41 protein-coding genes and 1 pseudogene (1 of these 42 only partly in view) are annotated in these 45,339 nt (G+C 67.0%); 16 read left to right on the top strand and 26 right to left on the bottom strand.

Translation table 11 applies throughout. From position 1 onward, the window contains the following. Positions 1-291: pseudogene (locus tag MMB92_RS18970) on the bottom strand (transporter); the annotation flags it as partial. A 184-nt stretch (positions 292-475) separates the two neighbouring features. Further along, positions 476-829, bottom strand: coding sequence for a hypothetical protein (locus MMB92_RS18965; RefSeq protein ID WP_043205927.1), 354 nt, complete (start codon positions 827-829; stop codon positions 476-478). A gap of 279 nt (positions 830-1,108) precedes the next feature. On the opposite strand from MMB92_RS18965, the gene MMB92_RS18960 reads away from it, so the two are divergent. Then, complete coding sequence (locus MMB92_RS18960) at positions 1,109-2,701, top strand: ATP-binding protein (protein ID WP_058903964.1); 1,593 nt, start codon at positions 1,109-1,111, stop codon at positions 2,699-2,701. A gap of 4 nt (positions 2,702-2,705) precedes the next feature. On the opposite strand, the gene MMB92_RS18955 is transcribed toward MMB92_RS18960, so the two are convergent. The 4 genes from MMB92_RS18955 to MMB92_RS18940 form a co-directional block, all read right to left on the bottom strand. Continuing rightward, entirely contained in the window at positions 2,706-3,029 is a 324-nt protein-coding gene (locus MMB92_RS18955) for a four-helix bundle copper-binding protein (RefSeq protein WP_006498383.1), read from the bottom strand. A 32-nt stretch (positions 3,030-3,061) separates the two neighbouring features. Further along, positions 3,062-4,267: a zinc-dependent alcohol dehydrogenase gene (locus tag MMB92_RS18950; RefSeq protein WP_034203647.1), complete on the bottom strand. Its 1,206-nt coding sequence runs from the start codon at positions 4,265-4,267 to the stop codon at positions 3,062-3,064. A gap of 136 nt (positions 4,268-4,403) precedes the next feature. Continuing rightward, entirely contained in the window at positions 4,404-4,874 is a 471-nt protein-coding gene (locus MMB92_RS18945) for a membrane protein (RefSeq protein ID WP_034203648.1), read from the bottom strand. A 31-nt stretch (positions 4,875-4,905) separates the two neighbouring features. Beyond that, positions 4,906-5,544 (bottom strand): NAAT family transporter, encoded by a 639-nt coding sequence (locus tag MMB92_RS18940; protein ID WP_058903692.1) that lies wholly within the window; start codon positions 5,542-5,544, stop codon positions 4,906-4,908. Between the two features lie 122 nt (positions 5,545-5,666). On the opposite strand from MMB92_RS18940, the gene MMB92_RS18935 reads away from it, so the two are divergent. Continuing rightward, the gene (locus tag MMB92_RS18935) at positions 5,667-5,885 is read left to right on the top strand and encodes a DUF6566 family protein (RefSeq protein WP_043205930.1); all 219 of its coding nucleotides are present in this window, start codon (positions 5,667-5,669) and stop codon (positions 5,883-5,885) included. A 49-nt stretch (positions 5,886-5,934) separates the two neighbouring features. Here MMB92_RS18935 and MMB92_RS18930 read toward each other — a convergent pair whose 3' ends face one another. After that, a complete protein-coding gene (locus MMB92_RS18930; protein ID WP_034203649.1) occupies positions 5,935-6,312 on the bottom strand; it encodes a DUF5594 family protein in 378 nt (125 codons plus the stop codon). Between the two features lie 42 nt (positions 6,313-6,354). Next, positions 6,355-7,884 (bottom strand): FAD-dependent oxidoreductase, encoded by a 1,530-nt coding sequence (locus MMB92_RS18925; RefSeq protein WP_058903693.1) that lies wholly within the window; start codon positions 7,882-7,884, stop codon positions 6,355-6,357. Between the two features lie 232 nt (positions 7,885-8,116). On the opposite strand from MMB92_RS18925, the gene MMB92_RS18920 reads away from it, so the two are divergent. Continuing rightward, positions 8,117-9,277 carry an NAD-dependent formate dehydrogenase gene (locus MMB92_RS18920; RefSeq protein WP_006498390.1) on the top strand — a complete coding sequence of 387 codons (1,161 nt, stop codon included), beginning with the start codon at positions 8,117-8,119 and terminating at the stop codon, positions 9,275-9,277. Between the two features lie 27 nt (positions 9,278-9,304). Here MMB92_RS18920 and MMB92_RS18915 read toward each other — a convergent pair whose 3' ends face one another. The 5 genes from MMB92_RS18915 to MMB92_RS18895 form a co-directional block, all read right to left on the bottom strand. Then, on the bottom strand, positions 9,305-10,729 hold the full coding sequence (locus MMB92_RS18915; RefSeq protein ID WP_034203651.1) for a PLP-dependent aminotransferase family protein: 1,425 nt from the start codon (positions 10,727-10,729) through the stop codon (positions 9,305-9,307). 367 nt (positions 10,730-11,096) lie between these two features. Continuing rightward, positions 11,097-11,345, bottom strand: coding sequence for a hypothetical protein (locus tag MMB92_RS18910; RefSeq protein WP_006498393.1), 249 nt, complete (start codon positions 11,343-11,345; stop codon positions 11,097-11,099). 35 nt (positions 11,346-11,380) lie between these two features. Continuing rightward, positions 11,381-11,836: a DUF1269 domain-containing protein gene (locus tag MMB92_RS18905; RefSeq protein ID WP_048989244.1), complete on the bottom strand. Its 456-nt coding sequence runs from the start codon at positions 11,834-11,836 to the stop codon at positions 11,381-11,383. An 87-nt stretch (positions 11,837-11,923) separates the two neighbouring features. After that, a complete protein-coding gene (locus MMB92_RS18900; RefSeq protein ID WP_006498395.1) occupies positions 11,924-12,376 on the bottom strand; it encodes a phosphate-starvation-inducible PsiE family protein in 453 nt (150 codons plus the stop codon). Then, positions 12,373-12,750: a LysR family transcriptional regulator gene (locus MMB92_RS18895; protein ID WP_058903965.1), complete on the bottom strand. Its 378-nt coding sequence runs from the start codon at positions 12,748-12,750 to the stop codon at positions 12,373-12,375. Before MMB92_RS18895 ends, MMB92_RS18900 begins: the two co-directional genes overlap by 4 nt. A gap of 414 nt (positions 12,751-13,164) precedes the next feature. Between MMB92_RS18895 and MMB92_RS18890 the strand changes: the two genes are divergently transcribed. The 5 genes from MMB92_RS18890 to MMB92_RS18870 all read left to right on the top strand — a co-directional run bounded on the left by MMB92_RS18890 (position 13,165) and on the right by MMB92_RS18870 (position 21,284). Next, the gene (locus MMB92_RS18890; protein ID WP_006498397.1) at positions 13,165-14,244 is read left to right on the top strand and encodes a Dyp-type peroxidase; all 1,080 of its coding nucleotides are present in this window, start codon (positions 13,165-13,167) and stop codon (positions 14,242-14,244) included. After that, positions 14,237-15,052 (top strand): family 1 encapsulin nanocompartment shell protein, encoded by an 816-nt coding sequence (locus tag MMB92_RS18885; protein ID WP_062885685.1) that lies wholly within the window; start codon positions 14,237-14,239, stop codon positions 15,050-15,052. The genes MMB92_RS18890 and MMB92_RS18885 overlap by 8 nt, the downstream gene beginning before the upstream one ends. Positions 15,053-15,156: 104 nt before the next feature. Further along, the gene (locus tag MMB92_RS18880) at positions 15,157-15,426 is read left to right on the top strand and encodes a hypothetical protein (RefSeq protein ID WP_006498399.1); all 270 of its coding nucleotides are present in this window, start codon (positions 15,157-15,159) and stop codon (positions 15,424-15,426) included. Between the two features lie 625 nt (positions 15,427-16,051). Beyond that, the gene (locus MMB92_RS18875; RefSeq protein WP_059723907.1) at positions 16,052-18,880 is read left to right on the top strand and encodes an AAA family ATPase; all 2,829 of its coding nucleotides are present in this window, start codon (positions 16,052-16,054) and stop codon (positions 18,878-18,880) included. 124 nt (positions 18,881-19,004) lie between these two features. After that, positions 19,005-21,284 (top strand): FdhF/YdeP family oxidoreductase, encoded by a 2,280-nt coding sequence (locus MMB92_RS18870; protein WP_058903695.1) that lies wholly within the window; start codon positions 19,005-19,007, stop codon positions 21,282-21,284. A gap of 220 nt (positions 21,285-21,504) precedes the next feature. Here the strand turns inward: MMB92_RS18870 and MMB92_RS18865 are convergent, their stop codons facing one another. The 5 genes from MMB92_RS18865 to MMB92_RS18845 form a co-directional block, all read right to left on the bottom strand. Beyond that, positions 21,505-22,008, bottom strand: a complete 504-nt coding sequence (locus MMB92_RS18865) for a pentapeptide repeat-containing protein (RefSeq protein WP_062885686.1) — start codon at positions 22,006-22,008, stop codon at positions 21,505-21,507. Next, on the bottom strand, positions 22,005-22,307 hold the full coding sequence (locus MMB92_RS18860; protein WP_062885687.1) for a hypothetical protein: 303 nt from the start codon (positions 22,305-22,307) through the stop codon (positions 22,005-22,007). The genes MMB92_RS18865 and MMB92_RS18860 overlap by 4 nt, the downstream gene beginning before the upstream one ends. A gap of 10 nt (positions 22,308-22,317) precedes the next feature. Then, complete coding sequence (locus MMB92_RS18855; protein ID WP_062885688.1) at positions 22,318-23,880, bottom strand: DUF6396 domain-containing protein; 1,563 nt, start codon at positions 23,878-23,880, stop codon at positions 22,318-22,320. 107 nt (positions 23,881-23,987) lie between these two features. Then, positions 23,988-26,063, bottom strand: coding sequence for a phospholipase D-like domain-containing protein (locus tag MMB92_RS18850; RefSeq protein WP_062885689.1), 2,076 nt, complete (start codon positions 26,061-26,063; stop codon positions 23,988-23,990). Between the two features lie 35 nt (positions 26,064-26,098). After that, positions 26,099-28,969, bottom strand: coding sequence for a type VI secretion system Vgr family protein (locus tag MMB92_RS18845; RefSeq protein ID WP_062886078.1), 2,871 nt, complete (start codon positions 28,967-28,969; stop codon positions 26,099-26,101). Between the two features lie 511 nt (positions 28,970-29,480). Here MMB92_RS18845 and MMB92_RS18840 point away from each other — a divergent pair. Then, positions 29,481-29,636 carry a hypothetical protein gene (locus MMB92_RS18840; protein ID WP_006481299.1) on the top strand — a complete coding sequence of 52 codons (156 nt, stop codon included), beginning with the start codon at positions 29,481-29,483 and terminating at the stop codon, positions 29,634-29,636. 209 nt (positions 29,637-29,845) lie between these two features. Beyond that, positions 29,846-30,859, top strand: coding sequence for a tryptophan--tRNA ligase (gene trpS / locus MMB92_RS18835; RefSeq protein WP_034204044.1), 1,014 nt, complete (start codon positions 29,846-29,848; stop codon positions 30,857-30,859). A 19-nt stretch (positions 30,860-30,878) separates the two neighbouring features. Here trpS and MMB92_RS18830 read toward each other — a convergent pair whose 3' ends face one another. The 4 genes from MMB92_RS18830 to MMB92_RS18815 form a co-directional block, all read right to left on the bottom strand. Beyond that, a complete protein-coding gene (locus MMB92_RS18830; protein ID WP_062885690.1) occupies positions 30,879-31,286 on the bottom strand; it encodes a VOC family protein in 408 nt (135 codons plus the stop codon). A 92-nt stretch (positions 31,287-31,378) separates the two neighbouring features. Next, positions 31,379-32,299, bottom strand: coding sequence for a bestrophin family ion channel (locus MMB92_RS18825; protein ID WP_062885691.1), 921 nt, complete (start codon positions 32,297-32,299; stop codon positions 31,379-31,381). Positions 32,300-32,460: 161 nt separating this feature from the next. Next, positions 32,461-33,468, bottom strand: coding sequence for a cytochrome d ubiquinol oxidase subunit II (cydB, locus tag MMB92_RS18820; RefSeq protein WP_006498423.1), 1,008 nt, complete (start codon positions 33,466-33,468; stop codon positions 32,461-32,463). A 2-nt stretch (positions 33,469-33,470) separates the two neighbouring features. Continuing rightward, complete coding sequence (locus tag MMB92_RS18815) at positions 33,471-34,871, bottom strand: cytochrome ubiquinol oxidase subunit I (RefSeq protein WP_006498424.1); 1,401 nt, start codon at positions 34,869-34,871, stop codon at positions 33,471-33,473. 422 nt (positions 34,872-35,293) lie between these two features. Between MMB92_RS18815 and fdhD the strand changes: the two genes are divergently transcribed. The 5 genes from fdhD to moaD all read left to right on the top strand — a co-directional run bounded on the left by fdhD (position 35,294) and on the right by moaD (position 39,646). Next, on the top strand, positions 35,294-36,163 hold the full coding sequence (gene fdhD / locus MMB92_RS18810) for a formate dehydrogenase accessory sulfurtransferase FdhD (RefSeq protein ID WP_034203666.1): 870 nt from the start codon (positions 35,294-35,296) through the stop codon (positions 36,161-36,163). Beyond that, positions 36,160-37,374: a gephyrin-like molybdotransferase Glp gene (gene glp, locus MMB92_RS18805; protein WP_062885692.1), complete on the top strand. Its 1,215-nt coding sequence runs from the start codon at positions 36,160-36,162 to the stop codon at positions 37,372-37,374. Before fdhD ends, glp begins: the two co-directional genes overlap by 4 nt. A 217-nt stretch (positions 37,375-37,591) precedes the next feature. Beyond that, positions 37,592-38,716: a GTP 3',8-cyclase MoaA gene (gene moaA, locus MMB92_RS18800; protein WP_062885693.1), complete on the top strand. Its 1,125-nt coding sequence runs from the start codon at positions 37,592-37,594 to the stop codon at positions 38,714-38,716. 47 nt (positions 38,717-38,763) lie between these two features. Next, on the top strand, positions 38,764-39,336 hold the full coding sequence (locus MMB92_RS18795) for a molybdenum cofactor biosynthesis protein MoaE (RefSeq protein WP_058903700.1): 573 nt from the start codon (positions 38,764-38,766) through the stop codon (positions 39,334-39,336). 52 nt (positions 39,337-39,388) lie between these two features. After that, complete coding sequence (gene moaD, locus MMB92_RS18790) at positions 39,389-39,646, top strand: molybdopterin converting factor subunit 1 (protein WP_006498429.1); 258 nt, start codon at positions 39,389-39,391, stop codon at positions 39,644-39,646. Positions 39,647-39,683: 37 nt separating this feature from the next. Here the strand turns inward: moaD and MMB92_RS18785 are convergent, their stop codons facing one another. The 3 genes from MMB92_RS18785 to MMB92_RS18775 form a co-directional block, all read right to left on the bottom strand. Then, complete coding sequence (locus MMB92_RS18785; protein ID WP_062885694.1) at positions 39,684-41,606, bottom strand: AMP-binding protein; 1,923 nt, start codon at positions 41,604-41,606, stop codon at positions 39,684-39,686. A gap of 74 nt (positions 41,607-41,680) precedes the next feature. Further along, positions 41,681-42,484 (bottom strand): enoyl-CoA hydratase-related protein, encoded by an 804-nt coding sequence (locus MMB92_RS18780; RefSeq protein WP_034203671.1) that lies wholly within the window; start codon positions 42,482-42,484, stop codon positions 41,681-41,683. After that, positions 42,481-43,827 carry an aminotransferase class III-fold pyridoxal phosphate-dependent enzyme gene (locus tag MMB92_RS18775; protein ID WP_058903702.1) on the bottom strand — a complete coding sequence of 449 codons (1,347 nt, stop codon included), beginning with the start codon at positions 43,825-43,827 and terminating at the stop codon, positions 42,481-42,483. Before MMB92_RS18775 ends, MMB92_RS18780 begins: the two co-directional genes overlap by 4 nt. A 125-nt stretch (positions 43,828-43,952) precedes the next feature. Between MMB92_RS18775 and gcvA the strand changes: the two genes are divergently transcribed. Beyond that, positions 43,953-44,873, top strand: coding sequence for a transcriptional regulator GcvA (gcvA, locus tag MMB92_RS18770; RefSeq protein ID WP_006498433.1), 921 nt, complete (start codon positions 43,953-43,955; stop codon positions 44,871-44,873). Between the two features lie 57 nt (positions 44,874-44,930). Here gcvA and MMB92_RS18765 read toward each other — a convergent pair whose 3' ends face one another. Next, positions 44,931-45,339 carry the 3' portion of a PLP-dependent aminotransferase family protein gene (locus MMB92_RS18765; RefSeq protein ID WP_006498434.1) on the bottom strand. The gene runs 1,016 nt beyond the window's last position, so only the last 409 of its 1,425 coding nucleotides appear in the window; its start codon lies off the right edge, out of view; it ends in the stop codon at positions 44,931-44,933.

Below are 45,339 nucleotides of genomic sequence, written 5' to 3'. Positions count from 1 at the left end.
GGGGGTCCGCGCCGGCTGGCGCGCGCCGCCCGGCCAGTCCCGGTCGGCGGCAGCGCGCCGCGGGTCGACCGGGCGCGCGGCGCGCTCGGTCCATTCGCTGCCCCAGTCTTCCGGGCCCACGTCCTCGCTCGCGAAGCGGCGGTAAGCCGATTCGTAGTCTTCTTCCGGCCACCGTGCGGGGTCGTCCGGGATGCCGCGCTCGCCAGCGCCCCGGTACGCGCGTTCGTTGCGCTCGTGCCAGTCGGGCGGGCCACCGCGCTCGCCGGACCGTCCGGGATATCGTCGTTGCATCGTGTCTCTCCTTGATCGCCTGCGCCGCGCACGGCCCCATGCCGCGGCGCGGCGCGCGTCGGTCGGGTGAATGCAAATCGCGTGCCGGCGACATGGCCGTACCGCGACGGTTGCGCGTCGCAGCGCCGGGAAGCCGTCGGGCGCCCCAATCTGCAACGCGATTGCAGTTTTTGCGTGCCGGGCGTCACGGCGCGCCGCCAGGTTCGTCCGGTTCGTCGGTGCGACCGGGCTCGCTCAGCCGCTCGGTGCGGTCCGGCTCGATGTCGGCGCCTTCCTCGAGCGTCGAGTCGCCGTCCGCCGATGCCCGCTCGCCGGTGCCCGCGCGGTCCGTGTCGCTGCCGAGCGCGGCATCGCCGCGTTCGAGCGCGTGATCGTCGAGCGGCGAATCGACGTCGAACGGATGGCGCCGTGCGCCCGCCGTGTCGCTGCCGCTGTCGGACGAGTCGCTCGGACCGAGCGCGCGGCCGTCGCGGCCGCGGCTCGCGTTGTCGTCGTCCGGGCCGGCCGGTTCGTTGTCGGGATTCAGCGTGCTGTTCATGTCGATCTCCTTGCGTGGCTTGCCGCCGCGCGCGGGGCCGGACGACCGGCGCGCGGCGGATGGACCAGCAGGTCGTGCAATCGGCATGCCGGGCCGGCTACCGCCGGTCGCGCCGGCGCCCATCCCGGCGCACGGCACGGCCGATGCGCGCCCATTGATCAGCCGAATCGAGTTCCTTTATCCTTTCGGACGTGCCAATCGCTCCGTATGGCCGCCGCCGGCGCGTCCGGGGGCGGGCCGGCGACCCGCGGCCGCCCGTATTTCCAACTTGCCGCTCCGATGAAGAAAGACGACGCCGATCTCCAACCGCATCCGCCGCCGCCCGGCTTGTCCGATCCGCGCGACCTGCAGCACCGCTTCGCCGAATTCCGGTTCCAGACCGTGGTGGAGTCGATCACCGACTATGCGGTATTCATGCTCGATCCGTACGGCAACGTCGCGACGTGGAACGCCGGCGCGGCGCGCATCAAGGGCTACGACGCGGCCGAAATCGTCGGTCACCATTTCTCGCTGTTCTATCCGACCGACGCGATCGCGGCCGGCCGGCCGTCGCAGGGGCTCGCTCTGGCCGCCGCGCATGGCCATTTCCAGGACGAGGGCTGGCGCGTGCGCAAGGACGGCACGCAGTTCTGGGCGAGCGTGACGATCACGCCGGTGTACGACGCGACGCACGAGCTGTGCGGCTTCATCAAGATCACGCGCGACATGACCGAGCGCAAGCGGCTCGAGGAGCTCGAAGCATCGACGCAGCGGCTCAGCGTGTTCATCGCGACGCTCGCGCACGAACTGCGCAATCATCTCGCGCCGCTGCGCAATTCGGTCGGCGTGCTGCAGAGCCTGTCCGATCCGCCGCCCGCGCTCGCGCAGTGTCGCGACGCCGTGCACCGCCAGGTCGGGCAACTGACGCGGCTCGTCGACGATCTGCTCGACGTCGGGCGCATCACGGCCGGCAAGATCGAACTCGACGCTCGCCCGGTCAGCGTGTGCGACATCGTGTGCCGCGGCGTCGAGAGCATCCAGCCGAAGCTGGCCGCGCGCGGGCAATGGATCCGCGTCGACCTGCCGGCCGACTCCGTGGTGCTGCACGGCGACGACGCACGGCTCGTGCAGGTGCTGCACAACCTGCTCGACAACGCATCGAAATTCTCGCCGCACGGCGGCCGAATCGACGTCGGTGCGCGAATCGAAGGGCCGTCGGTGGCGATCAGCGTCGTCGATCGCGGCGTCGGCATCGCGCCCGGTGCGCTCGAAACGATCTTCGACCTGTTCGAACAGGAAGATGCACCGGGCCGCTCTCCGTCCGGCGGTTTCGGGCTCGGTCTCGCGATCTGCCGGTCGTTCGTCGAACTGCACGGCGGGCGGATCGTCGCGGAAAGCGACGGGCCCGGCCACGGCGCGACCTTCACGGTCTGGCTGCCGATCGCGCACACGATGCGCGCCGAGCGCGCCGCACTGCCCGCACCGGCCGTGCCTGAACAGCCGGCGGACGCGCCGCTGCGCATCGTCGTCGTCGACGACAACCGCGATTCGGCCGATACGCTCGCGGTGCTGCTGCAGTTGAAAGGGCATGCGCCGCGGGTCGCGTACAACGCGGCCGACGCGCTGGCCCTCGCGCGCGACTACCTGCCGCAGCTGATGCTGCTCGACCTGACGATGCCGGACATCGACGGCTTCACGCTGCTGCAGGAATTGCGCGCGATCGACACGCTGCGCGACACGACCTGCGTCGCGCTGTCGGGCCATGCGCGCGCGTCCGACCTCGCGCGCACCGAACGCGCAGGCTTCGACGACCATCTCGTGAAGCCCGTCGAGATGGCCGTGCTCGATGCGTTGCTGCAGCGCGTCGCGCGGCGGGTTCAGGGCACGTCGTAAGCACTCAGGCCATCGCGCGGCACATCGCCGCGCAGGCCTCGCACGCGAGCGCGCAGCGGCGGCAATGCTCGTGCGCATGCCGCGAGCACTCGGCCGCGCACAGGTCGCACGCATGCGCGCACAGCGCGCAAATGCGCGGTGCGAGCCCGCTGCGGCGCGCCATCGCGCCCGATGCGAAGCGGCACAGCTGCGCGCACTCGATGTCGAGCGCAATGCACGCGGCCAGCGCATGCACGTCGCGCTCCGCAAGACAGGATGCCGCACAGGTGTCGCACGCGTGCGCGCAGGCGTCGCACGCGGCCATGCAGTTGTCGTATCGATCGTTCATCGCAATGCTCCCGGTTTCGGTTCGTGTCGTCGTCATGGCGTGAGCTTGACCTTCATCCAGCCCGGCTCGCGCACGTCGAACGCGCGATACGCATCGATCGCGTTCGTCAGCGGCTCGCTGCGCGTGAGCACCGACAGCGGGTCGAACGCGCCGCTGCGCACCAGCTCCACGAGCGGCGGCGTCACCGTCCGGTGATTGCAGTTGCCCATCTTGATCGTCAGGTTGCGGTTCATCGCGTCGCCGATCGGAAACACGCGCGCGGCCGGCGGATACACGCCGATCACCGAGATCGTGCCGGCCTTCGCGACCGCACGCACCGCCCATTGCAGCACCTGCGACGGCCCGTCGCCCGGCACCCAGTTGCGACCGTCCGGCTTGCGGTGCGGCGCGATCGCGTCGACTTCCGCATCGAACGCGCGCGCGGCGTCGCGATCGGCTGCGGCCGGCCCGTGCGTCGCGCGCATCGCGTCGACGCCCACCGCGTCGATCACGCGATCGACGCCGATCCCGCCGGTGAGCCGCAGGATCGTATCGACCGGATCGTCCTCGGAAAAATCGACGATCTCGGCGCCCTGCCCGCACGCCATCTCGAGCCGCGACGCGATCCGGTCGATCGCGATCACGCGCCCGGCGCCCATGAGCTTCGCGCTCGCGATCGCGAACTGCCCGACCGGCCCCGCGCCGAACACGGCGACGGTATCGCCCGGCTTCACTTCCGCGAGCTGCGCGCCGAAATAGCCGGTCGGGAAAATGTCCGACATCAGGATCGCGCGATCGTCGTCGATCGCGTCAGGCAGGCGAATCAGGCTCGCATGCGCAAGCGGCGTGCGCGCATATTCGGCCTGTAGCCCGTCGACCGGGCCCGTTTCCGCCGGCCCGCCGAAGAACGAAGTGCCCGCGCGCGGCCCGCCCGGGTTCGCGACGTCGCATTGCGCGGTGTAGCCCGCGCGGCAGTAGGCGCAGCTGCCGCACGCGATCGTCGACGGAATCAGCACGCGATCGCCGCGCCGCAGGTTGCGCACGTCGCGCCCGACCGCCTCGACGATGCCGACGCCCTCGTGGCCGAGGATCGTGCCCGGCTTCATGCCGCCCAGCGTGCCGCGCACCATGTGCAGATCGGTGCCGCAGATCGCGCTGGCGGTCAGGCGCACGACCGCGTCGGTCGCCGCGGAGACTTCCGGATCGGGCACCGTGTCGATGCGAATGTCGCCGATGCCGTGAAATACGACTGCTTTCATGTCAGGCCCTCCTTGTCGAAAGCGGAAACGGTGAATGAGACCGTCGAGCGAATCGAGCAAGGCGTGCGCCTGTGCGGCGCGCCGTGAGGCACGGACAGGAAGCGCTGCGTTTTCGAGGAGGAATCGAGCCGGCGCGTCAGTCCGTCGCCGGGCCGCTGCCGATGCCGCCGTCGCGCGCGTTCGAGATCGCTTCGACGAGCTTCAGTTCGTCGTCGATCGACAGCGTCGTGTCGACCACGTCACCGCCCAGCGGCCCGAGCGCCGCGCTCAACGCGTAGATGTCGACCTGCGTCGCGGCCAGCCCGAGCGAGACGGTGCCGGGGCGCGCCTTGCGCGCGACGCGATCGGTCAGCGCATCGTCGACCGGCCGCTCGCGCCATGCGTCGAGCGACGATTCGATGTGCGCAACGACGCTGTCGAGCAGCGATCCGGATGCCACGCGGCCCGGATCGACTGCATGCGTGCGCAACTGTCCGTCGGTCGAGCACTCGACGATCACGATCCCCGCGAGCGCGACGACGTGCCGGTCGCGCAGCGTGCCGAGTTCGGCCAGCGCGCGACGCGCCGCATCAAGATCCGGGTAGGACAACACGATCAGCGTGTTCATCAGCGACTCCATGCAATCCGAACGGGCGCGCTCAATGCGGCGGCCCGAACGCGGCTTTCAGGCTCGCGACGATCATCTGCATCGCGATCGCCGCGAGAATCATCCCCATCAGGCGCTGCGTGACAGCCGTCACGCGCGGCGACAGGTAGTGGCCGATCAGCGGCGCCGACAGCAGCGACACGGCCAGCAGCACGAGAAACGCGGCCAGCCCGAGCGCGAACGCGAGTTCCTGCCCGGTCGAGACCGCGCCGTGTCCGAGCACGATCATCGTCGCGATCGTGCCGGGGCCGACCAGCAACGGGATCGTCAGCGGGTAGATCGCGACGCTTTCGGCGGCTGCCGGATCGGCGCCTTCGTCGCTGCCCGGCGCATGCTGGCGGCTCGGCGCGCCATGCAGCATCGACAGCGCGATCAGCAGCACCAGCAGCCCGCCCGCGAGGCGGAAATCGTCGATCGTCAGGCCGAACGCGCGCAGGATCGCGCCGCCCGCGACGGCCGACACGATGCAGCCGACCGTCACGCCGATCGCGGCCGTCAGCGCGACCTTGCGGCGCACGCCGTCCGCCGCGCCTTCGGTCAGCGACAGGAACACCGGGATGTTCGCGATCGGGTTCATGATCGCGAACAGCGCCGCGAATACCTTGATGGAAAAGGTCAGGTCGAAGGCCACAGGGTCGCTCCCGTCTCGCGCGGCACGTGACACGCCCACGCCGGTTCGTTTTCGATGCGCGGCGCACGCCATGCTGATACGATCCACGCACCACGTTCATCCACGACGGAGGGCCCCGCTCGATGCAAGCCACCGACACTTTCATGGGTCACGAAATTCGCGTCGACGCGACGCGCAACGCGAACGGCGCATGGGTCGCGCAGGTGCGGATCTTCCGCGACGGCGCGCCCGTCGACCTGCCCGCGCCCGAACTCGTCACGCCCGAATGGCTGACGTGCGACGAAGCGCTGCGCGGCGGCATCGACCAGGGGCGCGTGATGATCAAGACGCGCGACCGGTAACGCCACCCGGTTCATCGGCGCACGGGCGACCGGCGTCGCGCGATGCACGTCACGCATCGAAATCGAGGTCGCCGATCAGGATCTCGCGATCGCGCTGGGTCCGTGTGCTGAAATCGACCGGCAGCTCCATCTGCCAGCGCTCGATCGTGACCGGCAGCGCCGCGAGATAGCGATCGAAGCGACTGGAGTCGGGCTCGGCCAGCAGGCCGGCGATCGCGTCGTCGCGCCACGCGAGCCGCGCGTTCAACCGGTTCGGCAAGCCGACCGTCGACGTGAGGCCGATCACGTCGATGCAGGTCGGGCTGCCCTGCCCGTCGTGCGGCACGACGTCGACCTCCACTTCGCCGGGCTGGTACAGGCCACGCAGGCGCGTCGCGATGCGCGGCGCGAACTCGGTTTCGAAACGGGCGCGGACGTCGGGGTTCATCTCGCCTCCATCAAGGGTTCGGCAGGTGTCGTCTTGCTGCTTTCATGCGGGCGTCATCTGCCGCTCGAGCGCCGCTTCTGCCTTCAGGTTGTCGAGATCGCGAGCGATCGTCACGACCGCGAGCCGCGTGTTGCCGCGCCAGTACGCGATCGAGCAGTCGTGTGCGCCGAGGTCGCCGTCGATCTCGACGCGATCCCATTGCTCCGCATGCCCGACATAGCGGAGCGTCAGGTCGTAATGCTGGCTCCAGAAAAACGGCACCGCGTCGAACGGCCGCTGCTGGCCGAGCAGGTTGCGCGCCGCGACGATGCCCTGCCGCTCGGCGACGACCCAGTGCTCGACGCGAATCCGCTGGCCCGTCAGCGGATCGGGCCAGCGCGCGATATCGCCGGCCGCATAGATGCCGGGCGCACTCGTCTGCAGGAAGCGGTCGACCGTCACGCCGCGTTCGACCGCGAGCCCGGCGTCCTGCGCAAGTTCGACGTTCGGATGCACGCCGATACCCACCAGCACGACGTCGGCCGGCAGCACGTCGCCGCTCGACAGCGTCACGCTGTCCGGCCCGATCCGCGCGGGCGTCGCGCCGAGATGGAACACCACGCCGTGCGCTTCGTGCAGCGCCTTGATCGTGTCGCCGAGCGCATCGCCGAGCACGCGGCCCATCGGATGCGGATCGGGCGCGACGACGTGCACGTCGAGCCCGCGCGTGCGCAACGCAGCGGCCGCTTCGAGCCCGATGAAGCTCGCGCCGACCACCACGCAGCGGCGCGCGGTTTTCAGCTTCGCGATCAGCACATCGCAATCGGCGCGAGAGCGCAACGTACACACGTGCGGCAGATCGGCGCCGGGCACGTTCAGCTTGTTCGGCTCGGCGCCGGTCGCGAGCAGCAGCGCGCCGTAGTCGACCCGGCCGCCGTCGGCCAGCTCGACCGACCGCTGCGCGGGATCGATGCGCGTGACCCGCGTATTGCAGCGCACGTCGATCCGCTGCTCGGCATAGAACGACGGCGCGCGCAGCGGCAGCCAGTCGGCTTGCGCCGTGCCCGCGAGGTAATCCTTCGACAGATTCGGCCGGTCGTACGGCGGATCGGCATCGGCGCTCAGCAGCGTGATCGCGTGCGGATAGCCTTCCTGCCGCAGCGTCACGGCCGCCGCGATCGCAGCGGCGCCGCCTCCGACGATCACGACCGACGCGGGCAGCCCGGTTGCCTTCAGCGCGGGCGGCACGGCGGCCGGCCGCGCATCGACGACGACCGCGCGGCCGTCGCGCCGCTCGACGCGCCAGCACGGCAGCCCGTCGAGCGCCGGCGCGCGCTCCATCTCACCGGTGCGCAGGCAGAACGCCGCGTGATGCCACGGACAGCGAATCGTGTCGCCGACCAGCAGGCCCTCGGCCAGCGGGCCGCCATAGTGCGGGCATTGCGCGCCCACCGCGAACAGCTCGTCGCCGCGACGCACGAGCAGCACCGCCGCGTCGCCGACATGGCCCTCGATCATCGCGCCGTCGGCGAGATCGTCGAGCGCGACCCCCTGCGTGAGGTCGGGGCGTGAGGACGCATCGCTTCCAGTCATGACGTGGCTCCCGAAAAGTCAGGTAACGATCCCATTATCGACATCCCTCCTGAAAAGAACAGGTACAGACGCCCCGCAGCGCACGCAAACCCGGACTGTAGCTTGTACGCGATCCATGACCGGCGTAGAACGTGATCAACGTTGCGGCGCAACACGGCGGCCGCCTGCGAGGCGCACGACGCGACCCGCGCAAGCCGCGTGCCGCCTTCACCCGTCAAAGGAGCACTACCCGATGGCCACCGTCCTGTGCGTGCTCTACCCCGATCCCGTCGACGGCTATCCGCCGCGCTACGTGCGCGACGCGATCCCGGTCGTCACGCACTACGCGGACGGCCAGACCGCGCCGACACCGGCCGGCCCGCTTGGCTTCCGGCCCGGCGAGCTCGTCGGCTCGGTGTCCGGCGCGCTCGGCTTGCGCGGCTATATGGAAGCGCACGGCCACACGCTGATCGTCACGAGCGACAAGGACGGCCCCGACTCCGAATTCGAGCGCCGGCTGCCCGAAGCGGACGTGGTGATTTCGCAGCCGTTCTGGCCCGCGTACCTGAGCGCCGAACGGATCGCCCGCGCGCCGAAGCTGAAGCTCGCGCTGACGGCCGGCATCGGCTCCGATCACGTCGACCTGGATGCGGCCGCACGCGCGCACATCACCGTTGCCGAAGTCACCGGCTCGAACAGCATCAGCGTCGCCGAGCACGTGGTGATGACGACGCTCGCGCTGGTGCGCAACTACCTGCCGTCGCATGCGATCGCGCAGCAGGGCGGCTGGAACATCGCCGACTGCGTGGCGCGCAGCTACGACGTCGAAGGGATGCATTTCGGCACGGTCGGCGCGGGGCGCATCGGCCTCGCGGTGCTGCGCCGGCTGCAACCGTTCGGCCTGCATCTGCACTACACGCAGCGCCATCGGCTCGATGCGTCGATCGAGCAGGCGCTCGCGCTCACGTATCACGCCGATGCGGCGTCGCTCGCGAGCGCCGTCGATATCGTCAACCTGCAGATTCCGCTGTACCCGTCCACCGAGCGGCTGTTCGACGCGGCGATGATCGCGCGGATGAAGCGCGGCGCGTACCTGATCAACACCGCACGCGCGAAACTGGTCGACCGCGATGCCGTGGTGAATGCCGTCACGTCCGGCCATCTCGCCGGCTACGGCGGCGACGTGTGGTTTCCGCAGCCGGCGCCGGCCGATCATCCGTGGCGTACGATGCCGTTCAACGGGATGACGCCGCACATCTCGGGCACGTCGTTGTCGGCGCAGGCGCGCTATGCGGCCGGCACGCTGGAGATCCTGCAATGCTGGTTCGACGGCAAGCCGATCCGCAACGAATACCTGATCGTCGACGGCGGCACGCTCGCCGGCACGGGCGCGCAATCGTACCGGCTGACGTGACGCCGCGCGCCGCGTTCGGCCGCGCGGTCAGTCGAGGCAGGATGCGGCGAGCTTGCCGACGGTGACGACCGCGCGCTCGATCTCCGGCGACCACGGGCTGCTGTAGTTCAGGCGGATGAAATTCCGGTAGCTGTCCGCGATCGAGAACATGTAGCCCGGCCCGATCGTGATCCCCTGCTCCAGCGCGAGCTGATACAGCCGCATCGCATCGACCTGCACCGGCAGCTCGATCCACAGCACGTAGCCGCCCGCCGGGCTCGAAATGCGCGTGCCTTCCGGAAAGAACCGCGACACCATCGCGCGCATCAGGTTCGCCTGCTGTGCATAGGCCTTGCGAATCCGCCGCAGGTGATGCTCGTAGCCGTCGCGTTCGAGAAACTCCGCGATCGCCAGTTGCGGCAACGACGGCGTCGCCAGCGTATTCAGGAACTTCAGCTTCTCGACCTGTTCGCGGTAGCGGCCCGGCAGCGCCCAGCCGATCCGGTACGCGGCCGTCAGGCTCTTCGAGAACGACGCGCAATGCAGCACGATGCCTTGGCGGTCGAACGATTTCAGCGTGCTCGGATGCATGTTGCCGAAATACAGTTCGTTGTACACGCCGTTCTCGATGATCGGCAGGTCCGCTTTCGTTGCGAGCGCCACCAGTTCGCGCTTGCGCTCGTCCGGCATCTGGAAACCCAGCGGGTTCTGGAAGTTCGGCATCACCATGCACGCGGCGATCGGCTGCGATTTCGCGATCGCGGCCAGCGCCGCGATGTCGATTCCGTATTCCGGATGCGTGGCCACCTCGATCGCCTTCATCCCCATCCGTTCGATCGCGTGCAGCATCGCGTAGAACGTCGGCGATTCCACCGCGATCGTGTCCCCCGGCTTCGCGACCGCCTGCAGGCACAGGTTGATCGCCTCCGTCGCGCCGACCGTCACGATGATCTCGTTCGGGTCCACCGACATCCCGTTTTCCAGGTAGCGCCGCGCGATCTGCCGGATCAGCCGCGGATGGCCCGGCGGCAGCCCGTCGGTCACGCCCCACAGCGACTTGTCGCGGCCGGCCGCGTACGCGTAGCGGTTCAGCTTCTCGAACGGAAACAGGCTCGGGTCCGGATACGGCGAGCCGAGCGGCACCGCGTCGTCCGTGCCGATCGAGCGCAGCGTCGACAGCACGAGCCGGCTCACGTCCACCGACGACGAGATCGCGATCGGCTTCGACGGCCGCAGCTCGCGCACCGGCGCGTGGCTGTCGTCGCGCCGCAGGTTCACGAAATAGCCCGACTGCGGCCGGCTTTCGAGCAGCCCGCGGCTTTCCAGCAGCAGATACGCATGCAGCACCGTCGTGATGCTGATCCGGTGCTGCTGGCTCGCCTGCCGCACCGACGGCACACGGTCGCCGTGTCGATATACCCCTTGCCGAATGAGTCGCTCTACGTCGTTCGCAAATTTCTCGTAGAGCTTCATCCGCCTCGCCCCGCGAGCGATGAACCGGCCTGCGCCGCATGGGCGGCGCGGCCGCGCCGACGCACGAAGCCGGATAGCCGTCGCCGGGTGCGGGTGTCCCGGTTCGAACCTCGTCCGTTACCGAAATTGAAGGCGGATAGCAATGCGAATCTCATCAAGACAAGGTTCGGCATCCTACTGCGTCATTTCGGCGAATGTAAGTGACAGTTTGGCGGGGAAACGTCAAATCCGGCCGGCGTGGTGAACAGATGCGAACGCGGCGAAGCGATCGCGCGGCAGCCGTTCGCCGGGCGCGTGTCGTGACGTATTGCGGACGGCGGAGGACCGGCGGGCAGCGCAGCCCGGCCACGCGCTAGCCCACTCGCCCTCACGCGTCGTCGACGTTGTCCGCGTAGTGGTCGATCGCGACCTTGCACTCGTCGAACACCACCGTCAGCAGCGCGACGTCGTTCGACTCGAGCCACTTGCGGATCTGCAGGAACTGGCTCGTGCCGAGATCGGCGAGGCGGCCCGGATCGTCGGTCGTCACGTCGACGCTCGCGATCGCGCGGTTGCCGGGCAGCGGCGATAGCGTCGCCGCGATGTCGAAGCGGCGGTACGATTGATCGATGCGCATGCGGTTCTCCCGGCTCGGTTCGAAAAGGGGTGGGTTCAGTCGAGCGTCTGGCGAAACACCTTGCCGCCGAATCCCGTCACGACGTTGTCGACCGAGAACGGCGTGTCCTCCCTCGCTTCGAGAATGACCGCGACGCTGCCGGGCACGAGCCGCGCCGCGACCGTCTCGACGAACGTGCCGTCGAGCAGCGCGTTGCCGGCCGCCTGCGCGAGAATGCCGGCGCCCGCGCCGGCCGCCATGCCGGTCACCACGCCGAGCGGCCCGGCGAGCAGGCCGAGCAAGCCGCCCGCGATCGCGCCGATCACCCCGCCCTTGAACGGCCGCGATTCGGCGTCGAGCACCGCGAGCTTGCCGTTCGCGTCCTTCTCGACGACGACGCCGTTCTCGATGTGGAATCCTTCGTTCTTCTCCGACAGCGCGTCGAAATCGTTCGCAGCCTGACGAGCCGTCTCGACGCTGCCGAACACGGCGACGATCAATTGCCTGGTCATGCGACACCTCGCTTGATTGAATGGTGGGGGAACCGCCGCACCGCGCACGACGCGCCGGGGTTCGCTTCGAATGCCGCCCGGGCCGCGTTACTTGCGAGCATGCACGTCGTCCTCGACATCGTCGACGTCCGCCGGAAAGCGATGCTGGCCGAAGCTCAGGATCAGCACGCCGACCGCGAGCAGCACGATCCCGAAGGTCGTCATCAGCATGCGCTCGGGGCTGTCGGTCGCGCCGCGCAGGATCAGGTCGCGCGCGAGCGACGTCATCGCGATGAACAGCGGAAACCGCACCGGCAACCGGCCGAGCCGCAGGTAGCGCAGGTCCATCGCGAGCACTTCCAGATACAGGAACATCAACAGCAGGTCGGTCAGCGACACTTCGCCCGCGAGCACGACCTTCCACGCTTCCTGCGTCATCGCGAACGCGGTCGCCAGCCCGATCACGACCAGCCCGGCCAGCTCGGCCGCGTGAAGGAAATGGCCGAAGCGGCGACGGATGCGCTCGGCGGCCGTATCGGCGGATGCAGTGGACGTATTCAAGGTGTGAGCCGGTGTAGTGTCGTGGGCGCGGCGATCGATGCTCCGTCGCCGCAACGAGGGGTCTCGGGCAACGGAAAGCCCGCGACGGGCGAACGGGAACCCGTTGCGCACGCCTCTGCTCCGCTCGCGCCGGTCGCCTGCGCGACCGCGGACAGCGTGCGCCGGCAACACGCGTAAAACGCGACGCCGGCCTCGGTGCAGACGACATCGTCGCCCGCGCGCGCCAGCAACAACCGGCAGCCGAGATAGCGTTCGAGGCCGTCGAGCCGCGCGCCGACCTGCGCGACGTCGAGCTTCAGATCGGACGCCGCGCCGGACAGCCCGCCGTGCTCGACGATTGCACCGAAAATACGCATCGCTTCCAAAAGGTTCATCATGATGGCCGTCGTCGAGCGGAGCGAACCTAATCTACTGCACGCGACACGCACGCTCAAGAGCACAGCGCCGCGCGCGCCAGGAGTACAGCTGCGCGGGCGCCGCACAAAATCCGGCCCGGTTTGACCCATTCGAATGACAGATCGTCGATACGTGTTCCAAAGACCCGCCGAAGCTGCTAGATTGCATGCTCGACGACGTTACGCGGTGCGGGCAGCCCCACGCGCCGGGCGAACGCGCGGCCACCCCGTCCGCCTCCCCGTCGCGCCGGGAGCCGGCCGCCGCCGCTGCGGCCCGTTGCGCGATGCCCGCGCAACGTCCTTCATCCGGATGTCACAAAGAGAACCGTCGCATGACACAGTTCAACCGTTCGCCTTCGCGCGCCGCGGCTGCCGCGGCCCGTCCGTCCCGACATGACTGACCGGCAGGCCGCGATGCAGACCACTCCTCCCCCGCTCTCCCAGGCCGTTCACAGCACGATCACGCGCAGCGCGATCTTTCTCGTGGCGACGATCAATCCGGGCGCCGATCACGCCGACACGATCCGTTCGTGGTGCGGCGACATCGCCGCGCTGGTGCGCTCGGTCGGCAAGCGCGTGCCGGGCGGCAATCTCACCTGCGTGTGCGGCTTCGGCTCCGACGCATGGGATGCGCTGTTCGGCGAGCCGCGCCCCGCGTCGCTGCATCCGTTCCGGGAATTCGGCGCCGGCCAGCGCGTCGCGGTCGCGACGCCCGGCGACATCCTGCTGCACATCCGCGCCGAAGCGATGGACCTGTGCTTCGAACTCGCGACGCAACTGCTCGGCGCGCTCGGCGACGCGGTCACGGTCGTCGACGAGGTGCACGGCTTCCGCAATTTCGACCAGCGCGCGATGATCGGCTTCGTCGACGGCACCGAGAACCCGGAAGGCCGCGAGGCGGTCGACTTCACGGTGATCGGCGACGAAGACGCCGAATTCGCGGGCGGCAGCTACGTGCTCGTGCAGAAGTACCTGCACGACATGGCCGGCTGGAACGCGCTCGCGGTCGAGACGCAGGAGCGCATCATCGGCCGCACCAAGTTGTCCGACATCGAACTCCCGCCGGACGTGAAGCCGTCGTGCTCGCACAGCTCGCTGACCACGCTCGACGAGGACGGCCAGGAAGTGAAGATCCTGCGCGACAACATGCCGTTCGGGCGCCCGGGCGCCGGCGAATTCGGCACTTATTTCATCGGCTATGCGCGCTCGCCGGCGCCGATCGAGCAGATGCTCGAGAACATGTTCGTCGGCCGGCCGCCCGGCAACTACGACCGCCTGCTGGACTACAGCCGCGCGGTCACCGGCTCGCTGTTCTTCGTGCCGTCGGCCGACCTGCTCGAAGCGCTCGCCGACCGCCCGGCGCCGCCCGCCGAAGCCATCCAAACGGAATCCACGCCGTCCGCGCCTTCCGCCCCGCGTCGCGACGGCTCGCTGAACATCGGCTCGCTGAAAGGAACCCCGACCTATGAATAACCTGCACCGCGAACTCGCTCCGATCTCGTCGTCCGCCTGGGAACAAATCGAGGAGGAAGTGGCGCGCACCTTCAAACGCTCGGTGGCCGGCCGCCGCGTCGTCGACGTCGACGGCCCCGAGGGCCCCGAACTGTCGGCCGTCGGCACCGGGCACCTGCTCGACGTCGCCGCGCCGCGCGAGCACGTGAACGCACGGTTGCGCGAAGTACGCACCATCGTCGAGCTGACGGTGCCGTTCGAGCTGAGCCGCGACGCGATCGACAGCGTCGAGCGCGGCGCGCGCGACGCCGACTGGCAGCCGGCGAAGGAAGCCGCGCAGCGGCTCGCATTCGCCGAAGACAACGCAATCTTCGACGGCTACCCGGCAGCCGGCATCGTCGGCATCCGCGAAGGCACGTCGAACCGCCGGCTCACGCTGCCGGCGGACGTCGGCGCATACCCGGACGCGATCAGCGACGCGCTCGAAGCGCTGCGCCTCGCCGGCGTCGACGGCCCGTACTCGGTCGTGCTCGGTTCGGACGCGTACACCGCGCTCAGCGAAGCGCGCGACCAGGGCTATCCGGTCCTCGGCCATATCAAACGCATCGTCAGCGGCGAGATCATCTGGGCGCCGGCGATCAGCGGCGGCAGCGTGCTGTCCACGCGCGGCGGCGACTACGAGCTGCACCTCGGGGAAGACGTGTCGATCGGCTACACGAGCCACACCGACAAGAGCGTTCGCCTGTACCTGCGCGAGACCTTCACGTTCCTGATGCTGACGAGCGAAGCATCGGTGGCCGTGGCTCCGCAGGGCAACGCGGCCGCCTGAGCGCGGGTGCCCGCGCGCGATGCCCGGCCGGGCGTCGCGCGCGACGGCCGCACCGCCGGCCGCAGGCTCGTCGCCGATCCAGCCCATCTTGCATGGAGGATGTCATGAGCGAATCGAATGACGCATTACAGGCGCTGCAGGCGTCCGTCGCTTCCTTGAAGCAGACGGTCGACGCGAACGCAGGCAGCCAGGCCGGCGACACCGCCGTGCTGTTTACCGTCGTGTCGCTGATGCTGGCCGAACTGCCGCCCGACACGCGCAACCTGATCGAGGATTCGTTCTCCGTCTGGGCCAATGGTCTGCCGAATGCGGCACTCTCGTCCGACGTGAAGCAAATCGCCCGGCAACGGCTCGCGATGAACCTGTCGGACTGATCGCGGTTCGCGACGGTTGCGCGATGTCCGGCGCATCCCGTGCAACCCGTCCTCGCCTTCGCCGGCCCTCCGCCACGCATCGGCTGCGGTGCGTGCGGAGCCGGCCGTAACCGCCGCGCGCCCGCACCGCGCGTCGCACGCCGTCTTGCGTCCGGCCCCGCGTCCCGTCTCCCCCGTTCGCCGGCTGCCGGCGCCCTGCGCGCCGATGCCGCACCGCGCGCCGTTCGCGCGCCGCCCCTTCCCGTTCCCTTCCACCGCAGGCCGCATGCGCCGCGCACGCCCGCGCCGCGGCGCGCTTGCCCGTCTGTACTCCTTGTCGCCGGATCGCGCGCGCATGTGAGGGTGCAATTCACGGCCGGCCCGGCATGGAACTGTGTCTTGGATGGCCCGTGCCGATTCGCTATTTTGAACGCAGTCGAAGCGATGCCGTGGGCTCCTCGCAGCACCTGCGCTTCCCGCCCGGACCGCGGCCGTGCGCCACGCCGGCGCGCGCCGCGCGAACGCACCGGTGCCGCACGCGCGCCGCCGCGGTGCGTGTCGTGCGTGCGCGGTCGGAACGCGCGGGCGCCGCACCGCATCGGGCTTCACCCTTCGACCCACCTTCACCGACAGGAGCCAGACCACCATGCCCGCACTTTGCGATATCTGTCACGCCCGGCCGGCCGTCGCGCGCGCAACCGTGATGCAGGACGGCGAGCGCAAGACGATCTCGATCTGCGACTACCACTTCCGTCAGTTGATGCGGCATCAAAGCATGCTGAATCCGTTCGATTCGCTGCTGGGCGGTGGCGGCCCGTCGCTGTTCGGCGGGCTCGGCGACGAATCGCCGCTCGCCGCCGAGATTCCGCGCGAATCGGTCGACCCGACCGACGCGTTCAGCGAACAGACGCTCGAACTGCTGCAGCGCGCGGCCGAGAAGGCGCATGAACTGCGCCGCAGCGAACTCGATTCCGAGCACCTGCTGTACGCGCTCGCGGACACCGACGTCTGCGCCGCGCTGCTGAAGGAACTGAAGCTGTCGCCGCAGGACATCCGCGCGTACATCGACGAGCACGCGCACACCGGCACGGCCGACCCCGATGCGCCGCTCGACAAGCTGTCGATCTCGCCGCGCGTGAAGAAGGCCGTGCAGTACGCGTTCCAGGCGTCGCGCGATCTCGGCCACTCGTACATCGGCCCCGAGCATCTGCTGATCGGGCTCGCGTCGGTGCCGGACAGCGTCGCCGGCACGCTGCTGAAGAAATACGGCGTGACGCCCGAGGCGCTGCGCCAGAAGGTCGTGAAGGTGGTCGGCAAGGGCGCGGAGGACGGCCGCGTCGATGCGCCGACCGGCACGCCGAACCTCGACAAGTTCGGCCGCGACCTCACCGCGATCGCGCGCCAGGGCAAGCTCGACCCGGTGCTCGGCCGCGCGCAGGAAATCGAGAGCACGATCGAGGTGCTCGCGCGCCGCAAGAAGAACAACCCGGTGCTGATCGGCGAGCCGGGCGTCGGCAAGACGGCGATCGTCGAAGGCCTCGCGCAGCGGATCGTCAACGGCGACGTGCCGGAAGTGCTGCGCGACAAGCGGCTCGTCGAGGTCAACATCAACTCGATGGTGGCCGGCGCGAAGTATCGCGGCGAATTCGAGGAACGCGCGAAGCAGCTGATCGACGAAGTGACCGCGAAGCAGGACGAACTGATCCTGTTCATCGACGAGCTGCACACGATCGTCGGCGCGGGCCAGGGCGGCGGCGAAGGCGGCCTCGACATCGCGAACGTGCTGAAGCCCGCGCTCGCGCGCGGCGAGCTGAGCCTGATCGGCGCGACGACACTCAACGAATACCAGAAGTACATCGAGAAGGACGCCGCGCTCGAACGCCGTTTCCAACCCGTGTTCGTGCCGGAGCCGAGCGTCGAGCAGACGATCGTGATCCTGCGCGGGCTGCGCGACAGCCTCGAGGCGCACCACCAGGTGACGTTCGCCGACGACGCGTTCGTCGCGGCCGCCGAATTCGCCGACCGCTACATCACGTCGCGCTTCCTGCCCGACAAGGCGATCGACCTGATCGACCAGGCGGCCGCACGCGTGCGGATCGGCGCGACGTCGCGCCCGGTCGACATCCAGGAAGGCGAAGCGCAGATCGCGCAACTGAAGCGCGAGCAGGACTATGCGACCTCGCGCAAGCGCTTCGACGAAGCGAAGCAGTTCGAGGAGCAGATCAACGCGAAGCAGAAGGCCGTCGACGAGATGATGGAGGCGTGGCAGCGCAAGACCGGCTCGGAGACGCTCGAGGTGACCGTCGAATCGGTGGCCGAGGTCGTGTCGCGGCTGACCGGCATCCCCGTGTCCGAACTCACGCAGGAAGAACGCCAGAAGCTGCTGAAGATGGAGGAGCAACTGCGCGAACGCGTGGTCGGCCAGAGCGATGCGGTGGTCGCCGTCAGCGATGCCGTGCGGCTGTCGCGCGCGGGGCTCGGCCAGACCCATCGGCCGATCGCGACGTTCCTGTTCCTCGGGCCGACGGGCGTCGGCAAGACCGAGCTCGCGAAAGCACTGGCCGAGACCGTGTTCGGCGACGAGCAGGCGATCATCCGCATCGACATGTCCGAATACATGGAGCGCCACGCGGTCGCGCGGCTGATCGGCGCACCGCCCGGCTACGTCGGCTACGACGAAGGCGGCCAGCTCACCGAGCGTGTGCGGCGCCGCCCGTACAGCGTGATCCTGCTCGACGAGATCGAGAAGGCGCATCCGGACGTCTACAACGTGCTGCTGCAGGTGTTCGACGATGGGCGTCTCACCGACGGCAAGGGCCGCGTGGTCGATTTCAGCAACACGATCATCATCGCGACCAGCAATCTCGGCGCGGCGATCATCATGGACAACCTCACGCAGCCGGAAGCCGCGCGCAAGACCGACAAGGCGATCCGCGAGGAACTGATGCAGGTGCTCAAGGGGCACTTCCGTCCCGAGTTCCTGAACCGGATCGACGAGGTGATCGTCTTCCACGCGCTGTCGAAGGACAACATCCGCTCGATCGTGCAGATCCAGCTCGACCGCGTGGTGCGCACGGCCGCCGCGCAGGACATCACGCTCGTGATGGGCGACTCGCTCGTCGACCATCTGACCGAAGTCGGCTACCAGCCGGAATTCGGCGCGCGCGAGCTGAAGCGCCAGATCCGCCAGACGATCGAGACGCGGCTCGCGAAGGAGATCCTCGCCGACCGGCTGAAGTCGGGCGACAAGTGCGAGGTCGACTACGACAAGAACAGCGACGAAGTGAAGTTCAACACGCTCGCGGCACCGGAAGCGAAGGACGCGAAGCCGGACGCCGACGGCAAGGCCAAACCCAACGGCAAGGCCGCCAAGGCAGCAGCAGACGCGAAGCAGGACGACACGCCCGCCGACGCTCCGCCGCCCGCGGCGAAGCCCGGCAAGAAGTCGTCCGGCGCGAAAAAGGACGCACACTAAAACAACGCATGCCCTGCAACCCGGGGCATGCATGACCGGCTCCGTCCGCCGGACGGAGCCGCCCCACGCCGCGACACGGCGCAACCGAGCCACCCGCACCGGGCCCGGCTATTGGAGATTCACCATGACAAATCGACGCGAAGTGCCAGGCATCAGGAAATACGATGGGCCCGCCGGCGGTTGGGGCGCGCTTCGCGCGACAGCCGATGCGGTGCGCACGCAAATGGAAACCATCGAGGCGCCGATCGTGCTGATGCGGACCAACCAGCCCGACGGCTTCGACTGTCCCGGCTGCGCGTGGCCCGACAAGGAACACAAGTCGACGTTCCAGTTCTGCGAGAACGGCGCGAAGGCCGTCACGTGGGAAGCGACGACCAAGCGCGTGACGCCCGAGTTCTTCGCGGCGAACACCGTGTCGTCGCTGCTGCGCATGTCGGACTACGAACTGGAGAACATGGGCCGGCTCACGCATCCGCTCGTCTACGACCGCGCGACCGACACGTTCCGCGCGATCGAATGGGACGACGCGTTCGCGCGCATCGGCGAAGTGCTGCGCGCGCTGCCGCCCGAGCAGGTCGAGTTCTATACGTCGGGCCGCGCGTCGAACGAAGCCGCGTACCTGTACCAGCTGTTCGCGCGCGAGCTCGGCACCAACAACTTTCCCGACTGCTCGAACATGTGCCACGAACCGACCAGCGTCGGCCTGCCGCAGTCGATCGGTATCGGCAAGGGCACCGTGTCGCTGGAGGATTTCGACCACTGCGAGCTGATCATCTCGATCGGCCACAATCCCGGCACGAACCATCCGCGGATGATGGGCACGCTGCACGAGTGCGCGCGCCGCAACGTGCCGATCATCGTGTTCAACCCGCTGCGCGAACGCGCGCTCGAACGCTTCGCCGATCCGCAGGACATGATCGAGATGGCGTCGTTCGGCTCCACGCGGATCGCGTCGACGTACTACCAGGTCGACGCGGGCGGCGACGCGGCCGCGCTGAAAGGCATCATGAAGGCGCTGCTGAAACTCGAAGCCGAGCAAGGCAACGTGCTCGACCGCGACTTCATCGCGCAGCACACCAACGGCTTCGACGCGTTCTCGGCCGATCTCGAGGCGACGTCGTGGGACGACATCGAACGCGCGAGCGGCTTGAGCCAGGCGCAGCTCGAACAGGTCGCGCTCGCGTATGCGAAGTCGAACGCGACGATCGTCACGTACGGGATGGGCGTCACGCAGCACAACAAGGGCACCGCGACCGTGCGCCTGATCGCCGACCTGCTGCTGATGCGCGGCAACATCGGCAAGCCGGGCGCCGGCGTGTGTCCGCTGCGCGGCCATTCGAACGTGCAGGGCAACCGCACGGTCGGCATCACCGAGAAGCCGTCGGCCGAATTCCTGAAGAAGATCGAGGACGTGTGCGGCTTCACGCCGCCCGCGCAGCACGGGCACGACGCCGTGCAGGCGATGCAGGCGATGATCGACGGCACCGCGAAGGCGCTGCTGTGCCTCGGCGGCAACTTCGCGGTCGCGCTGCCCGACCCCGAGGTGTCGTTCCCGGCGATGGCGAAGCTCGACCTGAGCGTGCATCTCGGCACGAAGCTGAACCGTTCGCACCTGCTGGTCGGCAAGGAAACCTTCATCCTGCCGGTGCTCGGCCGCACCGAGCTCGACATGCAGGCCACCGGCCGGCAGTCGATCACCGTCGAGGATTCGATGTCGATGGTCCATGCGTCGGCCGGCAAGCTCAAGCCCGCGTCGGACCAGTTGCGCTCGGAGCCCGCGATCGTCGCGGGCATCGCCCATGCGACGCTGCCGAACAGCAAGGTCGCGTGGCTCGACCTGATCGCCGACTACGACCGCATCCGCGACCTGATCGACAAGACGGTGTCCGGCTTCGAGGCGTTCAACGAGCGGATCCGCACGCCGGGCGGCTTCCGGCTGCCGCTGCCGCCCACCGAGCGCGTGTGGCCGACGCCGACCGGCAAGGCGATGTTCTCGGTCTACAAGGGCGTGAAGGAGGACGCGGACGTGCTCGGCGCCGAGCAGGTGCTGCGGCTGATCACGCTGCGCAGCCACGACCAGTACAACACGACGATCTACGGCCTCGACGATCGCTATCGCGGCGTATTCGGCCGGCGCGACGTGCTGTTCATGAACGCGGCCGATCTCGCGAAGTACGGGCTCGAACACGGCGACCTCGTCGACATCGAGACGGTGACCGCGTCGGGCCGTACGCTGCGCCTCGAAAAGATCACCGCGATCGAGTACGACATCGCGCCGGGCTCGGTCGGGGCGTATTATCCGGAAGCGAACGTGCTCGTGCCGCTCGACTATATCGACAAGGAAAGCGGCACGCCGTCGTACAAGTCGGTGCCGGTGCGCGTCGCGCGGTCGGCGGTGGTGTGATCCGCGGGCGGGCGCGGGTGCGGCACATATCGCTCCTTCGGCCCGCCTGCTACCCTGCGCTTCGCGCTCGCGGCCGTCGCATCGCAACCGATGCGGCGGCCGTTTCATTTGATCGCGTCGGACGACGCCGGGCTTATCGCGCCGCCCAGATGGAGCAGGTAACCGTTGCTGGCCGACTCACCACTGTGTCGACGCCCCCCGCAACGGTAGCCGTCTCAACTCAATGTCCGCCGTTGATTTCCGTATCCTCGAAAGCCAGATGCTCGAAATAGCTTCCGGTGAAGTCGACGTCGAGTCCCTTGAGGCCATGAGCTTCAACCGTGGTGCCGGTACAGTCCAGTACCTGCACCGAATGCCATGTGTTGCCGTCGAACCTGACGCCGTTCCACTTGCATCCGAGAAATTTCACACCGTTGAAAGTGCTGCCCTGAAAAGTGGCGTCATTGAAGCTACAATCCATGAATGTACATCCGGAAATCGCAATCTCTGCAAAATCGCAACCGGTAAACGTGCATGCCGAGAACCGGCAACCCGTCCAGCCGGCCTGCCGGAATGACGTTCCGGCGAAGCTGCTACCGCTGAAACTGCTATCGGCAAATTGCGCGAGACCCAGATCGAGGCCGGCATAGGCCGAGCTGTCTGCCTGACCAGACAGTCCTGCGGGTATACCGCCCGCGCCCTTGCGCCACTGATCGTGCTTGTAGATGATTTCAGCACTGCTCATCGGTCTGCGTCCCGGTGCGCGAGAGCAGCCGGATCGCGCTCATCCTTGCCCGAAGGCTGTTCACCGCCCTCGTCGTCGGAGGTTGCCGAACTCCGGCTGGCGAACCATGCGACCAGCCCACCCAACGCCAGTAACGGACCGAGAAACAGGAAATTCTCGATCGCGAAATCGCCTACATCGTGCGAACCGTAGCTACCTCCGCTGATCTGGGCCACGGCCCCCATTGTTGCAACCGCCCCCCAGGCAGCCAAGATCATCCCTCCGACACACACCGTCGCGGCAATCGTCGATTTGCGCATCTCTGCTCCGTCAAGCGTTCTCGGAAGGGTTGCCGAGGCTGACCTGAGGCAGCTTCGCAAATCCAAGGTGATTGGCTTCGTTCCACCACGTCCACGTCACGTCCGCCGGCGACACGTCCAGATGCATGACCCGTGGATCGGGAAACGCGTCACCTTGCAACACATAGGCCTGGCGATACCACTGATTGAACGTGGCCGCCCGAGGATGATCGTCCGCCACCACAGCCTGCCAAATACCGGTCACCGGGCACGCGCGGATGCCGCGACACCGGATAGCCGGGTCGGGAAATTCGGCGGCGCGCGCAATGCCCTGTGTCACACGCGGATGCGATTCCGCCGATTGCACGGGCATCGGAATCGCATCGCCGACATAGTGGAAGAAGATGCGACCGTCCTCGGGCATCAGGCCGGGGCGACTCCGATCGAACAGTTCATCATTCCGGTAATGCATCGGTACCTGAGCCGCATTCCATGCGAAGTGACGTTCGGCGCTCGGATACTTCAGCTGAGCGAGCCAGTAACCACCGACAGGAGCAGCCGTCGTTTCCGCCTGCGGAGGAACGGCAACCTGCGGCTTCTCCGGCAGCATGTAGCCATCGGGCACGTGCGCGCGCCCCGTACGCAGCGACACGGGGTGCGCCACAGGTTTGACGGGCGATACCGGCACGGACGTCACCGCTTTCGCCGCGTCGATCAACGTCTCTTTGTTGCCATCCCACTTGGGCAGCTTGGCGGGCGGCAGCGGCACGACCTTGTCCAGATTCGGCAGACGCAGGTCGGGGTCGCGCTCGAGGCGGTCGGCAAGGACGCTGTAGCGTTCGGCGCGGGCACGATCCTTCACATTGCCGACGACGGGATCGCCATCGTCAAATGCACCGAAGAGATACGCCGCACTCTTGGCACTCCCGTATTTCACGCCTTCGTGCAGAACCTTGAGAGCTCGCACGTTGTCTTCGCCGAGCGATTTGTCGGAACCAACGAGCGTGGTTCCAAGAGCATACGCCGCGTCTCCGCTCCCTTGAGCGAATGCACATTCAAGCATTTTGAGGGCAACCTTCCGATTGCCCCAGAAACCGGACTTCGGGTCATCGTAGACAGCGTCAAGCTTGCTACCCAAATAAGCCATAGCGCTTGGGCTGCCTTTGTCCGCAGCAAGTTGCCAGAACGCGAACGCACGGCTGGGATTCTGCTTCACCCCGACCCCGTTCATGTGATAAGTCCCCATCAGATCGTAGGCCGCAGGAATACCCAATTTCATCGCCTGCTCAGTGATCTGCACGGCACGCTCACTGTTGCGATCGACACCCAGCCCCTGCGCATAGGCATTTGCCAGGTTCAGCATGGCTTTCCAGTGCTTGCGCTCGGCAGCCTTGCTCCACAGCGCGACGGCACCCGCATAATCGCGCTGGTTCGGCCACAGCAACGCACTCGTCTTTTCCATCGCCTGCTGATTCCAGCGATCGGCCTCCGGATCAACAGGCGGAACCACGGCAGCTTCATGCACGCACTCAAACGATTCGCGATGTGGATTGAAAGCGTCGAGCGACATATTTCGTGGAAGGGAATCGTTCATCGAGCAAGCCGTACATGCAAAAAACAGAGAAAGAGAAAGCGCGCCCGCCAGGCGCAAACACATAGAAGTTGTAGAACTCATCGAAACTCGCATGATTTGGTCGCGCATTAAGCTAGCCGAACGCTCGACGTACGCTCGTCTTGGAACGCCATTAGGAAACCCGACAGTTCCAGACCTCGCTTTCTTTGCATGGCATTGGAATCCATGAGCTTCTGCCACTTCATGAATGTTTCCTTGACGGCATCGGGGCTACCGTCGCTGCCATCATGTTTGCCGCCGGTATGAAGCTTCCAAACCCGCTTACGCAAATCGGTACTCTTGGCACGATCATCACTGCCCACATTGATCTCCGCATCAACCGCCATGCTCCGCAAATTCAAGTTGGCGCTACCCAGCGTGAAGAAACTATCGTCGATCAGCAACAGTTTGCTGTGGATATAGATTTCTCTGTACCGAGCCGCAATCGACTGCGCCGGCAGCGGCAGCATCGGCGCCAGATCCGGATCAGGCAATTCGCCCTTAGCTTGCTGCTTCTTCACATATTCATCCCAACCAGCCTGCTGCTTCGCCGTCTCGGTATTCAATTTGGAATTGCGCCAATTGCGATCAAAGGTCCACAGGCTACCCACTAGCGTGCGAATGCCCATTTGATCGAGCGATTTCGCAAGAGACGCTTTATCGCCAAGATCCTTGGCGCTTTGCGCCGCAGGCGAAAGCGGTACAGGGTAGCGATCGGGATCAATTCCCTCGCCACTCGCCTTCTGACGTTTGACATAGGCATCCCAGTCCGCCTGCTGCTGTCGATTGCGGGCGAGTTCGTCCTCGACCGCCTTGTCCTGATTGGGCATGGAGGTACCGTGACCCAGAACCTTAACCGTATCGTAAGTACGGGGCACCATTTGTATCCGCTCAGGCGTCGGAATGACAACCATCACGTGCAGGTTCGGTATGTCCTTCGGCCCCCGCCCGGCTGCCTGGCTGCGCGAAAGGAACTCGGCTCGCCATTCCTTCAGCTTTTTCGGCCACTCCGTGTACTGAAAATACTGGTTCTCGACGTAGATATAGCTTCTTGCAAAGGACGTCGCCTGCTCATACAACGCCTTGACGGATTTGTCCTTTTCTTCGGGTTGGGTACGGACGATTTGCGCCCGCTGGCACGGCGTACCGAGATTCTGCGTCAAGCGCGCAGGAACCTTTTTGAAATCGTGCGTTCTCGACACGTTCGCGCCCTTGCCCTTGGCGCGATTCCATGCATCGGTGAAGTTCTTGCTCACCGCCACTAACGCTTCACCCCGAATACGGCTAGCGTAATCCTGGAAAGGCTTCAGACCCGGCTGAGCATCGTTTGCCCCTTCCCATGACTCACCGCGACGTGGATCACAGAAAAGGTGCTGCTGGGTGTCCCAATAGTCGGTCACACTGTTCAAACCCATTACATAGCCGACTGCGTACGCACCGCCTTCGTACTCGTAGTCGATCAGAATGGTCTTCTGGTGATCCGTGGCCACTTTCTCCAAGCCCAGCACTTCCGTGAAATCGCGTTTGCCCGGCTCGCCCGCCAGACTTTCGTGAACCGCCTTGCTGTTGCCATCTCGGGTGCGCACCGACAGGTTGGGCAATCGCCCCGCAAACGCATCGTCGTACCACCGCGCATTGAAGTCCTCACGTCGCTCCTGAGGCGTCTGCGGTTGAGGTGACTTGTCGGTCGGCAAATAGATGCCACCTGCGGCGCCGACCATCATGGCCATCTTTTCTTCATAGTTCAAACGCCCGCTGCTGTGGCCCGGCATGTTGTTCGAACCGAGACTACCGATGAAGCCATACCACGAGAGCAAGCGAACCTGCACCGGCTTGCCGTTATTGAATTTCCCGGCCGCGACATCGCGCAGCAGCCCGCCCCAGGTATCTCCTCGCGGCCAAACCGTGCCCTTGCGGATCAGTTCCATCCCGGGGTCAAAGCCCCAGCAAATGATTTCGACACTATGCTTGGCCGCCTTCAAGTCGGCCGCAATCTGCGTAAACGCGTCCTCTCCGCAAATGAATACGTCGATATTGTTCTTTTCATACGGCGGCGCGTAGTAGTCCGCCTGCTTTTCCAGAAACCACTGCGCACTGGCGACCGCCTGACGCTTGTCGACATCGACCGGCGCCTTCGATTTGTTTTGAGTATTGGTATCGGACATCACGTTTCTCGTCGAAAACTGTAGCGAATCGCCGGTCAGCCCTGTGCGTGGCGCTGGCGCGATTCCGGATCGCCGTCGACTGCCCGCCATCCCTGCGCGGCCAGTTGATCATCGTCGCTCAACCCTCCCTCCATCACGGGCACCTCGATCTCGTGCCCGTTGTGCAGCTTGACCGTATAGGAAGACGTGCCCTTCTGGTGATTCGCAATGATCAGTTGACCATGCTCGTCGGTCACGCCGTCCGCAATCTTGGCCGCTCCCTTGTAAAGGGTGTACGGCTCGTAAGCAAGCGGCCGCCCGTCGTTGGGATGGGAACGGAGCACCACCGCGAGGCTGTCTTGTTGCTCCAGCTCCTTGAACGTCAGGGGGTCGGGCGCTTTCACAGGCTTGTTGTCCGGCCCGACGAGACTGTGCGACGCCGCGTGTTCGCGCCATACGCCGCTCGTGCCATGCACGACGCCGCCGCCATTCCACTGGCTGTAGCTCGACCCGCCGTTGATCGACGCTTCGTCGCTCGCCTGCGTATTGACCTTCGGCGAGCGGAACACGATCTCTTCGCCTGCCTCCAGGATGATGCGCTTGGCGGCCTTCACAACCACGTCCTCCTTGTGCGCCTCGATACGCAGCTTCCCGTCTGCCGTCACCAGCGTCATGCCCTTGGCCGCGAAAGCGCTCATCCAATCGCCGACGCGCATCAACAGACGACGTCCCACGCTGATCTGAGTGTTGCCGGCACTCACCGCATCGATGTTGGTCTGTGCCCCGAGCACCATCGCGTCCTGGCTAACCACGGTCACGCCGGCCGGCCCCTCGATTGCCACCATCGGCGCACCGCCGGAGCCGCCGCCACCTTGATCAACGTTGCTGCCAGCATCCCAGCCTTTGATCTGCGAGGTGATCTTCTCGATGCGTGCGAGGTCGGTGTTGTCGGCGTCGTTCGCGGCGGACGCATCACCGAGGTTTCGTACCAGTTCCTGCAATTGTTCGATCAACGTCTGCAATGCCGTGCGTTCGAGCATCTTGCCTTCGGCACGCCCCTGCTGCTGCGCGGTCACGTAGACGCCCTTCGCGGCACGAATGACCGCCTGGGCATCGGTTCTGGCCTCCAAACCGTCACCGCGAGGCGCTCCCTTGCCGTCGTTTCGAGGCTCCGTAAGGTAGCCCAGGTTCAGCTGGGTATAGGTATGTTCGCTAGCAAGCTGACTGCTGATCTGGCCAGGTGTATCGTCGAAACGCAACTGGTTGTAGCGATCCGCCTTGACCTCCTTGGTCTTGATGCCGGAAAGATATCGATTGCCCGGAAGCGAACCGGTATGGCTGAACGTGGTCGGCATGTTGGGACCGCCGTGCAGCACCCCGGTCACGACCATCTTGTCGGGGTCGCCGTGCAAATGGTCGATCAGCACTTCCATTCCCGCGCGCGGGAGCATGTCCATGCCGTAGTTCGGCCCGGCCCAGGGGCTGACCCATCTCACCCACGCGCTGTCCCGCTCGGTTCCGCTGGTGCCGGCACCTTGCGCATGGGCATGATCGTCGGCGCGCAAACCGAGAATCTGCACCTTGATGCGCCCCAATTCGTCGCAGTGCACTTCCTCGCCGTCGTGGCCAACCACTTTCGCGGTAAACGGATGCACGGGCGGCAAATCGACGCGCGGATCGTAGGCAGGTGTCAGCGGCACGCCGCGGCGCACGCAAACGAATGTGTTCTCGTAGCGAACCCCGGCCCCCTCTTCGACCGGCAACGCGTCGAAACTCCAGCGACTCGCGGCAAACAGCACTTGGGCCCGCTCGTCGAGCGCCTTCGAAAAATTGTTGGTCGCCCGGTGGTGCAAGCTGGTAACGACGAACTGCCGCTGCTCCTCGGGCCGGGTATCGACCTCCGGATGCCCAGCCAGCGTGAACCAGAAGCCCGGCGAGACATCCCGGACATCGCTCGACGCATGCACGCATTCGGCGCGATGCTCATGTGCCAGAATCCGAGCCTTCGCCAAACGCTCGTGGTCGGCATCCGAGTCCGCCGCATGCGGAACGTCGATGACCGAGTCGGCCAGCAGCTTCGCAAGATCGTTGCCCGCCTCGCCCTGATCGACGATCGTCTCCTGCTCAGACTGCGCGATCCTGCCGGTCTTGTAATCCCAACTGGCACGCCGCACGCTTCCGGGCGTCAACGCACGGGCCGCGGACCATAGCGTGACCGAGTCACGCTCCCGCGACTGCGTACCCCGGTGGTAAGGCACATGGCCTGCCGCCGCCTGTGGCAGCTTCGTCGGATCGTCGCAGAACACGAGCGTATGGACCGGCGTGTCGGCGGCCGCACCATCATGCTTGCCAGCCCGGGTGTACCAGAAAATACCGTCGCGTCGACACAGCCGTCGAATGAAGGCCGCATCCGATTCACCCGCCTGGCGCGTCTGCTCGCGCTTTGGATACTGGTTGCGATCCAGCACGAGCTCGAAATCGAAAGCCTGCGCCAACGCGGAACTGCGTTGCTGCCATTCGTGCAGCAGTGTCTCCAGAATGTCCGGAACACTCATCGAACGGAACGTTCTGCTGTTGATCCGCTGATCGAGAATACTCAGCGCATCTCTCAATGTCAGTTGTACGCACGTGAGGGAGCCGTCCGATTGACCGGCGCGGACATCTGTGATGATCCCATTGATCGGATATGGCTTGCCTCGATCCGTCATCAGTTGCACCGAAAGCGGCAACCCCAGAAAGGCGGAGAGCGGCAGATCCGGGCGTGACGACAGGCAAGTCAGGTGCCCTTCGATGCCGACACAGAGACCTTCCGTCAAATCGATGCTCTGTGGCACCAGGACATGCGCCAGCGCATCCTGATGACGGCCCCAATGAAACCGGATCGCACGATTGTTCTGATCGAGCGCGCCAACGAAGGCGCGCAGCATTTCGGTCACGTTCACTTGTCAATGGGCATTCGGCAACGGCGCTCTCAGACCGCCAAGCCACCTGCGCTTAATTATTTGGTCACCGATTTTAAGTGCAACGTTCACACAAAAACAATCGCGCCGTGCTAGTTAGCGCGATGGAAGGTGCAACGAATGCTCGATGTGTTGCCGGATGATCCGTCCCCTTCAATAAAATAAATACCAATCCATTGATTTTATTAACTTTTAATGTTATTTTGGATGATTGACGGCAAACGCCGTCATATCTCAACGCACGGCGCCTAGGCCATTGCCCGGACAATTCTTTACGGTTCGCGGCCAGCCAAGCTGATAGCATGCGTGTCGCACATGACCGATCCATCGGGATCGTCGCGCGCCGGCCGGACACACATACCGACTGCAGTCAAACGGCGCGCCACGGATTTATGTCCCATTTCCCCGCAACACCCCGGCTCGCCCCGCGCGACCCGTTGCAGTAACCGTTGGAGTGGCGCACCCCGCGCCTGCAAGCATGAAGAAATCGAAGCAGCCCACCCGTCCCCCACGCGACAAAGACCGCACGCCGCTCGTACGCGCCGGCGCGTGGCTGCTGATGGCCGGCCTGCTGTATTTGCTGTGGCCGTCCGCCGAAACCGCGTACCTCGCGATGGAGTCGGTGATCCGCTGACGCACGCGTCCTGCCGCGCACTGCGCTATACTGGCGCGATGGAAACCCGACCTGCCTCGCCGATCGTGCATTGCTGGTGGCGCGCCTGACCCAGGCGGCCCGTTTCCTTTTGCATGTCCCAAACGTGATGCCGCCAGCCATGGCGGCATTTGCGTTTCTGCGCCGAGACCATGGCTGGCGGCTTCGACAACCCGGAGCCCACGACGACCATGACGCATCCCACCCGCCCGATCATCCTCACCGGCGACCGCACGACCGGCCCGCTGCACCTCGGCCACTACATCGGCTCGCTGCGCGCCCGCGTGCAGATGCAGCACGAGGCGACGCAATTCCTGCTGCTCGCCGACACGCAGGCGCTCACCGACAACATGGGCCGCCGCCAGCGCGTGACCGAAAACGTGATCGAGGTCGCGCTCGACTACCTCGCCGTCGGCATCGATCCGGCGATCTCGACGATCGTCGTGCAGTCGCAGGTGCCCGAACTCGCCGAGCTGTCGCAATACCTCCTCAACCTCGTCACGGTCGCGCGCCTCGAGCGCAATCCGACCATCAAGGAAGAAATCCGCCTGCGCGGGTTCGAGCGCGACATCCCGGCCGGCTTCCTGACCTACCCGGTGAGCCAGGCCGCCGACATCACCGCGTTCAAGGCGACCCACGTGCCGGTCGGCGACGATCAGTTGCCGATGATCGAGCAGACCAACGAGCTCGTGCGTCGCTTCAACGCGACCGTCGAGCAGCCGGTGCTGGTCGAATGCGAGGCCGTGCTGTCATCGGTCACGCGGCTGCCGGGCATCGACGGCAAGGCGAAGATGAGCAAGTCGCTCGGCAACGCGATCACGCTCGGCTCGACGCCGGACGAGATCGCGCAGGCCGTGAAGGACATGTACACGGACCCGAATCACCTGCGCGTGAGCGACCCCGGCCAAGTGGAGGGCAACGTCGTGTTCACGTTCCTCGATGCGTTCGAGCCGGACGTGGCGAAGGTCGACGAGCTGAAGGCCCACTATCGCCGCGGCGGCCTCGGCGACAGCGTCGTCAAGCGCGTGCTGAACGAGCGGCTGCAGGCGCTGATCGAGCCGATCCGCGCGCGCCGCCGTGAGTTCGAAGCCGACAAGGCCGAAGTGATGGCGATCCTGAAGCGCGGCACGCTGCATGCGCGGGAAGTGGCGGGGGCGACGCTCGCGGAGGTGAAGGGAGCGATGGGGTTGACGTATTTCGGTTGAGCGATGCCGTCACGGCCGCTCACGCTCCGGCGCCGGCCGCCGCATGACACACGGCCTCGACCCGGTTGCCGGCCGGATCGACCACAAAAGCCGCGTAGTAGTCGGCGTGGTACTGCGGCCGCAACCCGGGTTCGCCGTCGGACTGGCCGCCTGTCGCGAGGCCGGCCTCGAAAAACGCATGCACCTGCTCGCGGGAAGTCGCCTTGAAACACCAGTGCCGCTTGCTCGCGCCGATTTCGGCGGGATCCAGATACACCGCCAGAAAGGTCGACCCCGGATCATTCGCGCTGCAACGTTCGCCGTAACCGAGCGCATTGGGCCGGTCATAGACCTTGGTCGCGCCCAGCGCAGCCATGACGGCATCGTAGAAGGGGCGTGCCTGGTCGATATCCGGCACGCCGATCGACACGTGATCGAGCAGTTGCATGGTGTGGGCTCCATTGAACGAGCACGAGTCTACACACCCGTCATCGCTCCGGCCGATCAACCTTACAGACGACTACACTACCGCCCCGCAGCCTACGTGATCTGATACGTCGACGCGGGCACGAATTCCTCCGGCATCGGCCGATCCCCGAGTTCCAGCACCGACCGCTCGATCGTACGCGTCATCGCATCGAGCGCGAGCGCATTCGGCGCGAGGCCGAACGGCTCGGCCACTTCGTTCGCGATCGCTTCGAGCGCGATCAGCGTATACGCAATGAACACGCAGATCAGTGGCGTGAAGAACTCCGTCGAATCGACGAGCCCGAACGGCAGCAACACGCAATACGCATACACGGTGCGATGCAGCAGCACGCTGTACGAAAACGGGATCGGCGTCGACAGGATGCGCTCGCACCCTCCGACCGACTTGCCGAGCTCGTCGAGTTGCATCTCGAACATCCAGCAGGTCGCGTCGCTGCCCGGCGCGCGGCCCAGCGCACGGACGATGCCGCCGCGCAGTTCGTCGAGGATCGCGACCGGCTTGTAGCATTTGCCGCCGAGCGCGGCCGTACGCTCCGCGCCGAGAATGCGCTGCAGGTCCGCGGTCGGATCGGTATGGCGCAGCTGGTGCTTCAGCGCATACGCGAGCGCGATCAGCAGATCGGCGAGCCGGTTGCGCTCGGCGTCGCCGACGCTGTCGGGCAGGTAGCGATGCAGTTGCGACGTCACGGTGCGCGCGGCGATCAGCAGGTTGCCCCACAGATGCCGCGCCTCCTTGAAGCGCTCGAAGCTCGCGTTGTTGCGAAACCCGAGGAAGATCGCGAGCGCGAGCCCGAACAGCGTGAACGGCGCGGTGTTGAGCGGAATCTTCTCGCCGAAGATGCGCCCGTTCGTGAAGACCGCCAGCGTGCTGACGATCGCCATGAACACGAGCTGCGGAATGATCGACTGCAGCACGGAGCCGTTCCATACGAACAGCATCCTGAGCCAGTTCTGTCGTGGTCTGACGATCATGATGTTTTCTCGACTGCCAAGGAAATGCGCAACCCGTTGCGCCCGCACCCGATGCGCAACGGCCCGCGCGTGGCGGGCCGCTTTCGTATCGGGTGCCGTGTCGGGCGCCGCGCCGCGCGTGATGATACGCGAGCGCCGCGCCCCGTCACCGCGCTGGCCGCTCAGTGATAGCCGACGTCGCCCTCGCGCACCTTGCCACGGAACACGCGGTACTGCATCGCGTTGTACACGAGGATGATCGGCAGCACGATCACGGTGCCGACGAGCGCGAACAACTGGCTCGAATGGCTCGACGACGCGTCCCAGATCGTCAGCGACGGCGGCACGATGTTCGGCCAGATGCTGATCACGAGCCCGGTGTAGCCGAGGAACACGAGGGCCAGCGTCAGCAGGAACGGCGTGGCCTCGTGCGCGCGCTTCACCGTGTGGAAGATGCCCCACACGCATGCGACGACGAGGACCGGCACCGGCAGGAACCAGCCGAGGTTGCCGCTGCCGAACCAGCGGTGCGCGACGGCCGGCAGCCCGATCACGGTCCACAGGCTCACCACGCCCATCACCGCGAGCAGCACGCCCGTGAGCGGCTTCATCAGCAACCGCATCTTGCGCTGCAGTTCGCCGTCGACCTTCAGGATCAGCCAGCCGCAGCCGAGCGTCGCATAGGTGACGAGCACGCCGATCCCGCACATCATGCTGAACGGCGACAGCCAGTCGAACGGCCCGCCCGCGAAATGGTTGTTCTCGATCTTGATGCCCTGCAGCAGCGAACCGAGCACGATTCCCTGGCAGAACGCCGCCAGCGCCGAGCCGCCGATGAACGCGAGGTCCCACATGTGCTGCGTGCGGGTGGCTTTCGCACGCAGCTCGAACGCCGCGCCCCGGAAGATCAGCCCGACCAGCATCAGCACCAGCGGCAGGTAGTTGGCCGGCAGCAGCGTCGAATACACGACCGGAAACGCGCCGTAGAGGCCCGCGCCGCCGAGCACGAGGAACGTCTCGTTGCCGTCCCACACCGGCGCGACGGTGTCGAGCATCACCTGGCGCTCGGCCTTCGCATCGAAGAACGGAAACAGCAGACCGATGCCGAGATCGAAGCCGTCCAGCATCACGTAGATGAATACGCCGAGGCCGATGATCGCGGCCCAGACGACAGGAAGATCGATGTGCATGGTTACTCCGCCTCGGTGACGTTCAGCGGCGTGGACAGCGCGCTCTTGCGCAGCCCCGGATGCCGGTGCAGTTCGATGTAGCCGGCCTGGGCCGCCGGCCCGCGCTTCATCAGCTTCATCATGTAGTAGATACCCGTTCCGAATACCAGGAAATACACGACCACGAAGACCAGCAGCGACACGCCGACCTGCTGAGCGTCGAGCGGGGAGACCGAATCGATGGTGCGCAGCACGCCGTATACGGTCCACGGCTGCCGCCCGACCTCGGTCGTGATCCAGCCGGCCAGCAGCGCGACGATGCCCGACGGCCCCATCGCCACCACGAACCACTGGAACCAGCGCGTTTCATACAGGCGCCCGCCCTTTCTCAGCAGCAGCCCGAGCAGCGCGGTCAGCAGCATCAGCATCCCGAGGCCGGCCATGATCCGGAACGTCCAGAAGATGATCGGCGAATACGGACGGTCCTGCGGCGGGAATTCCTTCAGCCCGCGGATCTCGCCGTCCCAGCTGTGCGTGAGGATCAGGCTGCCGAGGTGCGGCACCTGGATCGCATAGCGGGTGGTTTCGGCCTGCATGTCGGGCAGCCCGACGAGGTTCAGCGCGGTGCCGCCCTTCTCGGTTTCCCACAGCCCTTCGATCGCCGCGATCTTCGCCGGCTGGTATTCGCGCGTGTTCAGCCCGTGCGCGTCGCCGACGACGATCTGGATCGGCGCGAGCACCAGCAGCATCCACAGCGCCATCGAGAAGCTGCGCTTCACCGGTTCGTCGCGACGCCCCTTCAGCAGGTGCCACGCGCCGCACGCGGCGACGATGAAGCCCGCGACGATGAACGCCGCGATCGTCATGTGCACGAGACGGTACGGAAACGACGGGTTGAAGACGACCTTGAACCAGTCGACCGGCACGACGAGGCCGTTCTCGATCTTGTAGCCTTGCGGCGTCTGCATGAAGCTGTTCGACGCGAGAATCCAGAACGTCGAGATCAGCGTGCCGACCGCGACCATCAGCGTCGCGAAGAAGTGCGCGCGCGGGCTGACGCGCTGCCAGCCGAACAGCATCACGCCGAGGAAGCCGGCTTCGAGGAAGAACGCCGTCAGGACTTCATACGTGAGCAGCGGCCCCGTGATGTTGCCCGCGACGCGCGAGAAGCCGGCCCAGTTGGTGCCGAACTCGTACGCCATCACGACGCCGGAGACCACGCCCATGCCGAAACCGATCGCGAAGATCTTCGACCAGAACTGAAACATGGATTTGTAGGCGGCGTCGCCGGTGACGAGATAGCGCCATTCCAGCACCGCCAGGAAGCTCGCCATGCCGATGCTGATCGCGGGGAACACGATGTGGAACGACACCGTGAATGCGAATTGCAATCGGGCGAGATGGAACGCATCGAAGATTTCCATGACCGTAATTTGCTCGTGGTTGTGAGGACGTACGCCCGAAGCAGGAAATCGCGCGACGGCTTGGCGATGACACATGCGAACACAACGGGTCACTCGCATGGCATCGAAGCGTGAATGACGATATCGCGTTTGCAACGATACTCGCAATCACTCGAACGTGCGCTGAAACTGTGCTGCTTGCGCCGCCAAAGATGTGTGCACGGAAAATAGTTTCCGTGCCGGCGGGACGCTCAGCTGTACTGCTTTCCGCGTGGCGGCGCTGTGTCTGCGGCGCACTGTTCACTCCACTTAACATGTTATGCAACGCCTGCCCGCGGCGGTCGTGCGCCCTGCGGCGCCCGCCCGGCGGCATCGAATCCCGTCGTTCGGCGCCCGCGCCGAGCCCGGCCGGCCCGCCGGCCGTCCCGTCTGGAGAAACCCGCATGGAGTCCTGCACCCGCCGTGACGATCCGACCGGCAGCACCGCATGTCAGGTGACGCGCCACCGCGCCGGCGCCGCGTGCGACACCGTCGATCGCGTCGTCGACGAAACCCCGGTTGCACTCGTGTTCAACGGCATCGCGCACACGGTCATGATGGCGACGCCGATCGACCTCGACGCGTTCGGCCTCGGCTTCGCGCTGAGCGAAGGCATCGTCGAGCGCGCGTCGGACGTCTTCGACATCGAAAGCGAATGCCGGCCCGGCAGCGCCGAAGTCCGGCTCACGGTGTCGCAGCAGGCGTTCATGGCGCTGAAGGCGCACCGCCGCGCGCTGGCCGGCCGCACGGGCTGCGGCGTGTGCGGCATCGAAAGCATCGCGCAGCTCGACCTGCACCCGCCGCGGATCGCGGCCGCCGGCACGGCCGCGGGCATCGGCGCCGATGCGATCGCGCGCGCCGCGCGTGCGCTGCCGGCCCGGCAGACGCTGATGCGCGAAACGGGCGGCATCCACGCGGCCGCGTGGTGCGACCGCGACGGCGCCGTGCTCGACGTGTTCGAGGACGTCGGCCGCCACAACGCGCTCGACAAGCTGATCGGCCAGCTCGCGCGCCGCCGGGCCGACCTGCGCGCGGGCTTCGTGTTCCTGTCGAGCCGCGCGAGCTACGAACTGGTGCGCAAGGCCGCGCGGGTCGGCATCCCGATGCTCGCGACGATCTCGGCGCCGACGTCGCTCGCGATCGACGTCGCCCGCGAAGCCGGCGTGCGGCTGGTCGGTTTCTGCCGCGACGACGGCTTCGTCGAATACGTGTCGCCCGCCGCCGTTCACCTCGACCCACTGCCTGCACCGGTGCACCCGGTCCATTCGTCATGAAACACCTGTTCGATTTCGATACCGCACAGCAGCAATTCGCCGGTGCGTTCGCGCCGCTCGCGGCCGCCGTGTCCCTGCCGGTCGCCGACGCGGCCGGCCACGTGCTGGCCGCGCCGCTGACCGCGGTGCTCGACCAGCCGCCGGCCGATCAGAGCGCGATGGACGGCTATGCCGTGCGGCACGCCGACCTCGCGCACGGCGAGCCGCTGCGCGTCGCGCAGCGCTGCTATGCAGGCGACACGCCCGCGCCGCTCGCGCCGCGCACCGCCGCACGCCTGTTCACCGGCAGCCTGATTCCGCCCGGCGCCGACACCGTCGTGATGCAGGAGCATGCGCACGAACAGGACGGCGGCGTCACGTTCGACGCGCCGCAACGCATCGGTTCGCACATCCGCCGCCGCGGCGAGGAAGTGCGCGCCGGCGACCTGCTCGTGCCGGCCGGCGTGCGGATGGGCGCGATGCACGTCGGGGTGGCCGCCGCGCAAGGGTTCGCGCGGATCGACGTGCGGGCGGCGTTGCGCGTCGGCATCCTGACGACCGGCGATGAACTGGTCGCGTGCGGCCAGCCGCGTGCGCCGCAGCAGATCTACAACAGCAACGCACCGATGCTCGCCGCGCTGGCCGCGGGAACCGGCGCCGACGTCGCGATGAGCCTGCATGCGGCCGATACGCCGGCCGCCGTCGAGCGGGCGCTGCGCGACCTGCACGCGCGGTGCGACCTCGTGATCTGCGTCGGCGGCGCGTCGGTCGGCGACAAGGACCTGCTGCGCCCCGCGCTGACCGCGCTCGGTGCGTCGTTCCTCGTCACCGGTGTGCGCATGAAGCCCGGCAAGCCGGTCGCGCTCGCGCGGCTCGATGCGCGGCCCGTGGTACTGCTGCCCGGCAATCCGGGCGCCGCGATGACGGCGTTCGCGCTGTTCGTCGCGCCGCTGATCCGCCGCCTGCAGGGGCGCGACGCTTGCCTGCCGGTCGTGCCGTCGCTGCCGATCGATACCGGCTTCGAGCCGGATGCGCAGCGCGAACGCTTCGTGCGCGTGCGGCGCATCGTCGGCGCCGACGGCGCGCCCATGCTCGACACGTTGCGCCAGCAAGGCGCCGGCACGCTGCAGTCGCTCGTGCAGGCAACCGGGCTCGCGCGGCTGCCGGCCGGGCGCACGCTCGCGCGCGGCGACGCGGTTCCGTACTACGAATTCGCTCCCTGGCTCGCATGAACACGACGCCGACTACCCGCCCGGCGCGACGCATTCGCGCCATTCGCCGCGCCTGTCGCGCGTCCGGCGCGGCGAACTGTATTCCTGCAATTCGGGCGCGATTGTGTCTCTGCCGGAAAAATCCGGCGGACTATGCTCACGATGAGGCTCGTCACGACCTGTGCGCCGACACGTCGGCACCCGCACGGCCGAACGGCGACGCCCCTCCGCTTACTTCATGCAGGCCGACGACCCGATCGTGAATGCCATCGTTTCCGCCACGCCGGCCGTCGCCGCTTCATCCGGCGGCGCATCGCCCGGCGCCTTCCCCCGCCCGTCCGACACGCTCGGCCGCCCGCTGCGCGACCTGCGCCTGTCCGTGATCGACCAGTGCAATTTCCGCTGCGGCTACTGCATGCCACGCGAAAGCTTCGGCGCCGACTACGCGTTCATGCCGTCGTCCGAACGCTTGTCGTTCGCGCAACTGGAAAAGATCGCGCACGCCTTCACGTCGCTCGGCGTCGAAAAAATCCGCATCACGGGCGGCGAACCGCTGCTGCGCCGCCACCTCGAAGCGCTGATCGAACGGCTGGCCGCGCTGACCACCATCGACGGCAAGCCGGTCGAAATCGCGCTGACGACCAACGGCTCGCTGCTCGCCGCGAAGGCACGCGCATTGCGCGATGCGGGGCTGTCGCGCGTGACCGTGAGCCTCGATGCGCTCGACGACGCGGTATTCCGCCGGATGAGCGACGCGGACGTGCCCGTGGCGCGCGTGCTGGCCGGCATCGAGGCCGCGCATGCGGCCGGGCTCGCGCCGGTCAAGGTCAACGCGGTGATCGAGCGCGGCGTGAACGATGACCAGATCCTGCCGCTCGTGCGGCACTTCCGGCATACGGGCGTGGCCGTGCGTTTCATCGAATACATGGACGTCGGCGGCGCCAGCTACTGGTCCGGCGACAAGGTCGTGCCGGCCGGGCGGATGCGCGAGCTGATCGACGCCCACTATCCGCTCGTGCTCGTCGGCGAGCCGGGGCACGACGCCACCGCGATCCGTTGCGCGCACATCGACGGCGCGGGCGAAGTCGGCTTCATCGCCAGCGTGTCGCATCCGTTCTGCGGCACCTGCTCGCGCGCCCGCGTGTCGGCCGACGGCCAGCTTTATACGTGCCTGTTCGCGACGCAAGGCACCGACCTGCGGCCGTGGCTCGACGACGCGGCGTCGAGCGCCGACCTCGCCGCCGCCGTGCGCGGACGCTGGACGCAGCGCGACGACCGCTATTCCGAGCGCCGGGCCGCACGGCCGGCCCGCGCGCCGGGCAAGACCTATCCGACCGTGCGCATGTCGCTCGTCGGCGGCTGACGGGCCGCCGCGCGACACCGGATGCGCCGCCCACTGGAGAACCTGTCATGACGACCTTCACCGAATCCCGCGCCGGGCTGCCGGACGATCCGCTGCGTGCCGCCAGCCCGCCGCCGCCCGTCGACGCGACCGACCCGCACCCCGAATCGGCGCCCGCGATTGCCGCGGGCTTCGAAGTACGCGTGCAGCATGCGCCGATCGACGCGGGCGCGGAGCTGGCGCCGATCGTTCGCAATCCGAATGTCGGCGCGGTCGTGAATTTTCTCGGGGTCGTGCGCAAGGAAGGCGACGTCGACGACGTCGTCGCGCTGGAAGTCGAGCACTACCCGACGATGACCGAACAGGCACTGTGGAGCATCGTCGAGGAGGCCACCGCGCGCTGGCGGCTCGAAGCGGTCAGGATCGTGCACCGCGTCGGCCGCATTCCGCTCGGCCAGCCGGTCGTGCTGGTCGTGGTGGCCGCCGCGCATCGCGCGTCCGCGTTCGATGCATGCGAATTCCTGATGGATTTCCTGAAGACCCATGCGCCGTTCTGGAAGAAGGAAATCCGGCACGACGGCGAATCCGGCTGGGTCGAGGCGAAAGCGCACGACGACCTGGCGATGCGGCGCTGGGGCTGACCGCACCCGCTTCGCGTTTTCCGATTCCGCCGCTCCTGCCCGAGACAACCCGATGAAACTGACGATCAAATACTTCGCGAGCATTCGCGAACAACTGGCGCTCGACGAGGAAACCGTCGAGATCGATGCGCGCGAACTCACCGTCGACGCGCTGCGCGGCACGCTGGCCGCACGCGACGCGCGCAGTGCGGACGCGCTGCGGATGGACCGCCCGGTGCGGGCGGCCGTGAACCTCGAAATGGTGACCGGGGAATTCGTCGTGCGCGAGGACAGCGAAGTTGCGTTCTTTCCACCGGTGACGGGCGGATGACATTACACCGCGCCCCGCCCGTTCCGATGTCGATCCGTCATGCCGTGCCCTGACCGGCCAGCGCCTGCAAGGCTGCAAGCGCCGCCGGGTTCTCGAGGGCGCTCACGTCGCCCGGCGGCAAGCCCCGCAACACGTTTCGCACCACGCGGCGCATGACCTTGCCGTTGCGCGTGCGCGGCAGATCGGGCACGAGATGTACGATGCCCGGACGGAACGGCTTGCCCAGCGCCGCCTCGATCCGGTCGGCCAGCGAGGTCGCCAGCGCGCCCGGCGGTTCGCCTTGGGTACTGACGCAAACCACCAGCCGCTCCCCTTTCACCGGATCGGGCAGCGAAACGGCCGCCACGTCGCGCACGAGCGGCGACCCGAGCACGACCGACTCGACCTCGGCCGGCCCCAGCCGCTTGCCGGCAATCTTCAGCGTGTCGTCCGCACGGCCGAGGATGAAGAATTGTCCGTCATCGTCTTCGAGCAGCAGGTCGCCATGCGTCCACAGGCCCGGCCGCTGGCGCCAGTACGTTTCCTCGTAGCGGTCGGCCGCGTTCCAGAACCCCGACGTCATCCCGACGAACGGCGCGGCGATCACCAGTTCACCGGGAACGCCGCGCACGCGCCGCCCTTGCTCGTCGGCCGCGAACGCGTCGACGCCCGGCGATACGGCGTTGAAAGCGCACGCACGGATCGGGCGCACGGGAACATTGCCCAACAGCGCGCCCGACGCCTCCGTGCCGCCGCTGTAGTTGATCACCGGCAACCGCGACCGGCCGAACGCATGGAAGAACCACGCGAAGTGATCCGGGTCGATCACCTCGCCGGCCACCATCAGCACGCGCAGGCTGTCCAGCACCGCGCCGTCGACCGCCCGCGGCGACGCCGCCAGACTGCGGATCAGCGTGGGCGACGCACCGAAGTGCGTGACCTGGTGGCGGTCGACGACTTCGGCCAGACGCCCGGCGTCCGGATAGTCGGGCGCGCCGTCGTAGCACACCAGGGTCGCGCCGCGGACAAGCGCGCCGATCGTCGTGAGCGGGCCGACGATCCAGCCCATGTCGCTCGGCCACAGCCAGCGGTCGCCGGGGCGCAACTCGAAGTGGTATGCGCAATCGTGCAGGATCTTCAACGGGAAGCCGGCATGCGTATGCACCGTGCCCTTTGGCGACCCTGTCGTTCCCGATGTGAAAACGATCATGAACGGCTGGTCGGGGTCCTGCGCGGGGAACGCATGGGGCGCCGCCGCGTGCAGCGAAGATCGGGCGTCTGGCGTGACGGGGCTCGCCGGCTCGTCGCCCTGGATAACGATGCGCAAACCCGGCATCCGTTCCTGCAATGCGTCGAATACCGGTTTCAGGTCGACAGCGCGTCCGCGGCGCAGGTAGCCGCCGCTCGCCAGCAACACACGCGCGTCGGCCAGCGTCAGTCGCGCGGCGACGGCGTCCGCCCCGAAGCCGGTGAACAGCGGCACGGCGATCGCGCCGAGCGCCGATACGGCAATCAGGCTGGCCGCGGCCTGCGCCCCCATCGTCATCATGATGCCGACCCGATCGCCCGCGCCGACGCCGAGCGCGCCCAGCCGCGACGCCCGTTGCCGTACATCCCGAGCCAGCGCGGCATAACTGGTCGTGCTGACGCGCCCGTCCTCCGTCTCCGTGACGACCGCCGCCTGCAGCGCACGCGGGCCGTCCGCGTGCGCAAGCACATGATCGACCCAGTTCAGCCGACCGCCGGGGAACCATCGCGGAAACGCGGGCCCGCTCGCAAGATCGACATGCCGCCGCGGCAGCATCCGCCACTGGAACTGCAGGTGCGCCATCACCGCGGCCCAGTAGCGTTGCGGCTCATGCAGCGACATCCCGATCAGATCTTCGAACGACGAGGCGCCCACGCGCGCGCAGAGTTCACCCAGCAGCGTGCTGGTCCGCCAGTCGGCCGGTGGTTGCCAAAGTACGTCAGTGGTGCTCATCAAAGTGCTCCGTCCGAATCGTCTGTCGCACGATGCCGCCCTGCCGGATCGCGTCGAGCAGGCAGGGCGACCGTTCAGGGTTGAGGATCATGGCGTGCCTTTGCGCGCCGGAAAGCGGGCTTGCGCCGTTCGCGGAAGGCGCGTGTGCCCTCTTTCGACTCGTCGGTGGCGTAGTACAGCGACAGCGCCTCGAATCCCAGCGCACCGATCGCGCGGATATGCTCGGAGTCCGCATTGAACGACCGCTTGGCGATCGCGAGCGCCGTGGGGCTCAGTGCAAGGATTTCGTCGCACCATCGCGCGACTTCCCCGTCGAGCCGATCGGCAGGCACGACCGCATTGAGCCACCCCATCGCAAGCGCGTCGCGCGCCGTGTAGCGCCGGCACAGGAACCACACTTCCCGCGCGCGTTTTTCGCCGAGGACGCGGGCGAGCAACGCCGTGCCGAAGCCGGGATCCACCGACCCCACCCTGGGCCCCACCTGCCCGAGCTGCGCCGCTTCGCTCGCGATCGCCAGGTCGCACACCGTCACGAGCACGTTGCCGCCGCCGATCGCATAGCCGTTGACGCGCGCGATCACCGGCTTCGGCACGTCGCGGATCAGGCTCTGCAACGCGTCCACGGGCAAGCCGATCGTGCCGCGCCCGCCGTAGCCGCCATCGCCGTGGCTCGTCTGGTCGCCGCCGGTGCAAAAGGCCTGGTCGCCGGCGCCGGTCAGCACGATCACGCCGATCTCCGGATTCCAGCCCGCCTGCTGAAACGCGTGCAGCAGTTCGTCGACCGTCCTCGCGCGGAACGCGTTGTACACCGACGGACGGTTGATCGTGATCGTCGCCACGCCGCCTGCTTCGCGATACAGGATGTCCTCGTAGTTCATCGCGCGGCCTCCAACACCGTCAGCGCCGCGTCGAGCGCGTCGAGCCCCTCGTCCAGCTCCGTGCGCGAGATGACGAGCGGCGGCGTCACGATCACCACGTTGTAGCGCCCGTACGCGTGAACGCCGCGCTTCAGCAGTTCGCCATAGAACGCGCGCATCGGCGCCGATCCCGCCGGGTGGTGCCACTCGACGAGCGGCTCGCGCGTTTCCCGGTCGCGCACCAGCTCGATGCCGAACTGGGCGCCCATGCCCCGCACGTCGCCGATCGACGGATGACGCTCCGCCAGCTCGCCGAGACCGTCGCGCAGCCAGCCTTCGATCTCGCGCGCCCGCTCGAACAAGCCCTCTTCCAGATAGACCTTCAGTGCCGCGAGGCCGCCGGCGACCGCCAGTACATGGCCCGCATGCGTGTGGCCCACGTCGAAGAGTTCCGTATCGAAGTGGCGGGCCACGCCTTCGCGCACCAGGACGCCGCCAAGGGGCGTATACGAAGAGCTGGCCCCCTTGGCGAACGAAATCAGGTCCGGCAACACGCCGACCCGCTCGGCGCAGAACAATGCCCCCGTGCGCCCGAAGCCCGTCATGATCTCGTCGAAGACCAGCAGGATGCCGTGCCGGTCGCACAGGTCGCGAACGCCTGCGAGATACCCCGGCGGGTAGACGACGACCCCGCTCGATCCCGTCATCGGCTCCATCAGGATCGCGGCCACGTTCTGTGCGCCTTCGTGCGAAAGGACGCGCGCCAGGTGATCGAGGGCGCGCCGGGTTTCCTCGGCCGGCTCCGACGTATGGAACGGGCTGCGATACGGATACGGCGCAAAGAACTTCACCATGCCCGACAGCGCCGGGAACGGATCGCGCCAGCGGTCCACGCCCGTCATCGCGCTCGCGCCGAGCGTGCTGCCGTGATACGACCGGTAGGCGGTCAGCACCTTGGGCCGGCGTGTCACCAACCGCGCGATCTTCACCGCATCGTCGTTCGCCTCGGCACCGCCGCAGGTGAAGTGCACGCGCAGCCCTTCCGGCCACGGCGAAACGCTGTTCAGACGTTCCGCGTATTCGGCGCGCACGTCGTTGAAGTAGCTGGACGCGACCCAGCACATGCGCGCGGCCTGCGCCTGGATCGCCTCAACCACCTTCGGATGGCCATGTCCCAACGACACCGCGACATAGCCGCTGGTGAGGTCCAGGTAGCGCTTGCCGTTCGCATCGTAGAAGTAGCATCCGTGCGCATGCGTGATGACCGGCGGATTGAGCCCGCCCTGGACCGCCCAGGGCACGAGCACCTTTCGAAACGACGACGCGAGCGCGGGATTCGACTCGCCGTGAATGCTGAGATCCATGTTGACTCCGGAAATGGCATGGCTCACTATTTCTGAGCCTCGTGACAGGAGGCTTGTAGATTAGGCATGCCTTTCCCGCGCAACAAATCAAACGTTTCCGCACTGAGCCTCAATTCAATTCAGTCATGTCGCGACAACTTCCACCGCTGCTCTCCGTCCGCGCATTCGAGGCGGCCGCGCGCCATGGCGGCTTCGCCCGGGCAGGTGACGAGCTGTGCGTCACGTCCGGTGCGGTGGGTCATCAGGTGCGGCTGCTGGAGGAATGGCTGGGCACGCCGTTGTTCATGCGTGGCGCCCGGTCGGTCCAGTTGACGGAGATCGGGCGGCGCTACTTCCTGGAAATCGAGCGCTTGATGGACGAGCTCGAGCGCGCGTCGCTCGACATCCGGCAGGCCGCGGATTCGCCGGAAGTAACGGTCACCGCGATGCCGTCGTTCGTCACGCGTTGGCTGATGCCGCGCCTGGGCGAGTTCCGGCGGCTGCATCCCGACATCGAGGTGCGCCTGCTGGCTTCGGTGCCCGCCGTCGACTTCAGCCGCGAGCGCGTGGACGTGGCGATCCGCCTGGGTGGGGGCCCCTATCCGGGGCTCGTCGCGGAAAAGCTGATGTCGGAAACGTTCCTCGCGGTCGGCCAACCGTCGCTATGCAAGCCGCTGCGCACCGTGGACGACGTGTTGCGTGCAACCCTGCTGCACGACGAATACGAGGCGCGCATTCCGGAGCAGGTGGACTGGGTGCGCTGGTGCCGGATGCAGGACGGGCACGCGAGCGCGGCGCGTTTGCGACAGGGGCCGAGCTTCTCGCATACCTATCTGACGCTCGATGCCGCGATCGCGGGTCAGGGCGTGGCCGTGGCGTCGGACGTCCTCGCCGCCGATGCGGTCAGGCAAGGGCTGCTGGCCATTGCGCCGGGCAAGCCGGTGCAAGGCCCCTACAGCTACCATCTGTTGACGACGCGCGCGGCCGCCGCGCGGCCGCAAATCGATGCGTTCTGCAGTTGGCTGCGATCGGCCGCACGGTCGTTTTCGGCGGCCGGCTGGGCTTGAACGACATGAATCGCACGCGGCAGGTCCCGCCGCCCGCGATCCACGTCACCCGCCCGTTCACCGCATGCACGCCGCGGCCAGCTTCCCGACCGTGATCACCGCCTGCTCGATCTCCGGCGACCACGGGCTGCTGTAGTTCAGGCGGATGAAGTTCCGGTAGTTGTCGGTGATCGAGAACATGTAGCCCGGCCCGATCGTGATCCCCTGCTCCAGCGCGAGCTGGTACAGCCGCATCGCATCGACCTGCGCGGGCAACTCGACCCACAGCACGTAGCCGCCCGCCGGGCTCGAAATGCGCGTGCCTTCCGGAAAGAACCGCGACACCATCGCGCGCATCAGGTTCGCCTGCTGCGCATACGCCTTGCGCAAGCGCCGCAGGTGATGCTCGTAGCCGTCGCGTTCGAGAAACTCCGCAATCGCCAGTTGCGGCAACGACGGCGTCGCGAGCGTATTCAGGAACTTCAGC

The organism is Burkholderia sp. IO2 (genome assembly GCF_029522185.1).
GTDB lineage: Bacteria > Pseudomonadota > Gammaproteobacteria > Burkholderiales > Burkholderiaceae > Burkholderia > Burkholderia cenocepacia.
The sequence above is the reverse complement of the archived record's forward strand: the minus strand, read 5'-3'. Positions and strand labels throughout refer to the sequence as shown.

Bases quoted from the DNA above. Each gene is read 5' to 3' on its own strand.
- MMB92_RS18965 (WP_043205927.1), bottom strand. From the start codon at position 829: ATGAACAGCACGCTGAATCCCGACAACGAACCGGCCGGCCCGGACGAC.
- MMB92_RS18960 (WP_058903964.1), top strand. From the start codon at position 1,109: ATGAAGAAAGACGACGCCGATCTCCAACCGCATCCGCCGCCGCCCGGC.
- MMB92_RS18955 (WP_006498383.1), bottom strand. From the start codon at position 3,029: ATGAACGATCGATACGACAACTGCATGGCCGCGTGCGACGCCTGCGCG.
- MMB92_RS18950 (WP_034203647.1), bottom strand. From the start codon at position 4,267: ATGAAAGCAGTCGTATTTCACGGCATCGGCGACATTCGCATCGACACG.
- MMB92_RS18945 (WP_034203648.1), bottom strand. From the start codon at position 4,874: ATGAACACGCTGATCGTGTTGTCCTACCCGGATCTTGATGCGGCGCGT.
- MMB92_RS18935 (WP_043205930.1), top strand. From the start codon at position 5,667: ATGCAAGCCACCGACACTTTCATGGGTCACGAAATTCGCGTCGACGCG.
- MMB92_RS18930 (WP_034203649.1), bottom strand. From the start codon at position 6,312: ATGAACCCCGACGTCCGCGCCCGTTTCGAAACCGAGTTCGCGCCGCGC.
- MMB92_RS18925 (WP_058903693.1), bottom strand. From the start codon at position 7,884: ATGACTGGAAGCGATGCGTCCTCACGCCCCGACCTCACGCAGGGGGTC.
- MMB92_RS18920 (WP_006498390.1), top strand. From the start codon at position 8,117: ATGGCCACCGTCCTGTGCGTGCTCTACCCCGATCCCGTCGACGGCTAT.
- MMB92_RS18915 (WP_034203651.1), bottom strand. From the start codon at position 10,729: ATGAAGCTCTACGAGAAATTTGCGAACGACGTAGAGCGACTCATTCGG.
- MMB92_RS18910 (WP_006498393.1), bottom strand. From the start codon at position 11,345: ATGCGCATCGATCAATCGTACCGCCGCTTCGACATCGCGGCGACGCTA.
- MMB92_RS18905 (WP_048989244.1), bottom strand. From the start codon at position 11,836: ATGACCAGGCAATTGATCGTCGCCGTGTTCGGCAGCGTCGAGACGGCT.
- MMB92_RS18895 (WP_058903965.1), bottom strand. From the start codon at position 12,750: ATGAACCTTTTGGAAGCGATGCGTATTTTCGGTGCAATCGTCGAGCAC.
- MMB92_RS18890 (WP_006498397.1), top strand. From the start codon at position 13,165: ATGACTGACCGGCAGGCCGCGATGCAGACCACTCCTCCCCCGCTCTCC.
- MMB92_RS18885 (WP_062885685.1), top strand. From the start codon at position 14,237: ATGAATAACCTGCACCGCGAACTCGCTCCGATCTCGTCGTCCGCCTGG.
- MMB92_RS18880 (WP_006498399.1), top strand. From the start codon at position 15,157: ATGAGCGAATCGAATGACGCATTACAGGCGCTGCAGGCGTCCGTCGCT.
- MMB92_RS18875 (WP_059723907.1), top strand. From the start codon at position 16,052: ATGCCCGCACTTTGCGATATCTGTCACGCCCGGCCGGCCGTCGCGCGC.
- MMB92_RS18870 (WP_058903695.1), top strand. From the start codon at position 19,005: ATGACAAATCGACGCGAAGTGCCAGGCATCAGGAAATACGATGGGCCC.
- MMB92_RS18865 (WP_062885686.1), bottom strand. From the start codon at position 22,008: ATGAGCAGTGCTGAAATCATCTACAAGCACGATCAGTGGCGCAAGGGC.
- MMB92_RS18860 (WP_062885687.1), bottom strand. From the start codon at position 22,307: ATGCGCAAATCGACGATTGCCGCGACGGTGTGTGTCGGAGGGATGATC.
- MMB92_RS18855 (WP_062885688.1), bottom strand. From the start codon at position 23,880: ATGAACGATTCCCTTCCACGAAATATGTCGCTCGACGCTTTCAATCCA.
- MMB92_RS18850 (WP_062885689.1), bottom strand. From the start codon at position 26,063: ATGTCCGATACCAATACTCAAAACAAATCGAAGGCGCCGGTCGATGTC.
- MMB92_RS18845 (WP_062886078.1), bottom strand. From the start codon at position 28,969: ATGCTGCGCGCCTTCGTTGGCGCGCTCGATCAGAACAATCGTGCGATC.
- MMB92_RS18840 (WP_006481299.1), top strand. From the start codon at position 29,481: ATGAAGAAATCGAAGCAGCCCACCCGTCCCCCACGCGACAAAGACCGC.
- trpS (WP_034204044.1), top strand. From the start codon at position 29,846: ATGACGCATCCCACCCGCCCGATCATCCTCACCGGCGACCGCACGACC.
- MMB92_RS18830 (WP_062885690.1), bottom strand. From the start codon at position 31,286: ATGCAACTGCTCGATCACGTGTCGATCGGCGTGCCGGATATCGACCAG.
- MMB92_RS18825 (WP_062885691.1), bottom strand. From the start codon at position 32,299: ATGATCGTCAGACCACGACAGAACTGGCTCAGGATGCTGTTCGTATGG.
- cydB (WP_006498423.1), bottom strand. From the start codon at position 33,468: ATGCACATCGATCTTCCTGTCGTCTGGGCCGCGATCATCGGCCTCGGC.
- MMB92_RS18815 (WP_006498424.1), bottom strand. From the start codon at position 34,871: ATGGAAATCTTCGATGCGTTCCATCTCGCCCGATTGCAATTCGCATTC.
- fdhD (WP_034203666.1), top strand. From the start codon at position 35,294: ATGGAGTCCTGCACCCGCCGTGACGATCCGACCGGCAGCACCGCATGT.
- glp (WP_062885692.1), top strand. From the start codon at position 36,160: ATGAAACACCTGTTCGATTTCGATACCGCACAGCAGCAATTCGCCGGT.
- moaA (WP_062885693.1), top strand. From the start codon at position 37,592: ATGCAGGCCGACGACCCGATCGTGAATGCCATCGTTTCCGCCACGCCG.
- MMB92_RS18795 (WP_058903700.1), top strand. From the start codon at position 38,764: ATGACGACCTTCACCGAATCCCGCGCCGGGCTGCCGGACGATCCGCTG.
- moaD (WP_006498429.1), top strand. From the start codon at position 39,389: ATGAAACTGACGATCAAATACTTCGCGAGCATTCGCGAACAACTGGCG.
- MMB92_RS18785 (WP_062885694.1), bottom strand. From the start codon at position 41,606: ATGAGCACCACTGACGTACTTTGGCAACCACCGGCCGACTGGCGGACC.
- MMB92_RS18780 (WP_034203671.1), bottom strand. From the start codon at position 42,484: ATGAACTACGAGGACATCCTGTATCGCGAAGCAGGCGGCGTGGCGACG.
- MMB92_RS18775 (WP_058903702.1), bottom strand. From the start codon at position 43,827: ATGGATCTCAGCATTCACGGCGAGTCGAATCCCGCGCTCGCGTCGTCG.
- gcvA (WP_006498433.1), top strand. From the start codon at position 43,953: ATGTCGCGACAACTTCCACCGCTGCTCTCCGTCCGCGCATTCGAGGCG.